A 52,163-nucleotide genomic window follows, 5' to 3' on the forward strand; every position below is an offset into this window, starting at 1 on the left:
AAAAAAAAACTGCAAAGTTAGTTGTGATCTTTAGTCTCACCTCTTTTGATTTTTTCTTTTGATTTTTAGCTTTAGAAAATGAAAGATAAAAAGATCTATAGCAAAAGACTTAAAAATGATGACTGATAAATCAGTCGCTTCTACAAAAGATTAAAAGCAGCGCTGGAAGCTGCTTTTGTCTACGACCGTTAAACCTCAAACTCGCTGTTAAGATAGTTACTAAAGAAAAAAGCGTCTAGCAGAAGGAATTTTGCAAGCAAAGTGCCAAAGTGACAAGAAAGCTCAATGAACCCTGATTATCAAAGGCAAAAGCAATTGAATCATATAAAATGGTTCAACCATTTTATTGAGATAAATATTAGGTAAGGTTATTAGGCACAGATCTTAAAAGATGAAGGTATCGATAATTGAAAATGATGAGGAAAGCCTAAAACAGATAAAATGTTTACATCTGGTCTTTGCATTAAACAAGAGTCAAGGACTTAAGCTCAACCTTATTGTGGTTTTATGTCCAAACCCTCGAAAATAACCTTAACCTTTATAAATAACTGAAATACTTGAATTTTTGTCAAAATGTAACTTTTGTGTTGATATAGTCATTTTTAGCAAAGTAAATCCAGTTCTCTTTTCCCCTAAATTGACAAGATCATTTCCTTATCCCTATTTCGAGTGGTGGGCGCAGAAAACATTATTTAGATTTTGGCGCGTTGGGCAAATTTAGCGATCTTCTAAACAAAGTATTAATATAGCTATATATGATAAAGATAGCTAGCTATCTACCATTGAATCTAGCTAGCTATTATGTTTTAATATAGCTAGCTAGATTGTTTTCGTATAGCTAGCATACGGTCTGATAGCTAGCTATCTTTTACTATATGGAGAACTAATAATGACTGTTATTGCATTTGCACAAAGTAAGGGTGGGGCGGGAAAGACCACGGCTTGCGTTACATTAGCCGGCGAACTATGCCGACAAGCATCAGAAAGTGGTATAAAAATTACCCTGATTGATACCGACCCCAATCAGCATAGCGCGGGATGGGCTAAGAAAAACGGTTGTCCGTCAAATCTGGTTTTGATTGAAAAATCAACGGAAGATACTGTTCTTGATGACATTGAAACTGCAAGTTCTCAGACTCAATTTGTGTTGGTAGATCTTGAAGGAACAGCTAACTTTGCCGTGACACAGGCTATTAGTCGGGCTGATTTGGTTATCGTTCCCTGTCAGGGATCGGAGGACGATGCCAGCGAAGCTGCAAGAACCATCGGTTTGATTCGCAAGCAAGGCCGTTTACTGGGACGGAAGATCCCTTGTTGTATCTTACTGACTCGCACAAGTGCCGCGATACAAACCAGATTATTAAAACTGATTAAACAAGATTTTATTGAGAGTGGTGTTCATATCCTTAATTCAAGTTTGATTGACCGTGAAGCATTTAGAGCTGTTCGCAGCTATGGTGGGACGGTAAACAATTTAGATCCTGCGTTGGTATCTGGTACCGACAAAGCGGCTATCAATGCTAAAGCGTATGCTAATGATGTTAAACGTATGCTGTTGGAGGCTAATAATGGATAACCCACGCACTAAAATAGTAATTGATGAAAGTGATGATGATATTTCACTTTTAAAAGTGTTAGCGGCTACAAGCTCTAAGGCTCAGCCATTGACTGAGCGGCAGTTGAAAGAAGTTGAGGCCCAAAGTGAGACTCTAGGCTTTACGCGCCGTGAAAAACGTAAACGTTCGCCTTATGTCATTCAAAAAAATATCAAAATTCGTGTTGGTATGGATGAACTTTTAAGCGAATTAGGTGAGGCTGTTGGTTCTAAGAGTGACCAGGAAACTTTTGATATTGCCATTACTAAACTAGTTGAGAGTATTGGGTCTGTACGACTTTCAAGTATGTTGAATGAAATTTCAAAAAGATAGCTAGCTATCTTTTTTTTGTATAGCTACCTCTATATGTTTAAGCGCAACCTATAGATTGGCCAATGATGATGTATCAGATCATCACTGGCCTGTGCTAAAACCTAGGAAATAAGGAATCTAAATTTATGTCACAAATACAGTATAACGAAATTGGTAAAATCCGTCTAATTGACATACCTCAGTTGCCAGCTGGGCTACTCATTAAGTGGTTGGCAACCAGACCTATGTGGATGCAAGAGCGCGTGATTAAACAGCTCACATTGATGCATTAATTACGGTAAGGATTATTCATGGTGAATCACTCTATGTGAGAGTGATTCACCAGCTATTATGGATTTGAGTTACTTAAAGTCGTTCCAAATTTAGTGCGTCACTACACTGACAATCCAAAATTTTAAGGTATGTTTGAGCATAGTCTTACATGTTTTTACTATTCACGTTTCTTACCGACAACTACAGCTCCACGGGTAATTGAGAATCCTGTTTCGCCCAAGTAATTATTCTGTCCATTACTGAGTTTTGAGTAGCAAGACTCGGAGCTGCCCATCGAAATAGGGATAACATTTATAACATCGTATCCCTTGTCATCAAATCTGTTGTATATGTTCGCTAATTGTTCTGCAAAGTCGTCTAAATTTACAAGCTTCCCTTCAGGAACGTCGACATTTTTACTACTCAGTCCTAGAAATCCACTTGGCCTACGCTCGTTTCTTGTTTCTAGTGGTGCATAAAACCATGTTGTCTCAAATTTATCAGACATGAAAAATCCTATATTTGGTTAGGGGATGTTGATACCTTTCATTGTATATATATGGGGCTTTAACTACTTTTCAAGAATGTTTTTTAACCTTAAACATTACCGGTGAATCACTCTAGGACAGACTGATTCACGCGAGCCCCTAAAATCCGCCCTTTGACCCTGTTTTGGGCTGTTCGAGGGCGTTTTTTTGCCCTAGAATGAATCAAATCTCTAGAGAACTGATTCAAACCCATGCATAACACCGATATTGCCCCTGAAATGCGCCTGTTTAGTCCGGATGGTGAAAGACTGTATTTAACCAGTGAAGAACGGCGGCGCTTCCTCGATGCCAGTGCGTTAGAGTCGCCTAGCGATAGGATGTTTTGTCATGTGCTGCATTACAGCGGGTGCCGTCCGTCTGAGGTGTTGGCCATTTCGCCCAGGCGCGTGATGATCAACGACAGCGCCATCGTCATTCACAGCCTAAAGAAACACAAGACCGATCAGCAAGGTCGCCTTAAGCAAGCGCAGTATCGCAGCGTGCCGGTGCCGCCCTCCTTAATTGAACACTTGGATTTGGTATTTGGCCTACGCTCACAGCTACGCCGTGATCTCGGTATCGATAGTCCATTGTGGCCCATGAGTCGGCCAACGGCCTATCGTTTGGTCAAACGGGTGATGGATAGGGCGGGAATTGTCGGACCGCAAGCGACAGGTAAGGGCTTACGCCATGGTTTTGGGGTGGCGCTGGTGACGGCAAACCCACCGGTGCCCCTGCATGTGATAAGCCAACTGATGGGCCACAGTGACAGTAAAACCACTGAGATCTATCTGCAGGTGCTCAGTGAAGAACGCCATAGCTTAGTAATGAATGCTTGGGAGTAAAGGGATATATAAACGAGAAAAGCCACCCGAAGGTGGCTTATCCAAACAACTTTATCGCAGAACTCTCTTCCGAGGTGGTACTGCCTGTATGTGGTCATTGTAGTTGCAAGTTGACGATACTGTCAACAACGCAAGTAAAACTGTTGTCAATTACAGAAATAAATTAGCAATAAACAGGGAATATTAATGCAAGAATTTATATCTAAAGAACGTTTAGGAATATATGAAACGATTCTAAAAATTAAGCCAAACCAAGTACAAGCTGCCTACCAATGGAATAAAGTTCTGTCTGGGGCCTTAGTGCCTGCAATGCAATGCCTAGAAATTACACTCCGTAATGCAATTGATAATGGTATTCGTAGCCATCCACCAAAAGGGGCGAAGTTAAAATGGCTAACTGATGCTAATTGGATTACCTCTTTACCTGATTATTTAGGACAAAAAGCCTATGGCGTTAAGCGTTTTCAGAAAGTAACTGCACCAAAACCAAATCAGAAAGTTGATCAGTATAGTTATTTACTCGACAACTCTGGCAATCGTAAGGTGGTTAAAAAAATATATGAAGAGCAAAAAGTCGATAAAACGATAAGTTTAATCAGAAAAAGTGGAAAGCTAGCGACTCCAGATCGCATCATATCGATGATGGATTTTGGATTTTGGACTAACTTCCTCGACGTTAAATTTGAAGATAATAATGCAGAAATTTTTCTATGGCCAAATTTACTGCCTGTCATTTTTCCTCATGCTCCCCAAGGAACATTAAGGGAGGATATTTTTAAAAAATTTAACCGTGTCAGGGAGTTAAGGAATAGGCTAAGTCATCATGAAGCTATATGGAAATTTCACCACGTCAAGCCTGGAACGGATTACTTTGACTATAGCAATCCCATCTATGGCATTAGAGCCAGTTGCTCATTACTGCTCAAGAGTTATGAGGAAGTATTGGAACTCATAGGGTGGATGAGTCAAGATCGATTAGCTACTTTTGAACAGTTTAATAGCGGCTCTCGATTTAAAGCGCTTTGTAGTTTGGATGGTCTGAATAGCTTTATTGCGCCTGAAAAAGTAGCCAATCAACTTACTTTCAGCATGGGGGGAAAGGGGTTGAAAAAAATTATTAACACTCTGAATAAAAATGAGTTTGTCAGTGTTACACGTAAAGGAAAAACTATAGCAATTTTTGGAAATGACGCTATCAACCAATTTTATACAAATTGATAAAGGAGCAACTTCTAGCCACCGAACCCTGATTTTTTGTGGATAACACCGCAAAAAACGCGGTGATTACCCACCGAAAAAAGTCAGGAACCGGCAGCAGGATCGAAATTTTAGATTTTATTTTTTTTACTGCTATTATTACTGATTATTTATACAGTGGTTTTGACTTGTGAAATTGATTACATGCAATGCAAGTGCAGGGATTAGCGGCTTCCCTTCACCTGCTGCAGATTACCTCGAATTGCCGCTTAGCCTCGATCAACTCCTTGTTGAACACCCTAGTTCTACGTGGTTCGGCCGCACAGCTGGGCGAAGCATGGAAGGTGTCGGTATATACGACGGCGACATTTTAATTATCGATAGAGCGGCACCACGCCGGAACATGTCTCTAGTGGTGGCGAGTTACAACGGGGAATTTACTGTTAAATTACTCGATATGAAACGTCGTTTGCTAGTGTCTATCGATCAACAGCAAAACATGACATACGTTGCAATCGATGAAGCCGACACTTTCAGTGTCGATGGTGTGGTCATTAAAAGTATTCGCATTCATGAGCATTCAACATTACTTGATCAGTATTTGAGTCAGCAATGTTCGGATTAATCGATGCCGACTCGTTTTATGTCAATTGCCAGTTGGTGTTTAGACCTGATCTGCGCGGAAAGCCGGCTATTGTACTCAGTAACAATGACGGCTGCTGTGTCGCTGCAAATAGAGCGGCCAAGGCGGTTGGTGTGAAAAAATTTGGTCCTTACTTTGAGCAGCAACATTTATGTCGGCGCCACCATGTGCAGGTATTTTCATCTAACTACGAGTTGTTTGCTGATTTGTCTTCAAAAATGATGCAAGTGATCGGGCGCTTTGCGCCCGAACAGTATGTTTATAGTATTGATGAGTCATTTGTATCTTTTCAAAAGTGCCAAGCTGCTATCCCTAATCTTTGGTTGCATTGTCGCGCCATTCGTCGTGCCGTTTGGCGTGAATGCCGCTTGCCTGTGTGCGTGGGTGTAGGGGAGACATTAACTTTGGCGAAGTTGGCCAACCATGCCGCGAAACAATTGGTCCAATATCAGGGCGTTTGCGTGATCGATAACGATGCACTGAGGATTGAAATTTTAAAGTTGATGCCAGTTGATGAAGTTTGGGGAATAGGCCGCAAACTGACTGCCAAACTAGGATTACTTGGTATTAACACCGCGTTTGATTTGGCCCAGCTGGCGCCGAAAATGGCGCGACAACTTTTTTCGATTGAAGTCGAACGAACAGTGCGCGAACTCAACGGCCAGATCTGTAAAACATGGGACGAAACAAAAGCGGACAAGCAGCAAATTTTTTCAACTCGAAGTCTTGGCGAACGCATAACTACCCGTGACCATTTACAACAAGCGTTAGCAAAACATGCCGCCATTGCGGCGGCTAAGGCGCGTGAACAAGGTTCGTTATGTAAAACGATGGTCGTGTTTGCCGCAAACTCGCCGCATGATCCACAGCCTGTTTATTTTAAAAAAGTTGTTCAGTTTGTCTGTGCTACTGATGACAGCCGCGAACTGTGTGCTGCTGTTAGCAGGGAGCTTTCAAACCTTTATCGCCCAGGTGTGCGCTATTATCGCGTTGGTGTTGGCTTGCTTGAGCTTTGCAGGAAAACTTTACAGCAATATGACTTATTTAATACCCCAAAGAGTGATCCTAAGCTTATGCAGGTGTTCGATGAAATCAACCAGCGCTATGGTCGTGATGCGTTGTTTATTGCGGCACAAGGTAGCGATCAGCATTGGGTTATGCGCCGTGAATTTCTATCGCCGCAGTACACTACTCGCTGGTCCGATATACCGACGGTTAAAGCGTAACAGGATTCCGTGACGTTCTGGCCATCGGCTAACCGCCACGGAAACGATAAAAATAGTTAAAGTTTGAAAAATAATTCTTGCGGGTGCGATATGGGTGCGATATATTGAAATCGTTCTCAAGAACAACCCATTAACTAAGATGCCCGCCACATCGGCAGGGCGAAAGTAAAAGGAATCAGATCATGACTACATTAAACATCAAATTTGACGCTTCAACAGCTAAACGCTTCCCTGTTTTTGCTCAATATCCTGCCCAACACTTCCCGCAAAGCGCTTACCTTGAATTAGATATACGTGACGGATCACTTGATGCTGACTATAGCGGTGAGACTGGCAATGCTGTTCCTTGTGATGTATGGCATAACTTGGTTTTGCGTTTTAAGCTGATGCCAGAAACAACATCTGATCAAATAGCTGCGCTAATCGATGAACACAAACAAACTTTTCAAGAAATCCTTAATGGTGCAGAAAAGCATTGGAACGGCAATAACTGGATAGGAAAATTCACAGATGAAGCCAATGTTTTGATTGAATGGATTAATCATCAAGATTTGCTTGTGTGTGAATCAGAAGGTGGGATGCTTGAGCTTTCTAGTAGCTTTCTTGAGCACAAGCCTTTCCCTGAAAGTCAGTCTTTAGAAGATTTTGCACAGGAGATAATTGATTGTGACGGCGAAAACGGCTTTTACTTCCGCGAGCCTTACAACATCGATTCATTATTAAGCGATCTGCGAGATCATTGGGCCGATATGCTTTACAGCGGCGATGATATTCCTGTCATCGTTGCTAAACATCTTATCGAGCACGGCACTTGTGACGATAGCCAATGGATGCAAGAGCTAACCGAATTTGCTAACGCAGAATAAACCAAATATGGCCGCCTTGAGCGGCCTTGAAGGATAAATCATGGCTATAAAAAAATCAGTACGCCTAGTCGATGAAACTATCATTGTATGCAATAACCTCACCGATCACACTGGGGAGATTAATTGGTCTGGCTCAATAAATGCACTCGCGGAGCGCTTTACGCTGCTAATTGAAGATAACACGCCGGAGTTAACAGATAACGAGTGGAATGCGTTTTATTGCGGCCAGAATGGCTATATGCCGCATCCAAACGCAAAAACAGAGGCTGATATGCTGCAATGGCACATTAGTGAAGGCTATCAGTACGATGAGCAAGTTCGGGAGTTTTTAGGCTCAGAAGCAGCAGCCCTTAATTTGATCGAGCGTGTAAAAAGTTGGAGCACATCCCAACGATTGGCGGTGATTTACAAGGCTCGCGCTTACTGGCGGCAACAGCCAGTTGATCTCGATGTGAGTGATGAATAATACGGTATTAGCGTCCTTCGGGGCGCTTTTTGCTTTCCGTGAATGCCAGCTTTAATGCTGTGTTAAGCTAATTAGGCAGTGTAAAAATCGTATTGTCTGCATATCCCCATTTAAAAGGAAAATACAGACAATGAGCCGCGCAGACGCACTTACTCCCGCCCAAATTCATAGAGTCCTGAAAACTTGCCAACTCATGCAGCACAGCAAGACGTTGTGCTGTAGCACTTTCTCACGCTGCCCTGCGCGTGACTGAGGTTGCATTACTCAAAACTGAACACATCCATACTCAAAACTGAACACATCCATTTTGCCAACGGCAAAATCAAAGAGGAAATCCACCTTCCAGCCAGTATTTGCAAGCTGTTGAAGCCAAGAACGGTTTGGCTTACAAACAAAACATCGAGGGCGACCATTCAGGAATGGGTTGATCACCGCCTAGTTAAAAAATGGGGCGTATCAGGTCGTGCCGAGTTTCAAGGATTAATCCCTGATTCGCGGTTTCTGTATACGGTTCGTGGCGCTCCTTATTCGCTCCAACCTAAGCCGCGAAAGCTTGACTCTGGCGTGGTGCGGGAATATTGGGCTTGCGACTCCTTAGAGCAGACAATGTGAAATTTATAAGAAATGTGGCATACCATCGGCCTCGTCACACTCTGGCCGAAAGTCGCTTTGCACTAACGCCGTAGTCAATGGCGTACCGATTGAGACTGTAGAGCGAATCCTCGGCCATGCCAGCCCTGAAACCACAATAGACTACGTTGTTATTCAACCGAAGCGGATTGAACAGATGTGTGGGATTGATTGGTTTTGAAAAAGAAATATACTAGACATATTTGACAGGTCTAACTTAAAAGGTATACTAGACATATATGACAGGTAAACCTATTACGGAATTTCAATTAATCGCCAACTCAAAGGGGTGGACGTTTGAAGAAATTGCAAAACGCTGGGGCAAGTCAGAGCGACAACTATCCAGAATCGCGGCGGCTGGTGAAGCTAGGGATATGGACGCAGTTAGAGGCTTGCCAAAGAAAAACAGTAAATAACCGGAAAATCAAATATGTCAGAAATCACCTTTTTGGATGACTATGTAAAGAAAATGGGCGTAACTCTTATTGTTGATCAAGAACGATATGGTGGTAGTTATACAGCTATTGTTATGCACATGGATTGGGCGACGTGGATTTTTGATAAATTAGGGGGGGATGATTTTGATGGTACACAAGCACAATATTTACTATCAAACCAATTATTACCTGCTGCCAGTGGCAATTCATTATCTCAGGCATTGAGGCGATTAAATGCAAAGCTTGAAGCTTTGTACTCAATCACAGATGAAGATGGTCGAAATGGTGTTAAACGTAAATTTTCCTTAGTTGCAGAGCATGATATTAAAGATGGTGAAGCGCAGACATTTTATGATGTTGATTTTAACAATGTTGTAAATGACTGTCGAGAAAGTGAAAGTAAAACTTACTGGTATGACGAAGCAAAAGAACAATGTAGCAATAAAATAAAACGAGATCTTCATGCGTTAATTAATTTTAATTGGCCGGATGATTTATGCAAGGCTGTAAAAGCCGCAAATGAACTCGATTAATATTCACGGAAAATAGGAACTATTAAGAATGAGCATTGAACAATACAGAAAAGAAATGGCCGAGGCCGAAAAGCATAAGCCTAGGGCTGCGTCTGCACTAGCTCTTATCGACATAGCGCTAGAACATGGCAGCAGTTCAGCAAAGACAGCAGCGCTAATCATTCTGAGCCTTGAGGCCGACAACTGGTATAAGTTCAGCCCTATTGTGCTTGTTAACCTCGATACAAAAACCCGCTCCCACGCTAATAATGTGTTGTTGGGTGTTGAGGGAGGCGATTTTCTCCCGTCTGAATGGCTGGAACGAATCGGTATTGATGTGAAAGATAAGATCAAAAAGCTGCATGATAAGTGGTCAATGCTTCGAGTGAACTAACTAAATAACCACGGAAACTCATTTATGTCACGCCCATTACTTGATGACGCTGTATTAAAGTTGATTGACGCAAAACTCGTGCTTAATGGACACGTTACCAGCCAAGATATTTACCGTCATTTGGGGCTAGGTCGTCAAAAAGTGAGTAAAGTCTTTCAAGACTATTTGGCCGCGAATCCAGACTCAATGATCTACGTGCCAGCTAGGAAAAAATACATCGCCACCGCTTCTTTTAAACCCTGTTTCCTTGGTGATGTCAAAGCTGGTGAATTTGTAGATGCTTTGAACACTGTTTTTGGAACATTTAATAAATAACGGAAATTCTATATGAATCAAAGTTTGGCTGTCGTGCTAATTATCGTCATTGTCTTGGTTAGTGCTTGCATAGGCGGTTGGATTCTATTTATTAGTGATAGTGAGTATAAATATTGGCATTTTTGTTTGTTCGCGGGATTGTCATTGCTTGCTATCAAATGTCTACCGATTAACAAGCACACTAAAAGTTAACGGAAAATCGTCATGAAAATTGTGATACGAAGCAGAGTAGGAAAAAATGCCGTGGCTTATGTGATAGCTTTGTTTGTCTGCCTCAGTATCCCTATCATTTTGCTTTTTACTATGGTCGGTATCGCACTAGCGCCGATAATGAATACATTTAATCCCGATAAATTACAACGGAAAGTCTTATTGAATATAGATAATGAAAAGTTAAGTTTTATCGCACTTCTTTTCTGGCGTAATACCCTACAAACTTTCGTTATTGGGTATGTAACGATGATTGGATTCGCGTTGTACTTAACGGACAGCAATATCAGCATGGCTGATTTTATACACCCACTTCTTTGGATGCCAGCCATGTTGATTGCGCCAATCATTGGCACTATACGAGCACTAAAGTAGGTCATAAATTACCAAGGAAACTAAAGCATGAAATTAAACGTAGATTTGTCTGATCTTCATAAAGTTGCGGCCAAAATGCACGATGCTGTATATTGCTCTCATTGTGAAAAATGCGGTGATAACAAGCATTATTTTGAAGGGGACAAAGTGCCTGATTCATGTCTTAAATGTGGGGAGCATAAAGGCTTCTCAATCATTAGTGCTAACTAAGCGGAATATAACTAATGAACGCATACACATCATATCTTGGTTGTTCGGTTGATAAAGAAATAAATTTGTTGCATGAAATTAAAAAAAACATTGTTTCAATAGACCAGCTCACCACTGCTCAACAAATCATGGCTTCATTAGCCTTTGATGAACCTGAGATTTTACCAAAAAATTGGCTTAATAAGTCTCGCGCACAGTTGTTTAAAAGGCTCAGTATTGAACAGCGTTATGCGATTAAGCTCTACCTAAAGCCTTATATGAAATATGTTTATATTTGGTGGAGGGAATTGTTAATAATAGCTCCTATGGTGATTGTTCCATTTTTATTTTATTATTCTTCTTTGTATTTTCTTGGTGTTTTTGAAACTAAAAATCCTCTCGATCCATTTGAAAATGCTTTAGATTCATCTACTAAGTTGTATGGCTGGTTATTTTCGCTTTTTATGCTGACTGGGGTTTGGGTTACAAGGTTTGTTGTCTTTGACGCTGAATTAAGATTGATTGATGTTGTTTATCATCTACTCATTTCAATGGCTTTAGTATATTGCGCCTTTAATTCTTTAGATAACCTTCCTTTGATTATTGTGTTTATTGTTGAGTTTGGGGCCATAAAATGTCTTGTAGAAAGTAAAAAAGACTCATCCAATTAAATTAACGGAGAATCAGCATGAAAACTAAAGTTAGCATGATATTTGAACCTATATTATTTGCGAATTTCATTTTATCGTTCGCTTTACTATGGATTACGAATAAAAATTTTTCTAGGAAAATTTTTGATATAAAAACTGGAAGATCTAAGATTACAATAGTGAGACTATTATCTAAAAGAGCATGCTTAGATATGCCTTACTTCATGGCATTTGTTTTGTCATTTGTGCTAACGGTAGGGGCTTTGTTTGGCTGTAGTTTCGGAGGTAGTATATATTCTGCTATAGCAGGCTCTTTCGTAGGATTTTTCATGCTCTCGATTCTGCCTCTTTGTTTTCCAATGCCATCTACACAATACTGTAAGTAGTTCAGGATATCGGTATAATTGTAATGCTTAGGTTATTTTTAATTAGCTCAATGAATATAGTAATTATGCAATCAGGAGTAGATATAAAGTGATTAAAATTTTAGTTGGTGGAGTAGGCTTAGTTTTAATGTTTCAGGCTGTTATGCATTTTAGCGGTTTTGGGGCTGAAATAGACGCTTCAAGAAAAGCATCTAAAGTCATTGTTGAAACCATCGAGGCCGGAAAAACTGTGTCTGTATCATTTGATAAATCATTTTGGGGAGACACTACCACTTTAACTACCGATAAAGGCGTGTTTATTGTGAACGGGCTCGTTTCCATGATGACTGGTGAACCCTTAGTAATAAAAAAACAGCAGAGTGGTAAATCATTTTTGTGTGATGAAAAAACAGTGGTTTGTCATTTGCTTAACTAAACAGCCTCATTAGCTGTCGTCGATAATGATGGCTTAAACAAGTTATATCTGTGACGGCTTAAGGTTCTGGGTAAAGTAGAGGTCTTGGCTGTATCACATTTCTAACATGGCATTTTGTTTCATCTAATATTGTCAATCCATTGAAAAGAGGTTTGTTTTTGAATCGGTTCTTAATTTCTATCATTGCGGTATTTCCTCTTTTTGCTGTTGCTTCCAATACGACGAATCAGTCGTTTAATCAGGCTAAAAAACAGCTGTTATCGGTCTATCAAGATCATCGTGAAACCCTCTATTGCGGTGCTGCATTTGACGCAAAAGGGCAGGTAATATCTCCGCCAGGATTTACTACTAAAACGCATTTAGCGCGCGCTAAAAAAATCGAATGGGAACACGTTGTACCCGCCGAAAATTTTGGCAAAGCATTTACTGAGTGGCGTGATGGCCATGGGCAATGTGTCGATAGCAAAGGCCAATCGTTCAAGGGCCGCAAGTGTGCCGAGAAGATGAATATTGAGTATCGATACATGCAAGCGGATATGCACAATCTGTTTCCGGCTATCGGCGCTGTGAACGCGCTGCGCAGTAATTACAATTTTGCCCTGTTACCGTCGGCAAAATCTGATTTTGGTGCCTGTGATATGCGCATTGATGGCAGCAAAGCTCAGCCTCCCGAAGCCGCTAGAGGGCGCATTGCTCGGTCCTATCTGTATATGGACCAAAGTTATCCTAAATATTCGATGAGTAAGTCGCAGCGCCAGCTTATGAGTGCGTGGGATAAGCAATATCCGGTGAATGTCCAAGAGTGTCAGCGGGCTAAAAAAATTGCCGCCATTCAGCTCAATGATAATGAGATCGTTAAAAGTCGCTGTCAGCAAGCCAATATTTGGTAAATATACGAGAAGCTATGAATTATATTAATAGAAACACCCTGACAGAGTTAGATTTACATTGGTTTCGTAAATTTAAAGCCAGTAAGAATCTCGATACGCTATTAATCCAAGTGACTGGTGCTGAACGTAAAATAGATCAAGATCCTGCGCTCACTCAACGTGAGAAGTTTGATAATCTAACGTCGATTAATACGGCGTTTTGTCTTCGCGAAACCGAAGTAAAACAGCTCACCGGAGATTGGTCTTAAACTGGCGTTCCCTTCGGTCGGGCTTTTCGCTTCGCTCCCCGCGATAACGTGATCCACTGATGGCAAGCAAGCTTGCCGTGGCTCTACGTTCCTGCTTGCCAATCCCTAACGCAACCACCAAGCCCAAACCAAAGCAAACATCAAAGTCACAAGCACTGTCCGGTTCATTGCCGGCTAAAGTGTGAGTAAGCGTGCGCTTCTCTATCGCTTGTCATCGTTTCCCTGTCAATACCGTTCACGTCTGCGCTGTCACTTCTTATCTGTCTCATTTCACAACCTGCCCGCCAAGGGAGGCTTCGCCGCTGCGCGCCCTTGTCTGTCAGAACGTGAAATGAGTCAGGAAGTTAGGCGAAGACGAGAACGATATTTAAACGACAGGAAAACAAGCAATGACAAACTCAATTCAAGCGCAAGCAACTCACACTAAAGCCACCACTTTACCTGCCAGCCCAAAGACTCAAGCAGGCTCTCACAAGCCCGATATTGCTCAAAAATCGGCAACAGCGGCTAACGCTGTGGTGGCATTGGCTTCAACAGCAAAGCCAGTGTTACTGCAATTGCAGATTAACCAGTTGGTGTTGTCTGAGAAGAACGTGCGTAAAGAAAATGCGTCCAAGGCTGACGATGAACAGTTGTATGCCTCCATTTTGGCGCATGGCATTTTACAAAATTTGATTGTCGAGCCCATGAACGCGCAAGGCTTATACCCAGTTTTGGGCGGTGGCCGTAGACTGAGACAGCTCATTAAAGCGGTCAAAAATAATAAGCTGAAACCGAAAACGCTTGTGCCTGTTAAGTTGCTGACAGCCGAAGAAGTGGCCAACTATGCCACCGAGCTATCAATGACTGAAAACTTCACACGTGCAAAGATGCACCCAGTCGATGAATTTCACGCTTTTGCTGACATGGTGAATAAGGGCGCGAGCATTGCTGATGTTGCGGCGCGGTTTGGCGTGACAGCGAAATTCGTGCAGCAGCGCATGAAGTTAAGCATGGTCGCCCCTGTTGTGCTCGATGCGTACAAAGCGGGGAACGTGTCGCTTGATGTCGTGATGATATTCACGATTGCCAGTATCGAAAAACAAGTCGAAGTGTGGGAGCTGGCAGGCGATAGACGTTACAACGAAAACCAATTCCGCAATATGCTTAAAGACGCCGCTGTGAATGCTGATCACTATTTGGCTCAGTTTGTTGGCCAAGAAGAATACGAAAAAGCGGGCGGGGTTGTGACCTCAGACTTGTTCAGTGATGAAGTCTATCTTGATGATAAAGCGTTGCTCGAATCATTAGCGATTGCAAAATTGGAGTTAGAAGGGGCAAAACTGGTTATGCAAGGCTGGAAATGGGCAGATTATAAGCTCGTATCTGAATACGATGATCTTGCAGGGTTTGGACGTCTTACCTTAAAAGAGGGTGAGTATGATCCCGCTGAAATGGCGCTAGCGGGGTGTTTGCTCGTGTTAAAAAGTTATGGTGAGCCTGTCAGTATCTATATGGGTTTGGTGCATAAGGACGATAAAAAGGCACTGGCACAATTACAAGCCAGTGTGCAATTAGATCCACTCAACGTGGGTGACGTGAAAAAAATTGAAGATAAGGATGCAAGCGGTTATTCCGCTGCGCTCAATGACGATTTACGCGCACAGCGTTTGATTATCACGAAACATGCGTTAATGAGTGCGCCAAGCGTTGCGCTTGATACGCTGCATTTCTCTGTCTGTGTAAGCGCGTTCACTGATTCACATTATGGCAGCCGTCCACTGCATATCAGCGTTAACGACACCACTTGCCATCCTAAAACGGGAGCGCTCACGGATAACAAAGCGGTGCAGTTAATCGAGGGGGTAAAAGCCAGCCTAAATTTAGCGTGGGTTGGTCTGCCAACGGTCGCTGAACGCTTTAACGCTTTTTGCGCCCTCGATGTAAAAGAGAAAGAAAAGCAGGTGGCTTACGCCACGGCTTCCATGTTCGAGGCGTCAATTGATAATAGTCATTGTGCCGCTGAGGCCGTTATTTCGACCCTCGATGTGAAATGGTCTAACTACTGGCGACCTACGGCAGAAACCTTCTTTAAGCGCGTGAGCTTGTCTTGTTTAATTGATATGGCTCAGCCTGTCATGGGGGAGCAGTGGGCATTACAAGCCGCCGCACTCAAGAAAAAGGATTTAGCAAATCAGGTTGATAGCTTAGTGAACGGGGAGCGAAAAGGGCTAGATGATGCACAAAAAGCCTACTTTGATGCGTTGATGCCAGCTGGATTTTAAGCCGCATACTGATGCAGATTTACCCTGTTAATTCAGGGTAAATCTGAGCAAGAATTAACTAAATAAATTGAGTTGTGTGTATGCGTGTGTATAATGGTTCAACGGTTAACGCAGAGGTTTTACAATGCTATTTATGGTCGGGATCGAAAGCCCTGCTGATGAAACGCAGGCGTTTGGTATCGTTATTCCCGTGTTTGAAAAATTAGGCTATGGCTGTTTTTCGGCGGCGGATAGCCAAGAAGAAATCTTGTTTAAGGCTAAAGAAGCCATTTTATTTATGGCTGAGGAAGTGATCAACGATGGTCATTTAGTCGATAGCTTGAATGAAGGTTATCGCGACTATCAGGCATTGCATCCCAAGTTCGACCAATGGCTGGCCTTAGAGGTGCCGCTAGAGGCGCTCAAAGCCAAACAAAAACGCCTCAATATCACATTGTCAGAATCGCAGATTGTACGTATCGATAGCTTTGTGGCGTTTCATCGCGAGTTCAAAGACCGTTCGGACTTCTTGGCCAAGGCGGCCGATAAGTTAATGAACAGCGCAGACTCAGTAAGATCGTGTTCAAAAGTGGGAGATTGATATGGGCAAAGTAACCGGTATTCCATTTTCAGAGGTGAAAGCGCAGCTTATGGACAATCCCGAGGTTGTCGCAGCCTATGAGCAAGCCGTACAAGCCGATGAACCGATCCACATTATTCCAGTGCAACACAGTGAGGGCGTTATCATGCCAATCAACAATATCGTGAGTTGTACGCGCCAACCCAATCGGGCCAGTTTTTCCTTTGTGAATCTGTTTGGTGGCCATCACTATCCAGTGACGATGATTTTTATGCCCTCTGGCGCGGTGAATGTCGTTGTCGCGGGTGCGCGGTATCGATGCCAAGCAAACCAAGTGCAGCGCGTGATTGATGAGTCAGGGCTTGAGCATGAGGGCTTAGCGTGTTTGAAATATTCGATTGAAGCGGGGGAGTTGAATTTTCATATTCCTGCAGATGTTCATGAGCAACTTAAAGAGCATCCAGAGTTTCAAAAATGCCGCCTCATCGAATGGGAAGATGAAGAAATGGATAACGACAAGGAAATTTAGCCATGTCTCAACGTGCGATAGAGATTGTGAAGATAAGTGATCTTAAGTCCGTCAAACAGGGCGAAGTGTTTGAGTGGTGTATTGATTACGAAGAGTTTCAATATCGATCTGGAGATGACTTTTTAAGGAGTCGAACAGGCGTCGATTCACCATGGGAAATATGGCCGTTGACCAGCAACACTAAAACCGCGGCTAACCGCAAAGTGTTTGAATTGATTAAATAAGCGAGCGACATGTTGATGGCGATATTGAATAATTTACTCTTGGTGATTTGTTGGCTGTTCATTGCCATTTCTGCCCTTTATTTCGTTGCAGCCGCATTCAGGCTCGTTTTTATTGGCCGCCGATAGTCGCTATTCCCTGTGAGTTCCCCGCAAAACGCGAAACAAGCGGCGGCTGCGCCGCCCTTTTCCGTTTATCTGACAATACCCCTTGGTGTGCTTTGAAACGTGTCTCGGCGGTCAATCTATTTACTCTGAGTGTCTATTGGCTGCTGTTGCGCTATGTCATCTAAAAACCACTGATGAACTTGGGCGTTCCCTTCGGTCGGGCTTTTCGCTTCGCTCCCCGCGATAACGTGATCCACTGATGGCAAGCAAGCTTGCCGTGGCTCTACGTTCCTGCTTGCCAATCCCTAACGCAACCGCCAAACCGCCAAGCACAGTCCTACTCACTGCGCGGCAAGTGTGGCTAAGCTGGTCGTTTCATTCGGCATCATGGCCGCTCCTGGTTCTATCCCTTTCGTTTACGCTTCCGTCTTAATCTGTCGCTCACCACAACCCGCTTGCCAAGGGTTCGCTTCGCCGCTGCGCGCCCTTGTCAATCAGAACGATGGCGAGCGAGCAGGACGTCAGGCGAAAACGAAGATGATAGACCCCAAACGGAGCAAGCAGCCCATGACACACTCAATCACTACCCCAGCAAGCCACACTAAGCCTTTCAGCGAGCAAGCCAGCTTACAAGCGACAAGCAGGCTCTCCAAAGACGATATTCAACAGCAAAAAAGGGGCGAGTTGACGATCATTGTTTTAACTGAAATGAACTTCTTCCACTTCTGCGGCCTCGGACTTGAAGGGGTGGCAAATGAAGCATGGTATCCCTATTCACAAGGGTTATTGTTTGAAGCGGTCGAGCGGTACTTAGTCGCGGCAAAAGTGGCTCAAAATGTCGTATCAATCGATCAACCTCGACGCAATGGCGCAAGTATTGATTATCGCGTGCGTTTTAATGTGTTTAGCACTGACAAAAAACGGGTTTCGGTTCGTTTTCCTGTCGTGATTAAGCATTTTGGCAACGATACGCAATGCCTCTCACTTGATGAACTAACGAGGGCGTTAAGTCAGAACTATCGAAATAAGCACGTTTCAATCATGTGGTCTTTACCCTCGGGGATCACATCAACGGTTTATGTGTCGGTGGAGGCTGACGGGGAGATAAGCGATTGCTATACACATCATGCTCTGTGGTTTGTGATGGAAGGGGGCAGCATTGAGTTGGCCACTAACACGGGGGCGATATGATATGTGCAAACCCTCAGTGACGTTTGAAGAAATGAACACCTATTTACAAGGGCAATATTAAACATGAACGTTTATATGGTCGCACCCCTGCAACGGGTTGGCCTGCGGACTATGCAACATCAGTTGTCAGTAGCCACATGGCTGATTTGAATGCTAACGGGATCGGGTACATTGGCCATCACGAATCCGCGACAGGTCAGGCGATCCGTTATACCGTGGACGAGGTTAAATATTCCCCCCGCTTTTTTATTGTTGGCTATGACTCCGAAAACGATATTGCCCAAAAACAATGCTATTTTATTGATTCAGCGATCAATATCGAAAGGGCTCGCGCTAAATGCTTAGAGAGTGCTAATCGCTATCCGATAGTGAGAATTAAGGATCTACAAGGGCAGTTTGTGTAAACAGCCTGAACGTCTTACAGGGGAACATGCGTTCCCCTTTTTCGCTAATTCACATCATGACCCACTTCGGTTTCATTGTCTTAAGTTCAAACCATTCGATAGGTTAAGTCTCGAAAATACCTCATTTGCAACTATATATAGTTGCACTTTTTGCGGTTGATTTGGTATAATGATCCCCTATATCGCAGGGGGCATTATGACGAAAACGGATAAATTATTAGCAAAGCTCAAATCGTCCAAAACACTGACTTGGAATGAATTAGCGGGTGCGTTAAAAGTGCTCGGTTATCAACAAGTCGAGGGTGATGGTTCGAGGGTTAAGTTTGATAATGGCATTCCGAAGGAGTTAATCAACCTGCATAAACCGCATCCTAAAAATGAATTAAAGGCTTACGCATTGCGCCAAGTGAGAGACAAATTAACCGAATGGGGGAAACTATGATGCAAAATACAATGACATATAAGGGTTATCACGGCTCTGTAGAAATCAGCCCAGAGGATAATATTCTGTTTGGGCAGGTGCTATTCATTTCACCGTTGATCAACTATGAGGCCGAAACAGCCAAAGGGTTAGAGCAAGCCTTTCAAGAGGCGATTAACGCTTATCTTGCTGACTGTGCTCAACAGGACATTCAACCAGAGAAGCCTTGCAAGGGATCGCTTAATGTCAGATTAGGCCATGACTTGCATTTGGCTGCGTCTATCGCGGCATTTCAGGCATCGACTAGCACGAATGAGTTTATCAAAAGGGCAGTTCAAAAAAGCGTGGGTTTGTAGGCTGCAAATCGTTGTCGAGCAATGATATCAGCCTGAGCCATGTGATCTACTTAAACTGAACATTACCCCTGTTAGCTCCCCGTAAAACGCGAAACAAGCGGCGGCTTCGCCGCCCTTTTCCGTTTATCTGACAATACCCCTTGGTGTGCTTTGAAACGTACCTCGGTGGTCAATCTATTTACTCTGAGTGTCTATTGGCTGCTGTCGCGCTATGTCATCTAAATACCACTGATGGCCTTGGGCGTTCCCTTCGGTCGGGCTTTTCGCTTCGCTCCCCGCGATAACGTGATCCACTGATGGCAAGCAAGCTTGCCGTGGCTCTACGTTCCTGCTTGCCAATCCCTAACGCAACAGCAAAACCGCCAAGCACAGTCCTACTCACTGCGCGGCAAGTGTGGCTAAGCTGGTCGTTTCATTCGGCATCATGGCCGCTCCTGGTTCTATCCCTTTCGTTTACGCTTCCGTCTTAATCTGTCGCTCACCACAACCCGCTTGCCAAGGGTTCGCTTCGCCGCTGCGCGCCCTTGTCAATCAGAACGATGGCGAGCGAGCAGGACGTCAGGCGAAAACGAAGATGATAGACCCCAAACGGAGCACGCAGCCATGACACACTCAATCACTACCCCAGCAAGCCTCACTAAGCCTTTCAGCGAGCAAGCCAGCTTACAAGCGACAAGCAGGCTCTCCAAAGACGATATCTCAAAAAACAAAACAAAAAGTAAAAGTGCAAAAGCATTTAAAAAAGTAGATATGTATCAGGTCGTCACTGATCAAATCATTGCGGCATTAGATAAAGGTGTAAAGCCTTGGGTGTGTCCGTGGCAGAGAAATTCAATCGGTGCAGGTTTTCCGATTAATTTCGATACTAAAAAAGCCTATAGCGGTATTAATGTTTTGTTGTTATGGGCGGCGGCATTTGATGCGGGATTTTCATCAAATCAATTTTTAACCTATAACCAAGCGAATAATTTAGGCGGTCAAGTTCGCAAAGGCGAGAAGGGCACCTCAATTATTTTTTATAAGAGTTGGGAAAAAGAAAATGAACAAGGTGAAAAAGAAGTTATTCCCATGCTTAAAAGTTTCACTGTCTTTAACGTTGAGCAAATCGACGGGTTAAATGTTGAGGAAGTGAAAGGTTTCAACGTTAACAATTCATTTGATGCAATTGATCATGTTGAAAGCTTCATTAATAAAACAGGTGCGAATATTGTAGAGCAAGGAGATAAAGCATTTTTTAGACCCTCTACCGATAACATCGTTTTACCCACTCGCGAACGTTTCTCAAATAGCCTTGATTTTTATTGTACGGCATTGCATGAGTTAACGCATTGGACAGGCGCAAAAAGCCGATTAGACAGAATAAAAGGATCTCGATTTGGTTCGGATGATTACGCCTTTGAAGAATTGATCGCTGAATTAGGCGCAAGTTTTTTAATGGCCGAGTTAAATATTAGCGGTGACGTTCAGCATGAGTCTTATATCGCAAGTTGGTTAACGCAGTTAAAGAATGATAAGCGCTATATTTTTAAAGCCGCCAGTGCCGCGTCTAAGGCTCATCAGTATTTAATCGAAATAACAACGCAAGAAATCAAAAAAGCCGCCTAGTTTGATGTGTTCAGTTTAAATAAATAGTAATGGGCTTTTTATGTTAGAAACAATAGAAGAAAAAGCCGCAAGAGAAAAGAGGGTGTTAGCGTGGCTTGGGGCTGGGTATGTCTCGCAAGGCGTACTTGCGCTAATCGAAAATTCAAGCAATGAAGAACTGGCAGTATTATTTTACCGTCACGCGTTGGGAGATTGGGGGCTCGTGCCTGATGAGGATAGGCAATCTAATGATCACGCACTTCGAAATAATGAACGGGTAATATCATCCTATTTATTCGCAGGGATTAAGATTTTGATTATTACCGAGGCGGACAGAGCACGAACCACCGCATTATTGCCAAGCGAATATTAAGCCGCCACGCTTGCAGAAAACGCACTCATTGAGTGCGTTTTTTTTGGCCTGAAAATCCCCCGATACCTTTGCCGCTTCATACGGCAGCCGCCTAGCAAAAATCGAAAATCCCCAAAAAATCCCCAAAAAATGAAAAGTGCAAAATCCTGGCGAAATAGTGAAGTTGGAACCTTGAGAATAAGACCACACCCCACGCAAGAATTGATAAATCAATTCTTATGGTTGTTTGTGATGTAAGTAATTGAAATTAATCATTTAAATATCAATATTATTTAAATATTTTTTTTTGAAAATTCGTTTCAAATATACCTAAAAGTGCAATGACCGCGTAATGACTGGTCATTGCATTGTCAATAGATGCAGTACAGAAGCGGGGTGTAGCGCTGTGCAATGACATGTCATTGAATTAATGGTTGATAGGCAATGTATTGTTTTTTAAAGGTTAATCTTTATTGTTCATTGCTTTGTCATTGACTGGCATTTATCGGTCAATGAAAGTGCATTGACGCAATCATGGTGTTATCATTGACAACGCAATGCGCTTATTGGCATGCCAATAAGCGTAAAATTAGATTAGGAGCGTTAGATGGCACGAAACAAAGCGGTGCAGGTAGCTTGTAACCCCGAACTTTACGAGAAGCTCACTGCGTACCGGAACGAGAAGAACCTATCAAGTGATGCTGATGCAATGAGGGAGTTAACCTTGTTTGCTCTGCGCATTCTTGAGCATAAAGATGATGCCGAGGGGTTATCTACTCGCGAACTGTTAGAGGTGATTCTTACCTATACAGTTAAGGCGCAGCACACCAGTAGTCTTGTCTATTACCAGACGTTTAATGACTCACCTGTGGACATAGATAGTGCTGGTATTAAGCATAAAGAGATAATGAAAAAAGCGGAAGATAAGGTTGAACTGATATTGGCTGGTGATAGTAATTAACATTATTTTAGAATTTAAAGGTTATTCTCTAATAATGATAGAGGGATTTAATATGGCTAAAAGTAAAGTTGTTCAAGTTCCCTGTGAAGCGATTTTATACGAGAAAATTAGTGCATATCGTAACACTAATAAAATATCGAGTGATGCTAGTGCGATGAGGCAGTTAGCATTAGTTGGGCTCCGTTCTTTAGAGGGAGAATCGGTAAAGGGGAAACCGAGTGATCGTGAATTATTGGAATCCATCTTATTCCATGTGACTAAAAATGACGGCGATATTGTTGTTAGTTTGGATTAGGTTTTGTTTTATTGTCAATGCGTAAAAAGGCGGTTGTAATTAACCGCCTTGTTTTCTGGTGTTTACATGGTCTTTTCCCCAATATCCAATTTAGGATTGTCGATGTTGGGGGAGTATTCTTTCGTCGTTGAACGGTGGCTATCCATTGCTAAATGTTGATAGTGTTCATCGTGCTTTATTTTATTCGTTGCTACGTTAGTGCTGTCATCCTTCATCGTGATATTTTTTGTACCTGCAATGTCATTACTCAGTGATTGAATGGCTTTAGATAGTATATTGTCTTTTGTCGTTATGCTATGAATCGCTTCATTGACTAATTGCTTTGTCGTTTCGACTTTGTTTAAGCCGTCAGGTATCAGGCTGGGTTCAATAATTACCGCATGTATATTTTCCTTGCTGAATTTATCCGTAAGGTCATTAGCCAGTTTTGCAGTGTCTTGTGAATTATTAGTATCAAGTACCACTATCACGTTTTCGCGCAATTCATTTGTATTGAATGTTTTAGTGTCATTATTATTGTTTAGCGCAATAACGTCAGCCCCGTTTTTATTGTCAGCATTTATCTTAAGCGCATTCTCTACGCCGACAGCGACAATGCTATAGTCTGAATTATTGCCTTTGTTGATCGTCGTGCTGTTCCCCGATTTAGAGCCGAGTATGCGCTTGTTTATTTTAAGCGCTGCAATGTCACCGCTGGATTTATCAAGGTAAGTAATTTCTACTGCCTTAGTCTCATCTTTATCATTGGTGATGTTCGCAATTAATGCGGGGAAGGTCCCACGTTTTTCTGACGAATAAACGGCATCGTGAAAGCGTAAGTTTTCATGCTGCTTAACCTCGATACCTTGCTTGTTTAAATACGTCTGTGCGAGCGAGTTTTCGATAGGTTTAGCTTCGTTAAAGTATTGCTTCGCGCGCGCTTCTAATTGGCTTTGCTTAACCGGAATGGCATGTGTTAATTCATCATGCTGTGGGTTTTTTACCAGATTATATTTATCGGGTTCGTTCATCATTTTATCGGCTTTATAAAGTGCATCCTTATAACTGCATTTTTCAGCGACCATAATCAGGTTAATTAAGGTGCCTTTATCGCCGGTTTTCCAGTCTTTAAAATAGCCACGATATTGGCCCGTAGTGGTCAATGTTAGGCTCCCCTCTTTGCCAAATGTCAGGTTATCTTTGTCTGATTTATCGCGGTTCGGCTCACCTAAAAGCTGCGTTGCAAGTGATTCACTGTAGGCTGGAAGCTTGGCATTTAGCTCGGTGGCCATCCGTTTTAGATCCACATATCCATTCACATCGAGGTACTTTGGGTTTTCCTGCGGCAAGGGTTTGTCATTAAATAGCGGGGTATGTTCAGGGTAATACTTATCTCTTGTCTCAAGTGCAGAGACTTTATTGGGATCGTTATTGACCCATGAGAGCATCATTTTTTGTGGGTTATCGGTGATGATTTTTACGTGCTTACTGGCACGGGTGATATCGATATACGCGCGCCTTACGTTAGTTAATGCACCTTGGCCCTTAATCGCAGTAATGACATTCTCATAGGTTGCCCCTTGCGCCATATCGGCGGTGCGGGTGTATGCGTAATCCCAATGAGCATCTTTCAACTCTTTGGTTGAGAGCGTTAATGTGTGGTTATCCGTGGATTTGAGCTGCATTTGTTTATCGTCAATGCGGCTAACGGTATAGGTTTTGTTGCCCTGCATTTCACGGTCAATATCGCTTTTGCGGAGCATGATACTGTCGCCTTCTGCGAGAGGTTGCTCACTCTTAGCCCAAAGGTTCGTGAATTTGTGGCCATGATTTTTGGGGAAGAAATGCTTTTCCTCGCCGGTTTTCATATCCGCGAGGGTGAGCATATTATTGAGTTTATCGACCTTCATAATTTCAAAATAACTGTCTTTACTGGTCGTCAGGATTAACCCCTGCTGATAAGGCAACATGGTCGCCAATTCCGCTTTACTGGCATGAACTCCGCGTAATCTCGGCACGGTGAATTGCTCGGTACTGAGGCTTTTTTGTTGCTGTAACCCTTGGCGGATTTCGTGGGTAATGTCGTCGCGTTCCTTGTTGGTGTACGCAATGATAAGGGTATTTTCACGCGCTTTAGGTGTTCTGGCCAAGTATTCCAGTGCCACTGTGGCGGGCAGGGCTTCGGTCGCCAGTTGCTGGTTTTTCTTCGGGTTATCGGTTATCGACTGCAAAGTTGAAATGATATTTAAGCTTTGATTGATGTTAGCGGTCGCCTGCTTTTCGGGCGTTACCGCGTCGTTCGCGGTGTATTGATCAAAGGGTAATTGTTGCTGAATTTTATCAATAGCGCTTTCGCCTTGGCGATCGACAATATTGTGTACTGCACTCAGTAGCGTGCTGTTCTGTTGGCGCACAATGTCTTTCATGGTGACGCTATTGATTGCGCCTTTGTTTAACGCGAGTTCAAAAGGTTTACCCGCTTCTTGGGACGTTAACTGTTTAGTGTCACCCAAGAACACGGCGCGCGCGCCTGTTGTCTCAATCAAATGGGTAAATTTATCCATTTGGGCGTTACTGGTCATCGAGGATTCATCGAGCAAGAACACGGTGTTGGCGTATTGGTCCGGTTTCGCATCTTGGCTTAAAAAGTTGCTTAGGAGTGATTGCACCGTTTGGCTTTCGACGTTCTTGTCTTTGAGTTCGTTAACGGCGGCGTGTGTCGGCGCTAGACCTATGAATTGTGTCGGTGTCTTATTGGGTTGTGTGTTGAGAATGGATTCGCTTTGTTTAACAAGATCGATACCCGTTTCAAGCATGGTCGATTTACCCGTACCCGCTAACCCTTGAACACCCACAAATCGGTCTTTGGTGGTGGTGATCAGCAAGGTCGCGTCTTTTTGGCCATCGGTCAGGTTTTGATTTTGACTGAGTACCTGCGCGGCGTGTTCAACGCTGGTAAGGGGCGCAAGTTGATCTTTGCCCGCTTGCAGCCTGTCTAAAATACGCACTTCGGTATCGATAGCGGCTTGGGTTGTCCAGCGGGTGCCGTCGTGGTATTCGGCGCTTAGGAGTGAGGGCGCGCCTTTATCCGTGCTGTTCGTGGCCATGTGTTGCAGGGTGTTGATGATTTCATGTTGGGTAATGCTGGTGCCTTTTTCCTCAAATGCGTACTTGATCGCATTAACAATCAGCTCTTTTTGTGAGTAACCGGCTTCTTTCTCGCTAATGTGCTGGATGGCAAAATCTACGGCATTGTGAATAAGCCCTTTGTCTTGATGCTGGGCACCAATGGCATTCAGTGCTGCGGTCACATCTTGGGTGAGCAGGGCCGTGGTTTGGCTATTCACGAACTTTTCTGGCATGTCAGCGGCTTGCATGATGCGCGAAATACTGGATGGTTTCACCTCACTTTTTTCTAATCGGTCATCAAATTGTTGTGCCTTGTCAGTGAATATATCGATGTGTTTGATGCCTTGTGTCAGCGTGTCATGTAACCACTCTTTTGAGGCGCTATAGGCTTTAATGTTGACGATGTGGTGACTTGCATTAGGGCTGGCATTGCTTGGCGTGGTGGCGTAACCATGATTGAGCGGCGCATGGTGCAATGCACTGGCTTTAACGCTGTGCTGTTTGCCGCTTTCGTCTTTGAGCGTGACCCATTCTTTGGACAGGGCGTTGATTGTATAAATTTGTTTGCTCAAACCACTGTCTTGATGGTTTGTGGCCATGATGAGTTTGTCGCCGTTGGCGATATGTAAATTGTCCGGTTTAGCGATCGCGTACTCTGCGGCTTTAAAGGCTTTGCTGCTGGGGTTAATCTCAGATGCTTTACCGTTTTTGTCTATCAGCGTGAGGGTGTTGTTATCGCGGTTTACACTGTCCACCGTCAATTGCTGCTGTTGATTGCGGCCGCCGACTTTTTGCCATTGGGTGAGTACCATGCCCTTGGTGTACTGGCCGACGACTTCCCGTTGCTGCGCGGATAAGAACACGGGATTAAGGGTAGGGATGTTGAGCCCAAGGCGCGATACATCGCCTTGATTTTGCAGTTCTGCGCGGATCGCGCTGTTAAGCTGCTTCACGTCTTTATGGGTGCCCGCAATGACTTGGGTGTGTTGCTTCTCGGGCAGTTGCGCGTAAGTTTTTGCAATCAGGTTAACCCTGTCACTGTCTTTGCTTTCATGCAGTCGCATGGCGGTGTTGCTTTGTTTGGTGGCGACCCAGTTGCTTTCGTTTACGTTGCCTTTTTTAAGTACCTCAATAGCGTTACCGGCTTTCATGCCTTGCTTGGCATTGGCGTGATTGAGCAAAATCACTTTACTGTTGCCCGCTTTAGCTTGCGCGAGCAGGGCATTGAAGTCGTTGAGTCCGAGTTTATTGGCGTTCTCAACCACTAAAATATCGCGGTTAGTGTTGTTGGCTGTTTTAGTAAAGCTGCTGAGTGTATGGGTGTGGTCGGGTTTGAAGTGGTTCATTATCCACTTCACCACAGTCGATGAATCGCGTTGCACTCGTTCACTGGTTTGCAGTTTGCTTTTCATGTCAGGGGTAATGATGTGAATACGTTTACCGTTGGCTTCACCGACATTGAGCAGGGCGGTCGCGAGCTGTTCACTGCTACCAAAGACGTTCACTAGGTTAACTTGTTTTGTGCTGGCGAACAGTTCAGAGACTTTCTTTTGGTTGTCCGCATTTAAGCCTTTGCCTTGAAGCGTGTTGGTATCGACCACTTGGCGCATGTTGGCCGTTTTGGGCTTGATACTCTCTAGCAGGTTGGTTTCTGCTTTGAGGTGGGCGGCGCTGGTAAAGGTTGCAGACTCTTTATCAAGCGGAATGAGTGCGCCATCTTCAATGTGCTTATCGAGTGCCAATTTAATATCGAGCGCATCGAGCTTCTGGCCTTGCGTAAATTCAAGCGTGGCTGATTCCACTAATTTCGCGTAATTAAAACGGTTTTGGGTGTTACTGGCATGCTCAATCGCGCGACTCACCGCATCGATAGCAGCGGGTTTGAGCGCTAACGCATTGAGTGAAGTCTCTCGTGACATACTGTTTGTTACAAAGCCTGTCAGGTTAAAGCCGCTGTTATTGGCTTTGTTTTTCCATTGCTCAAACAAGGTGGCTTCGCTGGTATAGGCTTTACTCTTGCGGGTGTCCTTTGCGGCCACATCCCGCGCTGCTTGTGAGTCTAAACCTAAGCTTTGGGTTTGTTCGTTGATTTGCTGGCTACGGGTTGAAAATGTATCGAGTAAGGACTGAGGGACACCTTCCACTTCAAACAAATTATTACCCAGTGAACGAGTTTGATAGCCCGCTTGTTCAACACTGCGGGCTAAGGCGCTTTGATAGAGCGAGGTATAGTATTTTTGATGGTTATAAACCCGCTCACCTGTGCCATTGATGATGCCGCCTTTTTGTTTAAAGCTGCTTGCCAGCGCGCGCAATGTGCCCTCGCTGTCCTTGGTCATGTTGGCGGTGAGTGAGTGGGTGTGCAGCTGCGGATCTTCTTCACGGCTGGTTTTGTGGCGCACCATCGCAAACAGCAAATTGCCCGTGTTTTCAAAAGAGGTCGCTTTGGTATCAGGGTTGGTTTGTCTGGCCTGCGCCGCATCTTTCTCGATATGCGATAACGCGAATTTTACCGCGTCATCGTGCGCTGTCATTAAGCGTTTATCGCCGCCCACGAGTGCAAGTAAACTGACGGATTTAGGCGCCGAAAAGGTAAAGTCAAAACCGTTGCGGGCGTTGCTGTTTTGGGTTTTAAGCGTTTGGTCGTTCAGGCTACCGGCTAACACCTCTTTGAGTTGATGTTCTTCAACGGGCTTACCTAACATTCCCTCTTGCTCTGCCAGTTTGCCAAACCATTGGGTATTGGGCTCGGCGCTCTGCTCTTTCAAGTAATAGTTGGTTTCCCCTTCTTTGGCGTCCGCTGCTTTTTCTAACGACACGTCAGGTAAATTGAGGTTCTTTTCTTCACTGAGGTAGTAGCTGGCCGCGCCGCCAGCGCTCGACGCAATGGGACTGATGGAAAGCATAATGATATTCCTTTAGAGGGACCTCGCGCGGGGCACGAGGTGAACTAATCCGGTAGGTTTATTCTGAGTCGAGTTGGGCTTTGATTTCGTCAGACGTGAAGCCCAGCGCTTTGAGTTCCTTGATGGCTTCAATTCGACGCATGACGTTCATCCGTTCATGGTCATTTTTAGAGGCTTTACGTGAGGGCTTTTTCGCCGACAATTCAGGCACTCGTGTCGTGGTGTTGAATGAGGTCATCGTTTTAGCTCCTTTAGTCGAGCGATATTTCTTCGTGTACTGAGGCTATTTGTTGCTCTTCAAGTCGCTGTGCATCCTCAATGTGCTGGTCATTGGCCTTTTGTTTTTCAGCGGCTTTTTTCTTCTCGGCATCCTTGAGCGCTAACTCAGTCGGTTTGGCCTTTTTCGCATCGATGAGGCTTTGGGCGACCGCATCGGTTTTTTCAGCAAGTTTGGTCATGCGCTGTGCTTCCGCGCTGCGTTCATCATTGTTTTCATCCCCTTCATACATGGTGTCATGAATGCTTTGGAGCTTGGTTTTATCGGCCTTATCGAGATGTTGTGCCGCGCTGAATTGGTGATAGTTAAGGCTTATCTCTAATTTCTTCACTTTCTCAGATGGTGTGTAATCCCGCTTAATAAACGGGGCGCACAGTGAGCGCATTTGGTTAAAGACTAAATCCACTCTTACCACGGGATAATTGCCAGGCGTGCGTAGCCAGAATTGTAAATCTTCAAGCTGCATGATTTCAGAGGGCGTGACCACAGGGCGGGTAATGGTTTGATGGCCCAGTGATACGCCATCCCTGATTTCATTAGCGCCGTAGCTGTATTGCTCTTTAGAAACATCGACTTCTTGCTCACCTAAATCGTGAGACGAGATTTTGGCCATTTCGTTAGAGGGTGAGCGGAAAAATAAGCGAGTGTTGAGCAAGTCGAACATTTCAAGTGCCGCATTTTCGCCATAGACTTTTTTAAGCTGCGCAAAAGACTGAATACCTATGACATAACAGCCGCCGAACTTGCGCACTTCTGCGATTGTTTCGGCAAGTTCAGGTAACTTGTGCAAGCTTGGTGCTTCATCCATCAACACCCAAATTCTGCGGTCCGGATCTTCGTCTTGTTCTAAAATGGCGGTCGAGGCAATGGATAGCCACATTGAGATCAGTGGCCGCAATGAAGCATGTTGCTGTGCGTTACTGGATAGAAATAGAAAGCCATTTTCTGCATCGTTTTTCACCCACTCACGAATTGAAAATTTGCGGCGCAGGAGTTTTCCCTGTTCATCCTTTTCATCCAGTCCGGCAAGGAATCGTAATGATTTGATGTAGGCCGCGAGGACCGATTTAATGGATATCGCCGTTTTTTGGATTTTATCTGATACCAGTGAGGCCGATTCGGTCCCTTTTAAGTATTCACTTAAGGACTCAAGCTCGCTGGTCAGCATGAGTTCAAGCAGTCGTTCAGTGGTTTGATTCTTTTTAGGTTCATCTTGCATCTTAAATGCAGTAGATGAAAAAATGGTGCGAGCAGATTGCACCCAAAATGGATCGCCCTCGCCGTGTTGGGGAATGAGCGCACTTGCCATGTTCTCAAAATCTGAGGGTTCATGCGCATCACACCACACATCCCAGTAAGCACAGCGTTCATCAAACGGGTTTAGTAGTACGTCCGTTGCCGGATTATAAAATTTACTGACAAAGGTACAGCCTTTGTCATAGATAATGGCTTTGTCGCCCCGTTCACGTATCCACGTTAAAAACTTACGCAGCGCCACGGACTTTCCCGCGCCCGTGGTGCCATCGAGTAACAAGTGTTGTACTTCAAAGCGTTCTTTGAAAATACCGATGCCATCGAGCTTGAAATCGGACTGGCGCTTGTCCTTTTTAAGCTGTTTTGCTAATTCCTTCGGCGTGGCTTTTTGCATCCCCCGAATAAAGTGTTCCTCGGTTTGCTCGTCCCCTTTTTTCTTGAAATACCACATGGCCACGGACAGAAAAACGATGCCAATCACACAGCTTATAAGGAGATAAATTTGTGTCCATAACCAAAAGCGGCTGTTGGCCGCAATCAGTATTGGGTTTTCTAATTGAGACCCTAACGTACTGGTATAGACAGTGCCTTGCCATTCAGTTTGCATGACATGGCTTTCTGGTCTAAACACGCTAACTGTCTGGTTTATCCAATAATAATAAGCGCCCGTTAAGGTGTCTTTATCAAGGAAGAGATAGCATAGCAGCGCTGTTAAGATGAGCACGCCATAACACGTCCAGCGTATAAGCACGGCGTTAATCTGCAGAAACATCCGCAAATTGTGAAATAAAATCTGGCCACCACGGGTGTAGTTACTGCCTTTAGTACGTTTGGGGTTTAAGGTCATGATTAAGGTTCCTTACCTACTACCAGCGACTGTCGTTTTCACAAGGAATGCCGTTATTGTCGCCATCCATTTTGGTGTTGGGACAATGGTTAATGAAATACACTGCTTCTGCTCTTGAGTTCATTTGGCTGCAATGTGTGCGGCCATCACAATGAAAGGCGGTTTGCTTTGGCGTCGAGGTAAGGGGTGTTTGTGTGACGAGGTGCTTGGTGGCAAAAGTGGTGAGCACGGGTGGGTAGCTCGGTTGCCACACCGTCGTCAACGTGGAGTAAAAGGCAAGCAATAAACCAACTGATACAAGGGTGCGATTCAGTATCGATAATGGTTTTCCTTTAACTCGAAAGCGTGGATCGGTCGCCATGAAAATCAACCCTAGGGTGGTGCAAGCCCCGAAGATGATGGCAAACCATGTGGTGAATAAGGTAAACATATCCGCCAAGACGGGGTTATGTACTTGCTCGCCTAGCGTGCTGGTGTATATCACGCCTTGCCAGTGTGTTTGCACCATCGTTGCGGCTGGCTGCAATAACGCGCGTCCACTATATAGTGCGTAATAATACGCCCCCAGTAAGGTGTCTTTACCAAGGAGTAGCCAACACAACAGTGCTGTTATCACCATAATGCCAAGTATCGTCCAATGAATAATGGATCGATTGGCGCGGTAAATGTTTTTTACCCCCCCTTGAGTGGGGGGAGTGTCATGTTTTAAGGTCACGTCTAGGGTTCCTTTTTCGGTTTATTGGCTTCGAGGGCTTTCTTTTCAGCGAGGCGTTTTTGGGCGGCTGCGCGATATTTGAGATCAGTAAAGGACAAGTAGGTACCGTAATCGCTGTAATCTAGTAGTACATGCGTGGTGTCATTTTGATACTCGGTTTTAGCAAGCCGTAATGGTTCCGATACGAAGGGGGTCATTTTTATGCGTGGGTATTGGCGGCTAAGTTGTTCTTCAAGCGCCTTATACTTTTCTAAGGAGCTCGGGAAGGTAAACAGGATGATTCCTAATGTTTGAGCGTCATCAAAATAGAGGGTGGCATACTTAAGCTGAGGCTCATTAAACTGCTTGCCATCAACGCGATAATAATTCCAACTATCAGGTAAACTTGATTGGGTATTTTTGTATTGGGGGGGGTAGGTTTGCTCTGCCTCTTGCCTCGTGGATTTGCCCAAGGTGAGGCCAAACAGGGTGGTATCAGCCTGAGCAAGTGAGCTTAATAAACACAGCAACAGTGCACCTGTTTTAATGATGTTCATGAGGTTATCTCTTTGTGATTGAAAGTCATGGCTATTATCACATTTTTGGTCCTGTATTAAAGGGACTTGATTGACGCACTGTTTCTGCCATTTTTTCATCATCACTTCGACTGTCTGGTGGTATTAGGGCGTGCGCCGCTTTTACGTCTGCACGGGCTTGTTCCATATCAATGCTCGGGACGCTAGACGCGTTATGAGTCTGTTCTTCGTGCAACACATCTTGTCTAATTTCCGCGTTGCCTTGCGCCGCATGGCCTTGGATGCGCTCAAATTCGCCCGTTTGATAAAGACTTTCATTGAGCGGCGCAGGGGCATAATGTGGTGATTGCTGTTTATTGACATCAATGTCAGCAGCGTAACGCTCCTGAGCTTGCACAATGTCATCTCTGTTTTGCGGTAAGGCTTCGTTTCTATACTGCTCAGCAATCGCTTTGACTTCAGGGCTGTTCGTAAATTCAGCCGCAAGTTTGGTTCGCTCTTGCTGCATTTCTGGCGTTTGCCCCCTGATCACCTCCATGAAATCACCATTTTTTCTTGAGTTTTGAACGAACTCCACAAAGTCTTGATTTAAATCGTGACTAATACTGGTTGATCCACTTTTCACGCGATTAGCCGCATCGGTGTAGCTTTGGGCTTCAGTGAGCTGGGATTGGGAGTTTTTGGCGTGGGTAGTCGCTTCGTTAAGTCCTTGTAGGAAGGTTTGTGTTTCACCTTCGTTTTTACTGTTGGTTGTACTGGCTTGTTCGCCGCTGTTATAGGATTTGACGGTGTTAACGTTAGCGCTGAACTGGTCAAGGTAGCTTTGCTGTAGACTGTCACGTTCGCTTTCACTGGTACGGGCTGTGCTGACATCATCGGTTGAGCCTTTAGTGCCAGTATTGGCGGATACGTGCGCACTAGAACCAAGAAATCCACTCCCAGGTGTGCCGAGTTTCACCCCTGCTTCTGCTCCGACATACATTGATAATAAGGTACTTGTGGCTTGGTCTTCTGTCAGGTTGAAGTCCTTAGCAAAAGACTTAACCGTACTACGCATATCTGCGAAGCCTTTGTTATGGGTGCCGCTATCGCCGGTGGCGCTATTGCTGCCATAACTGTTCGAGGTATTGACCCCGCTCATTTGACTTAGTGCGGCATTCTTGACGGTGGCGAGGCTTTCGCTTGCTAGCTCACTCTCAATTTTGCTCGCACTGATCGCGTTTGATCCAGATTGCGATAAGGAGTTTGAGACCACATCGTTACTGCTGATATTCACTGGCAAGCTACGGCTTAAAGCATTTTGGCCATTAATGACTTGTCTGCCATCATCAAAGGTGGTGGTTTCATAGCCAGTTGCATCTTGCTTGGTGTTGCCATGAATACGTTCAACGCCAGTGGTGTCGATTTTATTGCCGTTGGTGTTGTTGTAGCTGTAGTTATCCACCTGAGCGTTACCCAAATTGATATCACCACTTGCCGCACTCGCAGAGGTGCGCGCGTTAACGCTGCTCATCATGCCCGCGAACTGATGCGACATACTGCTCATTACCGACGCGCCGCCTTTCATGATTAACGGCACAATCACAGTTGGCACGCTCATCATTAAAAAGCCGGTCATGGCCGCATAGCGGGAATGCATTTCTTGTAAGGGATCAACGTTGCTTAAGGTGATCCCGCCGTAAATGTTAGTGATTTCGGTGGCGTTAAGGGATAAGCGTGTGGTCATGATGAAGTTAATGAGAGCAAACATCACCGGCCATGTGCCAAGGTAGATAAAGCCTTTGAAATAGTTGCCGAACACTTGAAACGTGAGCGAGGGGATCATGGCAATCGCCACCACTAAAAAGGCGACAGAGCTAAACAGCAAAAACAAAATTGATTGCAGCATGGGCAAAAATTCGCGCGCCTGCAGGGCCATTCCCGCCCACATCGATGTGGTTTGCATTTTGTTTTGTGTATAGGCGTAGTTGAATGCGGCGGCGGTGTTGTTGCTCACCGCTGCATCATCCGCGAGGCCATTTCGCAGGGCGTTAATCGTCATGTTTTGCAGCGTGATTTGCGACGCGCTTTGACTGATATTGGCGTACTTTTGATAACCACTGCTGATGCTGGTATTCAAAAAGCTTTGTTGGCTTGTAGCCTTTTCACCATAAATCCAACTGCCCAGTAACTTGATGCTTTTTGCGCTGTCTGCTTGGAATAGCTGCTTGAGGCGCGGAAGGGCTTCTTTGCAGGTAGGATAGTCATTAGGACCCATTTGAATCGCCCGTAGCGGCGAAGGGTTGTGAGTCGCTAGAAAGTCCCAAATATCCGGCGCACTGGCTAAATCTCTCCATGTGTATTTATTATTGAGTAGCATATCTCCGCGAATACAACTGCTGATGTAGTGCTGCCAATAGCCTTTAAGTTGGGTGTTTTCTATCTCGCTTTGTCTGGATAACTTGTACAGCTCAGAGCCAAACATCATGCCCGTTTTACTGTATTGTTGATCATCCGGTACGTGAAAAATATCTTCCACCGTTTGGGTGGTGGCATACATATAATGCGATGCCCATGAGGCCGGAAACGCCACAATCGCGGGCACATTGTCCACGCGATAGTTACCCGTCGGATTGGTTAAATCGGTAATTTGCACCGTGGCGGTGGTGTTCATGGCAAGCAATGGCACGGCAAAGTAAACCGCGCACCATTTCATAATCGCGTTATGGTCACGCTTGATGAAAAAGTGCAGCGCGGTGGCCACCACGGCAAACAGTGCGCAGATGCTTATCATGCTGGCAAATGAATCGGACTTGAACAGCACGGCAATGGCATTCATCACTTGCTTGGCCACGTCACCGTTGCTGTATGTGAAAATCTCAACAGCCATGGTTATCGCTCCCCAAAATTCAAGTTGGCCTTGGCTTTAGCGCTCATGGCGCCGGTTATTTGCTGTTTGATTTGCTGGTTTTGCATAATGAGCTGGTGCTGCGATACGGCCTCATTTTGAGCTTTAGCGGTGAGTCCTTCTAAAAAGCGGTTGGCGTTGATAATGTCTCGCTCGATACGATCAATGTCTTTGGGATCATTGTTCGTCGCAGTGATAGAGGACTTTACAATCGACAGCATGTTTTGCAGATAGAGGGTAATAAACTGTACGCTGATGATTTTGGCGTAAGTATTGGTTTGTGGCGTGAGTCCTGCTTCTAGTTCAGTGCGTAAAAAGGTCATGATGGGCAGTGTCGTGTATTCCAGCAACGACTTGTCGTTATCTGTTAGTGGCTGGTCGTTTTGCATCTTACTGGCGATGCCTCTGAGCAAGGTATCTACACGGTATTGCAGGCCGTGGTTACTTTGGATGGTGATCGTTTGTTGTGTCGGTGCTAAGCATTGGTCAATGGCTTGATTGGTGCATTGATAGCTTTCAGCTTTGCCGCCCTCTAACAGACTATTAATCAGGTTATTGTTGTCGGTCAGCAGTGAGCCATAACCGCGCGCATTGCCAGTCGCGTCATAGATATACGTACCCGAAATCGACATGAGAAATTCTGCCAAGGTCGGATCACTGGCAAGGAAGGTATTTTTTAAAATGGCGGCCCACACAATATTGGTGTTTTTGCGCACCATGTCTTTTAGTGCGGGATCTTTCTTGGCGTTATCGAGCTGATTGTTAGCTTGACCGCCCGCGCCGCATTCTTGCTGGCCTGATACCCAATCCGCAAAGGCGTTATTTTGCGTGCCCATAGTGGCACAAATGTATTTTTGACTGCCAACACCTGCAAACCCCGCCAGCGCCGACACGCCCGCTTGGGCACTCTCGCAAGAATTGATCGACTGATTGAGATACTTATCAGCAATGGCCGTTAGCGTGTCCTTAATCTGTTTGATTTGCGGTGCCCACGTCTGCAGGGCTAAATCGACGGCAAACGGTGCAGCGTTGGCGATAATAGCCTTGCCTTGTTGCACCAGCGCGTCAGAGTTAATGTGGCTGAATCCCCCCATAAACATATCAATACCGCCACAGCCTGCGGCAATGCTGGGCATTTGCACACTCACCAGTTGTGCGTCGCGAATGGGGCTACGCACAAATAAATTGCCACCGCTGTAGTAGTTGGCGCTTTGGCCTTTGAATGAGCCCGGATTGGTCACGTTAGTGCCATAGCCTAGGCCATTGAAAAATTCGTTTAGTGAACCAGAAACCCCCGCACTATGCGCGTGGGTTGTCAGCAAACATGAAATAGTGATGCCCAGTAGTGTGCGTGTCAGTGCTAAGCGTTTCATGATTTACCTCCGGTATTACCGCTTATGCTGCCGCTTATGTTGCCGTTATGGCGCGGGTGTAGTGTGCGTAGCGCACGCAAGCAAACAGCACTCAACAATGCATGCACTGGGACGAGTACGAATTTATAAATGGCTAAGGCCAGTAAAATATTGATGATCAACATCGTGTCCATGAGTTGCTCCTAGCGCATGCTTGCAATGACTTGTGGGTCATTGAGGGATTGAAGGTAACTTTGTTGAAGCTGCGAGGACGTCACATCCCCGACCGTTAAACGGACAAACTTACGGGTATTGACGTTGATCAAGAATGTGGCAGGCACTGTCACGCTGCGCGGGTTCTCAAAGAAAGTAGCGGCAATGTCTGGCGTGGAAGGAATAGGCACTTCAAAACCTGCTATCCCTTGGTTGTCGAGCGAAAAGGCATAGGTATAGGTGCCTGTTTGCGCCGCAAGCTGTTTCAGTTTCGGGGCGAACTGGTGGCAAAACGGGCAGTCAGAGCGAAAGAAAAACACTAACGCGTAATCATTCGGATTGGCCGCAACTGCCGCCCCCCCCATAGAAGTCGCCTTAGCGCTGAAAGAGAATAGAAGAGTCATTAACATTACTGTGATGATGCGTTTCATGGGTATTTTCCGTTTAAAAGTCAGGGGCGAAATCGGTGGCCACGTTCAGGAAGCGGCCAAGTAAATCGTCTTGAGAGATAAAGCCATAGGCCAAGGGTTTCATTTCCCCTGTGCCAGGATTAACTAATACCAATGCAGGGCTAAACGGGACGTTTATGTGCTGGTCGTTTTGGCGGTTTTGCACGATAGCCGGCAATGCCACACCATCGAGCGTGACGCCCAGTAGCTCAATGCCATGCTCAGTAGCGAACTGCTGCACGCTGGGCGCCAGTGCAATATCAATTTCTTCACTGCCCTTGTAGACAAAGAACAGGCCCCATCCCGCATCGGCAAGGGTGCGTACTGCGCGCATTTTCTTGTTGCGCTCTAATGATAAATACGTACTTCTTGCCGCTTGTTCCGTCGGTCTATCTTTGGTGTAAGACAGCTCAGGGTTGTCGAGTAATACTTTTTTAAATGTCATGCCGAATTCGGACGATTTATTGCTGACGTACTGATTAAGCAGCATGGCCTTTTCCACTTTCGTGCTGTCTTGGCTGTTTATCGCGGCGTCATTGAGCGTGTCTTGGTAGTAGCTGTGAAACCAATCCATCTGCTCGGTGGGCGTTAGTGTTTGGGTGCGCGTGAGGGTGACGCTTGGCGTTTCGGCCTTTTTAGGTGCTTGCTTCTTGGGGGCAGTGGGTTCGTTATACCAGCGCCATCCTTGTGCATCCGTGGCGTTTGCGCCGTGGCAAAATGTTGTCAGCATAAGGAGCACTAACGCACTGCGCTTGTTGACCACCGAATCCCCTTTTTTTGTGGACAACCACGCCAACGGCGCGTGGCTTGACCACCGAAAAAAAGGAGATGCTGCGGCATGTTGTAAGCGGTCATTTAACAACGTCCTCATGGTTTGGTTCCTCCAACCGACTGTTGTAAGCGTTTTTGAATTTCATCCGTGTTGGGCAGTTCGATGGCGTCGTACATGTCTTCATAAAAATCAGAAAAGTCCATTGAAGACATATCAATGCGTTGCAGTTCGTTAGGTGAAAAGGCGCTGCAATCAGGATGCTTAGCGCTGCCGAAGTTTTTGCCCAATTGCGCGCGGCCCTCAACCTGCACGATGCGCGCGAGTTTGCTATCAAACGCGCAATAGGCTTTTTTCTTGCGGATACACACGCCAAGCACTTTCTCAGCACAATATTGGCCAAGTGATACGGTGAGTTTGTCTTCTTTGGCGGTACCCAGCGCTTTTTCTTCTTCACTGCAGGACGTTAAGCCGATGCCGTTACCCCAACCGCTGTCCTGACAACAATTGCTGATCCCCAGCGCTTTATCGCTGCATTCCATGATGTTGCCTTTGAAAATGATGGCGCTGTTTTCGTTGATGTTGGCTTTGTCTTTCACATCACCGGCTGCGTCACTGACGGCGGCCAGTCCTGCCGCAGCATGGTTAAAGTCAGTGCTGCGAGTGGCCGCAGGATCGTAATAGTCACCACTGAGCGCAAAGCTGTCTGCACCGCAGATAAGGCCCGTATCACGGCATTGCTGTTTATCACATAGGCGTTGTTGTTTATCTTTAATGCAAACGCCGCCAAGTTGGGTGTCACAACTGGTCGATTGAATGCTGCAATCAGCGATGGCGTCGCAGGTATTGGGAAAGGCACATTGATAGGTGGTTTGTTCTTTCCAGCAATCCAATGTCACGGCTATCCCATTAATCATGCGCGTTTCTTTACCTTCTACGCATTGAGATTGGACTTGTTGGCACTCAGGAAGAACAGCACCACAGCTGTTGTTGTAACCGACTTCAACATGCGTTTCAGTGGTGATGATAGTGATGGGTAAATTCTGTAACTCAATTTTAAAGTAAAAATCCCAATTTGCACTTACATGAACCGCTAATGGGGATGCTTTAATATCATAATTTTCTGTGGTTAATGAACTATTTACACTCATTGCACAAGGTTGATTAGCAACACATGTACCAGGGGCTCTCTTTGTTAGAACATGTCCTATAAACGTACCATTTAATGCAATTGATAATTCGGCATCAATGGCTATAGAACGATACTCACCTTTAAATTGAACACGGACGATCTTAACATTAGGGTTTGGTAATTTAATGTCAATAGTAAACGGTGGTGTGCCAGTTAAGCTGTATGAATGCGCCACTTCCTTAACTGATGTGCTTTTGACGAAAGGCGTCAGGTAGCATTGCACCGGATTATTGGTGGGCAACGTGCAAGAACGTGGCTGAGAATCGACTTCACAAACGAGCCCTTTTTCACAGTCATGATATTTAGATGAAATGCCGTGACTGATATTGTAAGCATCATTTTGATAGCCGACGGCGGTATGGTATGCCGGATCGTTTTCATCGATCGTCGGGCGTCCCTTGTTAAAACCGCTCGTCACGGCTTGGGCTTGACCATCCGTGCTCATGCCTTGCATTTTGGCACTGTCCATGGCGCTTGGGTTGTTGTAGTAACGGCTTTCGCTCGGGTTGGCGACTTCTTGCTGACATGTCGCATCTTTGCATAGGCTGTTAACGTCAAAACCGGTGTAACCCGCTTTGTTCTGATTCTGCTTGATACTGTCTTTGGCCCACTGCACATTGTCGCGATAGTCTTTTTCGCTGTTTGCCGCCACAACAGGCAAGGCGGCGCTCAATGTGAGGATGGCACTGAGGATTAAGGCATTATTCAACTGAGTCATTTCGCCCCCTTTGCTAATGTCTTCGCTGCTACATCGGGAATGCTGCCGTGTTGTGCAAGTAAGTTCAGCGCGTCATACAACGAAACGTTGCCGTAAATCACGTCAAAGTCATCGGTACTGCAGGGCTGTTTTGCCTGACATTTGTTGGGTCTTACAGCAACAAAGGCGGGTACTTGGGTAATGCCGAATTGCGTAAACCACTGGGGATTGATGGCAAACCCGCTCTGAATGGTTTTACCTTTGTTATCGATAAGGTGGTTCATCTGTTTAACGGTGGCGGTAAACCCTTGAGGCAGTACACCGCGCACAATGAGTGGCACCTGTAAGTCTGCGCTTTGCATGAGTAACTGCTGCAAACTGGTGGCAGGCATACCCAACGACACAAATACCATCACACCATTGGCATCGGCACTGGGGTTGGGCTTGGCATCGAGCAATGGTGATAGTGCGTTGTTTAATTGGCCTTTGCTTTGCGCTTCGAACTGACGGGCTTTATCAAATAGCGCGGCTTGGTCTACGTTCAATGGGGGTAATGTGTGGCGTTCTCGCATCGACAGCGCTTTTAATTCGTCAATACTGTAATCCGTTTGGGCGAACACCTGTGAAATTGATCCAAGGTATAAGCTCAGCAGTAAGGCTAATCCCTTGAATGATTTTGAAAATAGAGAGTTATGCACATTTTCTGTGCATAACTCGGTATAGGTTGTTGGTAATTTGGTCTCAAACTTTTTCATCGAAAATCCCTCTCCTTATTGGTCACAAAAACACGCAATTGCGTTTTTTGAAGTTGATAAAACCAAAGTTGTCACCCGACACAGGGTTGTCGTGGCCACTTTCCCAGATCACCGTTGTCGTGGTGTAAGGGTGCGCCCATAGCGCATCGGGTATGGTGTTGGTCATTTGATAGCGATAGCGGGATTTGGGCATGAGGGGCATCGGCGTTTGATAGCAAATCGCGCCATCTTCACCGTGGGATTCCCATACGATGCCTTGGCGATGCAATTTGTAGTTCAGGCGCTCTAAAATCAACGTACCCGCCTGAATTGGCGTGTCGCGGTAATTGGTGGTGCCAGTCAGGGGGTAAGCACTGCCTTGTGAGCCCATACACCAAAACAGAAAATCAAAGGGCAACACACTGTTGGTCGAAGTGGCCACGGCTTCGGTGGCACAAGCGAGTTGTGACACGATATTGCCAAATAAAATGGCTTCGGGATTGAGAATAAAAGACAACTCATCGTCATCCCACAGTGGATCTATCTCTGTTAGGTAAGCGATATCAAAATTGTCCGTGGCCATACAGGCTGCGCTTTGCATAATTTGCAGCCAATAGATCACAGGGTATTTGTACCAGTGCCCATGATAAAACGCGCCATCACTGGCATCGTTATCGCGACTTGTGACGCGACCGCCAATTTGGGGGGAATTACTCATGTCGAGTTTCATGCCCATGTTGACCATGCAGTAAGGGACGCGCGTCACGTCCACTAAGGTATCAGGCTCCCAGTAGCCGATATTCAAGCCAATTTGCATAAAAATAGGCGGCGGTTTGGGACAAAATGAAATGGGTGATACGGGGTTGCGCGTATCGGGTAGGCTCCCAGGAATAATAGGCACACTGCCAATGGTCATCGGGAAGATACACGACCAACAAATGTCGGTCATTGGGTTAACGAACGTGCCCGTACAGGCCGCTTGCGCGTTGACTTGTGCGGGAATGACTCCCATTAAGAATGCGAATAGCAGCGCAGGTTTAATGTGTCGCATGGTCTGTTTCCTCCATGAATACGGGGAAATTTGACACATCTATTTCGCGCACTTGCCACATCACCCCCGCTTGCTTAACGACACTCGGAACGCGCTTAAGTGTTAATGCGCGGCTGAGGTTTCCTTGCTGGTCAAAGTAAACGCGCGCATCTAATTGGCCATGCAGTGTTTCGGGTTCGCCGCCCGTTAAAATCCATTTGATGGTGTGTGGCTTGTCATGGGTTGTTGCAAACTCTTTGGCCCATAACACTTGCTGCACATCATCCCCATCAAAAAACACCAGCGTTTTACTGAACTCAAACTTGCCGACGTTGGCCTTTTGCAATGCTGGCCATGTCTTGGTGTCAAATGGGTTTACGCGCGTCCCTTTGGGATAAATCAGGTTGCCATTCGCATCATTGATATCTTTGGCCAGCGTTAAAGTGGGATCGACTAAAAACACTTCTGGTGTTTTAGTTGTGATAAGTCCCACTGGACGAGGGCGCTTAACACCGGCTTTGACATTCTCTTGGAATTGCTCGCGCATACTGTCTAGCTCACCCGTTTTTTCTAAGGTTTGCAGACGGTTTTCAATCCACTGCAGCATGTCAATTTCAGCTATGGGGAACACTTGGCCCACGGTGCCGATAGACGCAGCCTTGAGCGGTAATAGTGGGCATAACGCCAACATCAGAAGCGCGAATTTATTCATTGAGCCGTGACCTCGCTCGCTTGGGCGCGGTTCGCCTTGTTTTGCGCTTGAAGGGTGTGCAGTAGTGACTGCTGAATTTCTTGGGTAACATTCACGGCGCCACTGACGACGGCGGGGCTGACTAACACCACGACATGATTATCCAGAGCGTATTCACGAACCACATCATCGAGTGTTTGGGTAAATCGAGTGATTTCTTTTTCGCGTTGTTCGTCGGATAGCTCGCTTTGACCGATAGATTGGTGAAAGCTCGCCACGGTTTCGTTAATGTCATACTCGACAACACGGGGTTCGCGCGTCACCCAGAGGGTTATCATGACGCCCAGCGTCACCAGCCATAAAATTGATTGTATGATGGTTTTTTCCATTTTATGCGGCCTCTTTGTGGGTTGCTGCGGCGGACAAAATGGCATCAAAGCGGGCCATATCATCGGGATAGAAATGTTGGGCTGTCAGTTCAATGGCATCGAGTAACGGCATGCCGCCTTTAATCAAGTTTTCGCAATATTCAAACTCTTTGGGTTCAGTTGAGAGCATGGCGCGCGACCATGGATCGGCAAAAATCCGGTGAAAGGACACTAGCCCGCCCGCTTTGAGCATGACGCAGGAATGACCCGCATCATTGGCGCGGGGGAATGACTTGATCATGTGTTGCTCGAAGGGCGAGAAGTGGTCAGGATGCTTGTTCAAGAAATCCCCAAAGCCATCACCTTGGCGCAAGGTGATATGAATATCTGAACTGTTCAGTGCCGCTTCGGCCTCGGCGTTGGCAAAGAAGTCGTTCATGCCTTGCGTTACTGTGGCAAAGCTGCCGCCGAACTTACGCACTGTGCGATAACCTTCGTTGATGAAATCCTTACTTTGCGCATTCGCGCCGCTCATGAGTGACCACGCTTCTTCAATCACACAGATTTTCGGAATAGAACGTTGGCCAGAGAGGTACATTTGTTGGCTAATCGTCACCATCAACGCGAAAATCACTGGACGTTGTAGCTCGCCTTTAAATCCATCGAGTTCAAGCGTGGTGATATCGATATTGGGATCGAGCATCGAGGGCTTATTGAAAATTGCGCCATGAATGCCGTTAGAGCAGAACTTGTTTAATTGCGCGGCGATATCACTGATACGGGTATCGTCATTTTTTTGTGCGGCAATGTCATAGAGTGCCTTTTGCACATCGTCAATCAGCGTGTCGTTACCGCATTTTTGCCATGCCAGCAAAATAGCATCGCCGAGTAATGCCGTCTGAAATCCGGTGAGCTTTTCATCAGGTGATGCCATGGTGGCGATAAGCGCTGTGATGTTTCCCAACACTTCGGTGATGGGATCAATGGCTTGACCTTCATCATCGAGGATTGGGCCAAAAGTACCCGCATCCCGCACGCTTAATACTTTGCCTAAGTGGGTAAACGGGTTTAGGAAAATCTGCGAACTGTCGAGATAGACGCCGCCTAATGTTTGAGTGAGTTTTTTATAGCTTTGGCCTTTGTCTAAAATCCATGCCTTGCCCCCTTTGGCAAAAATAGATTTCACCAAGGCTTGCATGAAGAATGACTTCCCTGCCCCTGAGCCGCCCGTAATCGCCATGTTGTAGTTATCACTGCCGCAGTTAAACGGATCGAAATAGCTAATTTGATGGCGCATTGTTGGCAAGAGTAGCCCTGCTGATAAGCGTTTGTAGTCTGCAACAATCGGTAAGAAATTCACCAAGTTTGAGGTTTTCATCATGAAACACAGGCCCGCTTTTTGGCTGTCTTTCATAAAGCCTTCGCTCATTGAAAACGGGAGGGTGGACAGGGTGCACATGCCTTGCAGTTTATTGTTTCGGATTAAATCAATGCCTGCCGTGCGGAAGGTCGCAATCGCTTTTGAGGTGTCATGGCGGTGTTTCTCTTCTGTCGTATACAGGGTGACATTCAATGTCATGGTGGTGATTTTAAAGGCGTGTGAGCTGAGTCCTTTTTGTATCTCCTTGCGTTCAGCCAGTTCATCCGCGGCGCTGGGGATCAACAACCGCATAGGGGAGTTGACCGTTTTGGTCAGAGAGCCAATTTTGCTGTCGTTACGGGTGGTTTGCTCGCCGGTTTTATTAATATAAAAGGACACGCTGACACGATAAGGACATTGAACACTGTTCATGGTGTAACTGAGTGATGCAATGCAGTTGGGAAACGCATACAGCCTAAAATCGTTCGGCAGCCCCTTTAGCCCAAGATTGATTAAGGTGGTATCGACACTGTTGTCTGATTGCATCGGTGTGTGACGGATATTGACCGAATCACGATTAATGATGAACTCACTGTCAGGGCTGAGAATTTGGGTGTTGAGAGGTTGATACTCGTTATATTTAGCGGGCGAAACGCGATCTTGTTGATGCGAAAAATTTAAATGCTCGCGGCAATGCTCAATCAAATCGTCAGCGCCTAAGCGGCGAATGTGCATGCCTGTTTGCGCCAGCTCTGACTCAATGCCAAGTCGCATATCCAGCAGTGCGGGCATATCTTCGGTGGTTGAAACAAAGAAAAACCCTTTGGTGTTCTTTAGATCGTAGTGATATGCGCTGCTGAGCTTGGTGCCAAAGCCTTTGGTCGAACTGTGTTTGGCATAGATAGCTTCATTTGAGGCAAATTTATCGCAAATGGCATTGCGGCCACTAAGCAGCGCTTGATTTTGCTCGATGAGCTCACCGACTTGATTATTACCCACCATGACGAATTGATAATGCCATTTGTCGCCCTCTGGCAGTGTGCACACCAAGGCGTTCATGGTTTTGATTAAGTCGTCATTAGCCCCGCCAAACAGCGAAATGGCAAAGCCAAAACCAAGCGAATTAGCATTTTCAAAGACTTGTTCAGCATCATCATAAATGCGATAGGGCAATTCATGATGCAGATGGTTGTGCTGCTGTTTGCTGCTGGCATAGAGTGCGCCGAGATCGTTTTTAATACGTTGTTTCATGGCTTAATCCTGCTTGATGTATTTGGCAGGTCTACCCGTCCAACGGCTCTTATCGACCACGATGTACACATCGCTGGTATCAACGTAATCACCTTGCTCGTTGAGGTAGGGGAAGATGGTTACTTTTTGGACTGACTCCGCCGTGCGCAGCGGTACACCGTGGCGGTCGCGGCGTGGCAAAGGGATAAAATCTTGTTGTTGGCTCGCAAGCTTGGGGAGTGTTGTTGTGCTTTGACCGCTTAAGGCCATTACCGCAGGGCTTTGTGCTTGTGGCTGATTAAACACACCACTGTCAGTGAGTTGCCTCACTTCCATCATGTTAGTACAGCCATTGATGCCGCCGACTTTATCGCAGGAATAGTCACTATCCAGCCCCGCCGCACAGCCACTTAATAGCCATGAAGCCAGTGCGATAATACCGGTGTTACGTAATGCATTTTTGCTCATGATTGTGTTCAAAATGTCACTCCTTAAATGAATTAATTCGCACGGCCAAAGGCTGAGTTAACAGGGGGGCGCTGGCCTTGTTGGTTATATTGCTGCTGTGGTGTAGGCGTGTTTGCGCCTTGGGCCTGCGGCTTAATATTCCCTGGCATCTGTTCTAGCAGTGGGTTGCTGATAGTGTTGAGGATTTGCGCTGTGGCACTGACAGGATTTTGGGCTTGCTGCGCTAGCGCTTCTTCGTATTCTTGAATGCCAACTGGATCGAGCGGGAAGCCTTTGAGGAAAACGATGTTGACGGTATTGCCCGGATTGAGCTCAATAATCGGGTGGTATTGCTCAGCTAATTTGATGTAGTAATCCGCGAGCTTGCTACCCACGCTTGAACTGGCACTGCCGGCTAAGTTGAGCAGTGCATCACTGCCATTGACGCTAGAGGTTGACCCTAGCGCTGAGTTCGATGTGGTTTGGCTCAGTGCCTTACCTGTCTCACCAATGCCCGTCAAAATGCCGCTAATCCCTGCCATCTGAACGATTTTGCCGTTCTTCATAATGGCAGTACCGCGAATACCGTTGCGGCCATAGTTAAATACGGTCGCCTCGACGGGAATGTCGATGATTTCATCTTCAAAAATACAGCTGAGGCGAGTGGTGCGCACAATGCCGCGACTCGATGAAATTTCGCCGTAAGCTGCGCCTAAAACTGTGCAGTTGTTTAGTTTTGAGGGCTTACCGTTAGGGAGTACACCTTGGTTAATGGTTTGGAATACCATTGGTACGGTATCGCCTTGGCCATTCACACCCGCATTGGCATCTGCGCCGCCAGTAACGACAGCTGTCACAAATGAACCTGCAGGAACGTAGTTCTCAGGGGTGCGTTTTTTGGGGAGGTTTTCTTCTGGTGATTCCCAATTTAGTGCAAAGGAATCGATGCCATTTTGGGTTGCAGGTGGCGGGATAGCACCGCCTTGATAGGGTGCAGCATACCCACTTTGTCCGTCACCCACGCTCGGGCGTGGTGGTAGCGTTTGTTCACCCAAGTATCGTGTTGATTGCCTAACGGGATAGGCTGATGCATCGATGCCCTCTGTCGAAAATTCATCGGTGACATTGCTATGCTGCATTGCATTTGCGGTAGCGGCATTAATCTTATCATCAATTTTTTCAGAGACGGTCAGTTGGAACGTCTCTAAATTACGCTTTAAATCAAGGCGATTTGCTTCATTGCTGCGCTCAATGGCTTCCATGCTTTTCAGCATTTTATCAATCGCTTTCTGCTGCTTATCTAAGGCAATTTGTTGTGCGGTGAGAGCAGACTGATTGTCTTTCTCGGTGAAATCTTTATCAATCACGGCACCAAAATCGATAGGATTGCCCGCTGCGGTTTCAGGGGCACGTTTTGGGGCAGACATATAGGCGTCGCCCGCTAAATAGAGGGCGCCGAGTACCGTGGCCCCAACCCCTGCAATCACCCAATTGCGTTTTTTATTGGCTTCATTTAACGCACTGCCTTGCTCAAAGTCGGCTTCGGGATCTTTTTTGAAGTAGTCTAGGAGTTGCTTCATTGCATGCTCTCCCCGCCCGATACAACAAACAGGTGGCCTGTTTGCTGTGGTGCTAATTCATAGGTTGATAAGGCAGCGGCTCGCGTCGTTGGGGAATAGAACTGCGCCGTGGTGAGGGTGACTGGGAGTGCTGCGTGATTGGTTACGCGATAAATGATGCCGTTGAAATGCTTACCAGTGAACACGAAAGCAGGTTCTGTCGTCAGTCCTGCAGGTTTGGGCATTTGCTCATTTAAGCGAGTAAACATCGCGTCATCGATAGATGTTTCCGTGCCTCTAGGCTCACTGTCTACCGTGGTGCGTTCAAGGTCATCATTGACGACATGCACACGATAACCGTCAATCGGTTTACCCGTGGCGAGGTAGCGGATCATTTGCGCGGTGAACTCGGTCATCATGGTTGGATAAGGGGTTTTCTTATCGAAAACGGAGGGTTGTTCTTCGCGATAATGTTCTGCAGTGAAGATAGAGGTCACGGCAGGAATGGCTTTAGGGCTGATGAATAAGCCGAAATGTCTGCCCTTTTCCGTTGATACATAGGCTGTAAATGGCATGGCCAGATTGAGGTTAACGCGCGCTGCACCGGATTTATCCGATTTCGTGCCAGTGACAACGCAAAATCCTTCTGGACAATCAATCGAGGTGATTTTGTCACCTTCCACGACTAAGCGGTTGATATCAACACTCGACAGCTCGATAGGAACCGTTTCGCTGTCATTGAATCCATAGTGTTTTGGGGGCGTATTTGCCGCTAACACGCTCATAGGAAAAAGCGCGCAGGCTGCGAAAACAAGTGGGTTAGCAATCTTCATTATTTAACTTCCTTTTGCACTTTCTTAATGGCTTTGAGCGACAGTTGGCCATGGTCATAATTCATGGCAATGATGTAGCTGATGGTTTCGGGTTCCAGCGCGCGTTTGCCCACATATTTGTTTAACGTGCCCGTGAGTTTGACGAGACGATCATCAAGGGCAATTTGGGTTTCATTGATGGTGAAGTGACTGCTGATGTTTTGTTTTTTAATCATGGCTGCATCTTCAACGAGTAAAGGTTGCATTTGATGCCAATCAGCTTCATCGATATACGTTGCGAGCTGCTTGTACTGATGGTCTACCGAAGCGGGCGTGACATTGAGCTTTAGAAAGGCAAAGTATTCGGCCATTTGCTGTAAATACGGTTCATCTATAGACGTGTCTGATACGGTAAAGGCTGCGCTGATGGTCGGTGGAACAACGGTGCGGCTTTTATTGAAGTAAGCCATCCATACAATACTTGCTAGGACCGTGTTACTGATCATGGCTACGGTAAAGCCGATTAACAGAAGCGTGTTGAGGGATTTTGCAATGCGGATAAAGTCGATCTTGTTCTTTTGTAACATGGGGCATCCTTAGGGGGATAGGCCCCCTAATTCACATCATTTAACGTAACCAGTAGCGGCGACAGGCCGCAGGTGTTCGTTTTAAAAATGATGCGCTAAATTCTGCAGGGGCATACCAATAGGCAGTGAGGCGTAACACGCACATGCCGTATTGTGATTTCATTCTGCGCATCCCTAAAAACCATGAAGAGGCTAGCGCCATGCCAATGAGCGCGTGATCCATCATGAATAACACGGCAAAAAACACTAAGGCAGGAACAAGTTCATCCATAGCAAAACCTAATAACGTAGGGGTGTTATTGAGGTGTTTAGGGATGCTAAAAAACTGAGTGGGGTTATCCACGGCCTATAGACCTACAACCTTTAAGGCCACGTTGACGAAGATCATTCCAGCGACAAAAGCCCCAATAGCTGCGCCCCAGTTTTTGGTTAAAAAGCCGGTAAGTGCAGCGGCACATAAACCCACGACGAGAATGGCGAACTGTGCAGTTGAGCCTGTGCCAACGGTATCAACAATTTCAGATTTAGCCGGTGCAAATGGATCAGCAGCATGTACATCCCAAGACAACAGCAAAGTAGCGACGACACAAATGATGAAGAGGAAGGTGCAGCGCATTATGAATATGGTGCTATCACTGGGGATATGTTTTGCGAGTCTTAGAATTTCTTCGTTTACTTCATTTTGTTGGGCGTTAGGTTGTTGGGTTTTGGTGGTCATATAACACTTCCTTAGTATTGCGATCCCATTTTGGGATCGTGATGGTAAAAATTTTTTAAGATTTATCTTTATCCTTGGCTCCCATTCCCAACTCATCAAAGCGGTTGAGATGGTCGATTAATCGAGCTTGAGCCTCTTTGCGTTTCGACCGGCGATTACGTTTTGCTGAAGAGGCCAATATTTCGTTTGCTTTGGCATCGAGTTCAACATTGACATGAGTAGGCTTGGTCATTGAGTTATTAATAAATCACTGTATGGATGATCATGGATTGGATGATAAATCGACGAAAACACAAAGTAAAGCAAAATTAATCATCAGTAAATCATTGTTAATTGAATGTGAATCAAAATGTCTGCGAAAGGGTTGGGAATATACTTAGAATTGATTAATGAAAAACATCGGTCATAGAATAAAAGTTAAACGTAAGCTTATTGGTCTAACCCAAGAAGAGCTTGGAAGATCTGTGGGTGTTAGTAAAGTTGCTGTGTCACGCTGGGAGAGTGATAAAAATGCAATAAATCATGAACTTCTTAAAAAAGTCGCTTCTGCACTGCAAGTTGATGCTGAGTGGTTGCTTACCGGAGAATTGTTCGCGACAAAGAACGATGAAAATGCCAGCGTTTATTGGGCTCCAAACTACAACAAATATAGAGGGTATAATGTTAATGATTTTACTCATCATGGAGATACGCCGGAGTTAACACCTATACCGTCTATCTACATAAAAAATATAAAGAATCTAGAGAAAATTTTTACATTCAATGTTTGTGGTGATTCAATGGAGCCTGTTATTTATGATGGTTCAATAGTTGGTGTAGATGCAGGTGATACATCAATAAAAGATGGAAAAATGTATTTATTGAAACAGAATGATTTACATAGAGTAAAAATAATTCAATTGTTACCTGATGAGATAGTTCTTAAAAATTATAATGTTAACTATAAAGACGAAATCTATAAAGTTAAGAATAGTAATATCCAGATATTAGGGAAAGTTTTCTGGTACTCCGTAGGGGTTAAGAGCTGATTCAGTATTGTTAAGGTAAATTACCTTGATTTTTATTTGTCTGTAATCAATAATGACATCAGGATTTTGAAGCAAAAAGTGCATTACATAGCACGCTACTACATAGTCTTCTATGTAGTGTATTTTTCAAAATCTAGAATGTGATCATTGGTGATTCTTTGGTCTTAAGCATTCGACAACGAAGCCGGCTACTCGATGGGTCGGCTTTTTTGTGCCTAAAATTCAGTGAATTAAGATCGTTGATCTTTGCGATCGTTTCGTTTAGAGTTATCCGCAATGTTTGGACTAATCACCCAAACAGCCCTTAAACATCGAGAATCATAAAAATGCTTAATTTATTCAATGGCTGCCTTTTGCAGCACCAGCACCTCAGATACATATACCCTCTATGCCGCCAGATCTTACGATCTATGCCGAGCGATAGCTGTGGGATTGTGTCTGATGCAAAACTCTAGTCAATCAGATCTTCTCTATTCATCATTCAGCAGTGATGATTATCAAGAGCATCCTCCTGTATCTAGCTATGCAGATATACCTTATGCGATAGAACTGCCCGTGCCAGATGGCAATGCTTACTCTGTCGATGAAGAAGCTATCCGGTTAAAAGTTGCTAGAAAAGCTGAGCGTGACAAGATCAATGCCGAAATTAAGAGCCTTGCTAACATCGTCAAGAAAAAAGGTGTAGCTGTTGGCTTTAAAGCAAAAGTAGCATCTTATGCTGGATTTAAAGCTAAGCGACTACCAGAATTTGTGCAAACGTTATTAACCCAATCTAAACTATTGCCTCACCGCGACGATTTTTTAGATCGCGGGGACGGATTGTGCAGAGGAAAAACTCAGGCACGTTCTAAAGTGATTTTAGGCTATATGCTCTCTGCATTTGTTGTTAACTGTAATGTCAACAACGGTCATATTGTCGTTGCAACAAGACAAGGTGGCAAGAATGTAACTCATGATGAACTACGTAAAGAAGTGGCCATGCGTCACGGTGTCTACATACCAGAATCAACATGGTACTTTTACGTTAATCGATTAGTTCAATGCGGCCACATTGAAAGCCATACGGTGAGCATTTATGAAGATGGCCACGTAGCCTCTTTTCATGCTGAAGCAAGCCATAAGTATTTATCTACAAAGCTTATGTCAATGTTGGGTGCTGACCGATTATCTGTAAGAACAGCAGCTGCGAAGCATAATGTTGATCTGAAACTGGTGGGGAAATCATATAAGCAAAAACCCCGCTACGCGAGTTCGCGCTATCGTCGTGATGGTTCTCTTCGTCAAAATATGCCAATCATAAAACCGTCTCAAGAATTGTTGGCACTTATTCGCTCTCACTATGAACGCGAAGCTTACTACGTACCTCCTAACTAATATCTATGCCCTTTCTTATTACTTCCTTATTATCAGTGCTTAACTGATGTTTCTCATGCCTAAATGGCTCTTATGCCCGTCTTTGACCCAATGTTTGGTGTGTACGTTCATCATTCTTTAATTTAACGGAGTCAAATTACATCGGTGAGATCTAGCTTTATATATAGACGCGTTCATCTTCTGTATAACTTAGAGCAC

General features: G+C 45.2%; 59 protein-coding genes. 35 read left to right on the plus strand and 24 right to left on the minus strand.

Annotated elements, in window-relative coordinates:
* The first annotated feature begins 889 nt into the window (after nucleotides 1-889).
* From ACHA99_RS00005 to ACHA99_RS00015, 3 genes are all read left to right on the plus strand, one after another.
* Nucleotides 890-1,576 carry an AAA family ATPase gene (locus ACHA99_RS00005; RefSeq protein WP_131525913.1) on the plus strand — a complete coding sequence of 229 codons (687 nt, stop codon included), beginning with the start codon at nucleotides 890-892 and terminating at the stop codon, nucleotides 1,574-1,576.
* Entirely contained in the window at nucleotides 1,569-1,928 is a 360-nt protein-coding gene (locus tag ACHA99_RS00010; protein ID WP_131525912.1) for a hypothetical protein, read from the plus strand. The genes ACHA99_RS00005 and ACHA99_RS00010 overlap by 8 nt, the downstream gene beginning before the upstream one ends.
* 125 nt (nucleotides 1,929-2,053) lie before the next feature.
* Nucleotides 2,054-2,200 (plus strand): hypothetical protein, encoded by a 147-nt coding sequence (locus ACHA99_RS00015; RefSeq protein WP_393940130.1) that lies wholly within the window; start codon nucleotides 2,054-2,056, stop codon nucleotides 2,198-2,200.
* A gap of 158 nt (nucleotides 2,201-2,358) precedes the next feature.
* On the opposite strand, the gene ACHA99_RS00020 is transcribed toward ACHA99_RS00015, so the two are convergent.
* Complete coding sequence (locus ACHA99_RS00020) at nucleotides 2,359-2,688, minus strand: hypothetical protein (protein WP_393940133.1); 330 nt, start codon at nucleotides 2,686-2,688, stop codon at nucleotides 2,359-2,361.
* 231 nt (nucleotides 2,689-2,919) lie between these two features.
* Between ACHA99_RS00020 and ACHA99_RS00025 the strand changes: the two genes are divergently transcribed.
* The 30 genes from ACHA99_RS00025 to ACHA99_RS00170 all read left to right on the plus strand — a co-directional run bounded on the left by ACHA99_RS00025 (nucleotide 2,920) and on the right by ACHA99_RS00170 (nucleotide 22,846).
* Nucleotides 2,920-3,552, plus strand: coding sequence for a tyrosine-type recombinase/integrase (locus ACHA99_RS00025; RefSeq protein WP_393940136.1), 633 nt, complete (start codon nucleotides 2,920-2,922; stop codon nucleotides 3,550-3,552).
* Nucleotides 3,553-3,738: 186 nt separating this feature from the next.
* Nucleotides 3,739-4,770: an Abi family protein gene (locus ACHA99_RS00030; protein WP_393940139.1), complete on the plus strand. Its 1,032-nt coding sequence runs from the start codon at nucleotides 3,739-3,741 to the stop codon at nucleotides 4,768-4,770.
* A 169-nt stretch (nucleotides 4,771-4,939) separates the two neighbouring features.
* Complete coding sequence (locus tag ACHA99_RS00035) at nucleotides 4,940-5,374, plus strand: S24 family peptidase (RefSeq protein ID WP_006087353.1); 435 nt, start codon at nucleotides 4,940-4,942, stop codon at nucleotides 5,372-5,374.
* A complete protein-coding gene (locus ACHA99_RS00040; RefSeq protein WP_006087354.1) occupies nucleotides 5,362-6,618 on the plus strand; it encodes a Y-family DNA polymerase in 1,257 nt (418 codons plus the stop codon). Before ACHA99_RS00035 ends, ACHA99_RS00040 begins: the two co-directional genes overlap by 13 nt.
* 182 nt (nucleotides 6,619-6,800) lie before the next feature.
* Complete coding sequence (locus ACHA99_RS00045) at nucleotides 6,801-7,484, plus strand: hypothetical protein (protein WP_393940144.1); 684 nt, start codon at nucleotides 6,801-6,803, stop codon at nucleotides 7,482-7,484.
* Between the two features lie 40 nt (nucleotides 7,485-7,524).
* Entirely contained in the window at nucleotides 7,525-7,950 is a 426-nt protein-coding gene (locus ACHA99_RS00050) for a hypothetical protein (RefSeq protein WP_393940147.1), read from the plus strand.
* Between the two features lie 631 nt (nucleotides 7,951-8,581).
* Nucleotides 8,582-8,761 (plus strand): tyrosine-type recombinase/integrase, encoded by a 180-nt coding sequence (locus ACHA99_RS00055; RefSeq protein WP_393940254.1) that lies wholly within the window; start codon nucleotides 8,582-8,584, stop codon nucleotides 8,759-8,761.
* Nucleotides 8,762-8,819: 58 nt separating this feature from the next.
* Nucleotides 8,820-8,996 (plus strand): hypothetical protein, encoded by a 177-nt coding sequence (locus ACHA99_RS00060; RefSeq protein WP_193377977.1) that lies wholly within the window; start codon nucleotides 8,820-8,822, stop codon nucleotides 8,994-8,996.
* A gap of 14 nt (nucleotides 8,997-9,010) precedes the next feature.
* A complete protein-coding gene (locus tag ACHA99_RS00065) occupies nucleotides 9,011-9,550 on the plus strand; it encodes a hypothetical protein (RefSeq protein ID WP_393940150.1) in 540 nt (179 codons plus the stop codon).
* A 28-nt stretch (nucleotides 9,551-9,578) separates the two neighbouring features.
* Entirely contained in the window at nucleotides 9,579-9,923 is a 345-nt protein-coding gene (locus ACHA99_RS00070) for a hypothetical protein (RefSeq protein ID WP_393940153.1), read from the plus strand.
* 24 nt (nucleotides 9,924-9,947) lie between these two features.
* Nucleotides 9,948-10,238, plus strand: a complete 291-nt coding sequence (locus ACHA99_RS00075; RefSeq protein WP_006087357.1) for a hypothetical protein — start codon at nucleotides 9,948-9,950, stop codon at nucleotides 10,236-10,238.
* 204 nt (nucleotides 10,239-10,442) lie between these two features.
* A complete protein-coding gene (locus tag ACHA99_RS00080) occupies nucleotides 10,443-10,823 on the plus strand; it encodes a hypothetical protein (protein WP_393940156.1) in 381 nt (126 codons plus the stop codon).
* A gap of 27 nt (nucleotides 10,824-10,850) precedes the next feature.
* Entirely contained in the window at nucleotides 10,851-11,033 is a 183-nt protein-coding gene (locus ACHA99_RS00085; protein WP_393940159.1) for a hypothetical protein, read from the plus strand.
* Between the two features lie 14 nt (nucleotides 11,034-11,047).
* Nucleotides 11,048-11,683: a hypothetical protein gene (locus ACHA99_RS00090; protein ID WP_393940162.1), complete on the plus strand. Its 636-nt coding sequence runs from the start codon at nucleotides 11,048-11,050 to the stop codon at nucleotides 11,681-11,683.
* A 453-nt stretch (nucleotides 11,684-12,136) separates the two neighbouring features.
* Entirely contained in the window at nucleotides 12,137-12,463 is a 327-nt protein-coding gene (locus ACHA99_RS00095; RefSeq protein WP_393940165.1) for a hypothetical protein, read from the plus strand.
* Between the two features lie 158 nt (nucleotides 12,464-12,621).
* Nucleotides 12,622-13,353: an endonuclease gene (locus ACHA99_RS00100; protein WP_393940167.1), complete on the plus strand. Its 732-nt coding sequence runs from the start codon at nucleotides 12,622-12,624 to the stop codon at nucleotides 13,351-13,353.
* Nucleotides 13,354-13,367: 14 nt separating this feature from the next.
* Nucleotides 13,368-13,601 carry a hypothetical protein gene (locus tag ACHA99_RS00105; RefSeq protein WP_259524520.1) on the plus strand — a complete coding sequence of 78 codons (234 nt, stop codon included), beginning with the start codon at nucleotides 13,368-13,370 and terminating at the stop codon, nucleotides 13,599-13,601.
* A 389-nt stretch (nucleotides 13,602-13,990) separates the two neighbouring features.
* Complete coding sequence (locus tag ACHA99_RS00110; RefSeq protein ID WP_393940170.1) at nucleotides 13,991-15,865, plus strand: ParB/RepB/Spo0J family partition protein; 1,875 nt, start codon at nucleotides 13,991-13,993, stop codon at nucleotides 15,863-15,865.
* A gap of 124 nt (nucleotides 15,866-15,989) precedes the next feature.
* The gene (locus ACHA99_RS00115; protein ID WP_393940173.1) at nucleotides 15,990-16,445 is read left to right on the plus strand and encodes a type II toxin-antitoxin system HicB family antitoxin; all 456 of its coding nucleotides are present in this window, start codon (nucleotides 15,990-15,992) and stop codon (nucleotides 16,443-16,445) included.
* A 1-nt stretch (nucleotide 16,446) separates the two neighbouring features.
* Nucleotides 16,447-16,953 (plus strand): hypothetical protein, encoded by a 507-nt coding sequence (locus ACHA99_RS00120; protein WP_254306282.1) that lies wholly within the window; start codon nucleotides 16,447-16,449, stop codon nucleotides 16,951-16,953.
* Nucleotides 16,954-16,955: 2 nt separating this feature from the next.
* Entirely contained in the window at nucleotides 16,956-17,177 is a 222-nt protein-coding gene (locus ACHA99_RS00125) for a hypothetical protein (RefSeq protein ID WP_259580008.1), read from the plus strand.
* Between the two features lie 50 nt (nucleotides 17,178-17,227).
* The gene (locus ACHA99_RS00130; RefSeq protein WP_393940178.1) at nucleotides 17,228-17,467 is read left to right on the plus strand and encodes a hypothetical protein; all 240 of its coding nucleotides are present in this window, start codon (nucleotides 17,228-17,230) and stop codon (nucleotides 17,465-17,467) included.
* 172 nt (nucleotides 17,468-17,639) lie between these two features.
* A complete protein-coding gene (locus tag ACHA99_RS00135) occupies nucleotides 17,640-18,473 on the plus strand; it encodes a hypothetical protein (RefSeq protein ID WP_393940180.1) in 834 nt (277 codons plus the stop codon).
* 137 nt (nucleotides 18,474-18,610) lie between these two features.
* On the plus strand, nucleotides 18,611-18,877 hold the full coding sequence (locus ACHA99_RS00140) for a hypothetical protein (RefSeq protein ID WP_393940183.1): 267 nt from the start codon (nucleotides 18,611-18,613) through the stop codon (nucleotides 18,875-18,877).
* Between the two features lie 196 nt (nucleotides 18,878-19,073).
* Nucleotides 19,074-19,319: a type II toxin-antitoxin system HicA family toxin gene (locus ACHA99_RS00145; protein ID WP_006087375.1), complete on the plus strand. Its 246-nt coding sequence runs from the start codon at nucleotides 19,074-19,076 to the stop codon at nucleotides 19,317-19,319.
* Nucleotides 19,316-19,654 carry a type II toxin-antitoxin system HicB family antitoxin gene (locus ACHA99_RS00150; protein ID WP_012197942.1) on the plus strand — a complete coding sequence of 113 codons (339 nt, stop codon included), beginning with the start codon at nucleotides 19,316-19,318 and terminating at the stop codon, nucleotides 19,652-19,654. Before ACHA99_RS00145 ends, ACHA99_RS00150 begins: the two co-directional genes overlap by 4 nt.
* A 603-nt stretch (nucleotides 19,655-20,257) precedes the next feature.
* The gene (locus ACHA99_RS00155) at nucleotides 20,258-21,259 is read left to right on the plus strand and encodes an ArdC family protein (protein ID WP_393940188.1); all 1,002 of its coding nucleotides are present in this window, start codon (nucleotides 20,258-20,260) and stop codon (nucleotides 21,257-21,259) included.
* 40 nt (nucleotides 21,260-21,299) lie between these two features.
* Nucleotides 21,300-21,611: a hypothetical protein gene (locus ACHA99_RS00160; protein ID WP_212601053.1), complete on the plus strand. Its 312-nt coding sequence runs from the start codon at nucleotides 21,300-21,302 to the stop codon at nucleotides 21,609-21,611.
* A 586-nt stretch (nucleotides 21,612-22,197) separates the two neighbouring features.
* Nucleotides 22,198-22,551 carry a hypothetical protein gene (locus tag ACHA99_RS00165; protein ID WP_342899532.1) on the plus strand — a complete coding sequence of 118 codons (354 nt, stop codon included), beginning with the start codon at nucleotides 22,198-22,200 and terminating at the stop codon, nucleotides 22,549-22,551.
* A gap of 52 nt (nucleotides 22,552-22,603) precedes the next feature.
* Nucleotides 22,604-22,846, plus strand: a complete 243-nt coding sequence (locus ACHA99_RS00170; protein ID WP_393940193.1) for a hypothetical protein — start codon at nucleotides 22,604-22,606, stop codon at nucleotides 22,844-22,846.
* Between the two features lie 62 nt (nucleotides 22,847-22,908).
* On the opposite strand, the gene traI is transcribed toward ACHA99_RS00170, so the two are convergent.
* From traI to ACHA99_RS00285, 23 genes are read right to left on the minus strand one after another with little or no spacing between them, the layout of a single operon-like run.
* Nucleotides 22,909-28,860, minus strand: coding sequence for a conjugative transfer relaxase/helicase TraI (gene traI, locus ACHA99_RS00175; protein WP_393940196.1), 5,952 nt, complete (start codon nucleotides 28,858-28,860; stop codon nucleotides 22,909-22,911).
* Between the two features lie 58 nt (nucleotides 28,861-28,918).
* A complete protein-coding gene (locus ACHA99_RS00180) occupies nucleotides 28,919-29,098 on the minus strand; it encodes a thyroid hormone receptor interactor 11-like protein (RefSeq protein ID WP_393940199.1) in 180 nt (59 codons plus the stop codon).
* A gap of 13 nt (nucleotides 29,099-29,111) precedes the next feature.
* Nucleotides 29,112-31,238: a type IV conjugative transfer system coupling protein TraD gene (traD, locus tag ACHA99_RS00185; protein WP_393940202.1), complete on the minus strand. Its 2,127-nt coding sequence runs from the start codon at nucleotides 31,236-31,238 to the stop codon at nucleotides 29,112-29,114.
* Nucleotides 31,239-31,257: 19 nt separating this feature from the next.
* The gene (locus ACHA99_RS00190) at nucleotides 31,258-31,953 is read right to left on the minus strand and encodes an excalibur calcium-binding domain-containing protein (RefSeq protein ID WP_393940204.1); all 696 of its coding nucleotides are present in this window, start codon (nucleotides 31,951-31,953) and stop codon (nucleotides 31,258-31,260) included.
* Between the two features lie 2 nt (nucleotides 31,954-31,955).
* On the minus strand, nucleotides 31,956-32,489 hold the full coding sequence (locus tag ACHA99_RS00195; RefSeq protein ID WP_393940206.1) for a hypothetical protein: 534 nt from the start codon (nucleotides 32,487-32,489) through the stop codon (nucleotides 31,956-31,958).
* A gap of 37 nt (nucleotides 32,490-32,526) precedes the next feature.
* On the minus strand, nucleotides 32,527-35,337 hold the full coding sequence (gene traG, locus ACHA99_RS00200; protein WP_393940209.1) for a conjugal transfer mating-pair stabilization protein TraG: 2,811 nt from the start codon (nucleotides 35,335-35,337) through the stop codon (nucleotides 32,527-32,529).
* A gap of 2 nt (nucleotides 35,338-35,339) precedes the next feature.
* Nucleotides 35,340-36,728 carry a conjugal transfer protein TraH gene (locus ACHA99_RS00205; RefSeq protein ID WP_393940212.1) on the minus strand — a complete coding sequence of 463 codons (1,389 nt, stop codon included), beginning with the start codon at nucleotides 36,726-36,728 and terminating at the stop codon, nucleotides 35,340-35,342.
* Nucleotides 36,725-36,901: a hypothetical protein gene (locus tag ACHA99_RS00210; protein WP_173242410.1), complete on the minus strand. Its 177-nt coding sequence runs from the start codon at nucleotides 36,899-36,901 to the stop codon at nucleotides 36,725-36,727. Before ACHA99_RS00210 ends, ACHA99_RS00205 begins: the two co-directional genes overlap by 4 nt.
* 9 nt (nucleotides 36,902-36,910) lie before the next feature.
* Nucleotides 36,911-37,324 (minus strand): type-F conjugative transfer system pilin assembly thiol-disulfide isomerase TrbB, encoded by a 414-nt coding sequence (gene trbB, locus ACHA99_RS00215; RefSeq protein WP_393940215.1) that lies wholly within the window; start codon nucleotides 37,322-37,324, stop codon nucleotides 36,911-36,913.
* Between the two features lie 40 nt (nucleotides 37,325-37,364).
* The gene (gene traF, locus ACHA99_RS00220; RefSeq protein WP_393940217.1) at nucleotides 37,365-38,240 is read right to left on the minus strand and encodes a type-F conjugative transfer system pilin assembly protein TraF; all 876 of its coding nucleotides are present in this window, start codon (nucleotides 38,238-38,240) and stop codon (nucleotides 37,365-37,367) included.
* The gene (gene traN, locus ACHA99_RS00225) at nucleotides 38,237-40,048 is read right to left on the minus strand and encodes a type-F conjugative transfer system mating-pair stabilization protein TraN (protein ID WP_393940220.1); all 1,812 of its coding nucleotides are present in this window, start codon (nucleotides 40,046-40,048) and stop codon (nucleotides 38,237-38,239) included. The genes traF and traN overlap by 4 nt, the downstream gene beginning before the upstream one ends.
* Nucleotides 40,045-40,782: a type-F conjugative transfer system pilin assembly protein TrbC gene (trbC, locus tag ACHA99_RS00230; RefSeq protein WP_393940223.1), complete on the minus strand. Its 738-nt coding sequence runs from the start codon at nucleotides 40,780-40,782 to the stop codon at nucleotides 40,045-40,047. The genes traN and trbC overlap by 4 nt, the downstream gene beginning before the upstream one ends.
* A gap of 22 nt (nucleotides 40,783-40,804) precedes the next feature.
* Nucleotides 40,805-41,812: a conjugal transfer pilus assembly protein TraU gene (gene traU, locus ACHA99_RS00235; RefSeq protein WP_393940226.1), complete on the minus strand. Its 1,008-nt coding sequence runs from the start codon at nucleotides 41,810-41,812 to the stop codon at nucleotides 40,805-40,807.
* On the minus strand, nucleotides 41,799-42,503 hold the full coding sequence (gene traW / locus ACHA99_RS00240) for a type-F conjugative transfer system protein TraW (protein ID WP_393940229.1): 705 nt from the start codon (nucleotides 42,501-42,503) through the stop codon (nucleotides 41,799-41,801). Before traW ends, traU begins: the two co-directional genes overlap by 14 nt.
* Nucleotides 42,500-42,871 carry a TrbI F-type domain-containing protein gene (locus ACHA99_RS00245; protein WP_259508037.1) on the minus strand — a complete coding sequence of 124 codons (372 nt, stop codon included), beginning with the start codon at nucleotides 42,869-42,871 and terminating at the stop codon, nucleotides 42,500-42,502. The genes traW and ACHA99_RS00245 overlap by 4 nt, the downstream gene beginning before the upstream one ends.
* 1 nt (nucleotide 42,872) lies before the next feature.
* Entirely contained in the window at nucleotides 42,873-45,461 is a 2,589-nt protein-coding gene (traC, locus tag ACHA99_RS00250) for a type IV secretion system protein TraC (RefSeq protein ID WP_393940232.1), read from the minus strand.
* Nucleotides 45,462-45,464: 3 nt separating this feature from the next.
* Nucleotides 45,465-45,920 (minus strand): type IV conjugative transfer system lipoprotein TraV, encoded by a 456-nt coding sequence (gene traV, locus ACHA99_RS00255; RefSeq protein WP_393940235.1) that lies wholly within the window; start codon nucleotides 45,918-45,920, stop codon nucleotides 45,465-45,467.
* 20 nt (nucleotides 45,921-45,940) lie between these two features.
* Nucleotides 45,941-47,467 carry a TrbI/VirB10 family protein gene (locus ACHA99_RS00260; RefSeq protein WP_393940238.1) on the minus strand — a complete coding sequence of 509 codons (1,527 nt, stop codon included), beginning with the start codon at nucleotides 47,465-47,467 and terminating at the stop codon, nucleotides 45,941-45,943.
* Entirely contained in the window at nucleotides 47,464-48,279 is an 816-nt protein-coding gene (gene traK / locus ACHA99_RS00265; RefSeq protein WP_012592947.1) for a type-F conjugative transfer system secretin TraK, read from the minus strand. The genes ACHA99_RS00260 and traK overlap by 4 nt, the downstream gene beginning before the upstream one ends.
* The gene (gene traE, locus ACHA99_RS00270; protein ID WP_173242390.1) at nucleotides 48,279-48,845 is read right to left on the minus strand and encodes a type IV conjugative transfer system protein TraE; all 567 of its coding nucleotides are present in this window, start codon (nucleotides 48,843-48,845) and stop codon (nucleotides 48,279-48,281) included. The genes traK and traE overlap by 1 nt, the downstream gene beginning before the upstream one ends.
* A gap of 40 nt (nucleotides 48,846-48,885) precedes the next feature.
* A complete protein-coding gene (gene traL, locus ACHA99_RS00275) occupies nucleotides 48,886-49,188 on the minus strand; it encodes a type IV conjugative transfer system protein TraL (RefSeq protein WP_012197972.1) in 303 nt (100 codons plus the stop codon).
* Nucleotides 49,189-49,191: 3 nt separating this feature from the next.
* Entirely contained in the window at nucleotides 49,192-49,563 is a 372-nt protein-coding gene (locus ACHA99_RS00280) for a hypothetical protein (RefSeq protein ID WP_393940243.1), read from the minus strand.
* Between the two features lie 55 nt (nucleotides 49,564-49,618).
* A complete protein-coding gene (locus tag ACHA99_RS00285; RefSeq protein WP_393940246.1) occupies nucleotides 49,619-49,795 on the minus strand; it encodes a TraY domain-containing protein in 177 nt (58 codons plus the stop codon).
* A 157-nt stretch (nucleotides 49,796-49,952) separates the two neighbouring features.
* On the opposite strand from ACHA99_RS00285, the gene ACHA99_RS00290 reads away from it, so the two are divergent.
* Together ACHA99_RS00290 and ACHA99_RS00295 are read left to right on the plus strand one after the other, a co-directional pair.
* A complete protein-coding gene (locus ACHA99_RS00290; protein WP_393940249.1) occupies nucleotides 49,953-50,591 on the plus strand; it encodes an XRE family transcriptional regulator in 639 nt (212 codons plus the stop codon).
* A gap of 441 nt (nucleotides 50,592-51,032) precedes the next feature.
* Nucleotides 51,033-51,965, plus strand: a complete 933-nt coding sequence (locus tag ACHA99_RS00295; RefSeq protein ID WP_393940251.1) for a hypothetical protein — start codon at nucleotides 51,033-51,035, stop codon at nucleotides 51,963-51,965.
* Nucleotides 51,966-52,163 lie beyond the last annotated feature (198 nt).

It is taken from the genome of Shewanella sp. S23-S33 (assembly GCF_043359565.1).
GTDB classification, from domain to species: domain Bacteria; phylum Pseudomonadota; class Gammaproteobacteria; order Enterobacterales; family Shewanellaceae; genus Shewanella; species Shewanella oncorhynchi.

What these genes read in the sequence shown, in the direction of transcription:
- ACHA99_RS00105 (WP_259524520.1), top strand. Translation starts at nt 13,368, where the DNA reads ATGAATTATATTAATAGAAACACCCTGACAGAGTTAGATTTACATTGG.
- ACHA99_RS00210 (WP_173242410.1), bottom strand. Translation starts at nt 36,901, where the DNA reads ATGGACACGATGTTGATCATCAATATTTTACTGGCCTTAGCCATTTAT.
- ACHA99_RS00280 (WP_393940243.1), bottom strand. Translation starts at nt 49,563, where the DNA reads ATGACCACCAAAACCCAACAACCTAACGCCCAACAAAATGAAGTAAAC.
- ACHA99_RS00010 (WP_131525912.1), top strand. Translation starts at nt 1,569, where the DNA reads ATGGATAACCCACGCACTAAAATAGTAATTGATGAAAGTGATGATGAT.
- traI (WP_393940196.1), bottom strand. Translation starts at nt 28,860, where the DNA reads ATGCTTTCCATCAGTCCCATTGCGTCGAGCGCTGGCGGCGCGGCCAGC.
- ACHA99_RS00045 (WP_393940144.1), top strand. Translation starts at nt 6,801, where the DNA reads ATGACTACATTAAACATCAAATTTGACGCTTCAACAGCTAAACGCTTC.
- ACHA99_RS00205 (WP_393940212.1), bottom strand. Translation starts at nt 36,728, where the DNA reads ATGAAACGCTTAGCACTGACACGCACACTACTGGGCATCACTATTTCA.
- ACHA99_RS00080 (WP_393940156.1), top strand. Translation starts at nt 10,443, where the DNA reads ATGAAAATTGTGATACGAAGCAGAGTAGGAAAAAATGCCGTGGCTTAT.
- ACHA99_RS00125 (WP_259580008.1), top strand. Translation starts at nt 16,956, where the DNA reads ATGTCTCAACGTGCGATAGAGATTGTGAAGATAAGTGATCTTAAGTCC.
- ACHA99_RS00160 (WP_212601053.1), top strand. Translation starts at nt 21,300, where the DNA reads ATGTTAGAAACAATAGAAGAAAAAGCCGCAAGAGAAAAGAGGGTGTTA.
- traW (WP_393940229.1), bottom strand. Translation starts at nt 42,503, where the DNA reads ATGAATAAATTCGCGCTTCTGATGTTGGCGTTATGCCCACTATTACCG.
- ACHA99_RS00090 (WP_393940162.1), top strand. Translation starts at nt 11,048, where the DNA reads ATGAACGCATACACATCATATCTTGGTTGTTCGGTTGATAAAGAAATA.
- ACHA99_RS00015 (WP_393940130.1), top strand. Translation starts at nt 2,054, where the DNA reads ATGTCACAAATACAGTATAACGAAATTGGTAAAATCCGTCTAATTGAC.
- traE (WP_173242390.1), bottom strand. Translation starts at nt 48,845, where the DNA reads ATGTTACAAAAGAACAAGATCGACTTTATCCGCATTGCAAAATCCCTC.
- ACHA99_RS00155 (WP_393940188.1), top strand. Translation starts at nt 20,258, where the DNA reads ATGACACACTCAATCACTACCCCAGCAAGCCTCACTAAGCCTTTCAGC.
- traN (WP_393940220.1), bottom strand. Translation starts at nt 40,048, where the DNA reads ATGACTCAGTTGAATAATGCCTTAATCCTCAGTGCCATCCTCACATTG.
- ACHA99_RS00165 (WP_342899532.1), top strand. Translation starts at nt 22,198, where the DNA reads ATGGCACGAAACAAAGCGGTGCAGGTAGCTTGTAACCCCGAACTTTAC.
- ACHA99_RS00195 (WP_393940206.1), bottom strand. Translation starts at nt 32,489, where the DNA reads ATGAACATCATTAAAACAGGTGCACTGTTGCTGTGTTTATTAAGCTCA.
- ACHA99_RS00180 (WP_393940199.1), bottom strand. Translation starts at nt 29,098, where the DNA reads ATGACCTCATTCAACACCACGACACGAGTGCCTGAATTGTCGGCGAAA.
- ACHA99_RS00290 (WP_393940249.1), top strand. Translation starts at nt 49,953, where the DNA reads ATGAAAAACATCGGTCATAGAATAAAAGTTAAACGTAAGCTTATTGGT.
- ACHA99_RS00245 (WP_259508037.1), bottom strand. Translation starts at nt 42,871, where the DNA reads ATGGAAAAAACCATCATACAATCAATTTTATGGCTGGTGACGCTGGGC.
- ACHA99_RS00110 (WP_393940170.1), top strand. Translation starts at nt 13,991, where the DNA reads ATGACAAACTCAATTCAAGCGCAAGCAACTCACACTAAAGCCACCACT.
- ACHA99_RS00170 (WP_393940193.1), top strand. Translation starts at nt 22,604, where the DNA reads ATGGCTAAAAGTAAAGTTGTTCAAGTTCCCTGTGAAGCGATTTTATAC.
- traD (WP_393940202.1), bottom strand. Translation starts at nt 31,238, where the DNA reads ATGACCTTAAACCCCAAACGTACTAAAGGCAGTAACTACACCCGTGGT.
- trbC (WP_393940223.1), bottom strand. Translation starts at nt 40,782, where the DNA reads ATGAAAAAGTTTGAGACCAAATTACCAACAACCTATACCGAGTTATGC.
- ACHA99_RS00005 (WP_131525913.1), top strand. Translation starts at nt 890, where the DNA reads ATGACTGTTATTGCATTTGCACAAAGTAAGGGTGGGGCGGGAAAGACC.
- ACHA99_RS00050 (WP_393940147.1), top strand. Translation starts at nt 7,525, where the DNA reads ATGGCTATAAAAAAATCAGTACGCCTAGTCGATGAAACTATCATTGTA.
- ACHA99_RS00120 (WP_254306282.1), top strand. Translation starts at nt 16,447, where the DNA reads ATGGGCAAAGTAACCGGTATTCCATTTTCAGAGGTGAAAGCGCAGCTT.
- traF (WP_393940217.1), bottom strand. Translation starts at nt 38,240, where the DNA reads ATGAGGACGTTGTTAAATGACCGCTTACAACATGCCGCAGCATCTCCT.
- ACHA99_RS00065 (WP_393940150.1), top strand. Translation starts at nt 9,011, where the DNA reads ATGTCAGAAATCACCTTTTTGGATGACTATGTAAAGAAAATGGGCGTA.
- ACHA99_RS00060 (WP_193377977.1), top strand. Translation starts at nt 8,820, where the DNA reads ATGACAGGTAAACCTATTACGGAATTTCAATTAATCGCCAACTCAAAG.
- traK (WP_012592947.1), bottom strand. Translation starts at nt 48,279, where the DNA reads ATGAAGATTGCTAACCCACTTGTTTTCGCAGCCTGCGCGCTTTTTCCT.
- traG (WP_393940209.1), bottom strand. Translation starts at nt 35,337, where the DNA reads ATGGCTGTTGAGATTTTCACATACAGCAACGGTGACGTGGCCAAGCAA.
- ACHA99_RS00070 (WP_393940153.1), top strand. Translation starts at nt 9,579, where the DNA reads ATGAGCATTGAACAATACAGAAAAGAAATGGCCGAGGCCGAAAAGCAT.
- ACHA99_RS00260 (WP_393940238.1), bottom strand. Translation starts at nt 47,467, where the DNA reads ATGAAGCAACTCCTAGACTACTTCAAAAAAGATCCCGAAGCCGACTTT.
- ACHA99_RS00025 (WP_393940136.1), top strand. Translation starts at nt 2,920, where the DNA reads ATGCATAACACCGATATTGCCCCTGAAATGCGCCTGTTTAGTCCGGAT.
- ACHA99_RS00085 (WP_393940159.1), top strand. Translation starts at nt 10,851, where the DNA reads ATGAAATTAAACGTAGATTTGTCTGATCTTCATAAAGTTGCGGCCAAA.
- ACHA99_RS00030 (WP_393940139.1), top strand. Translation starts at nt 3,739, where the DNA reads ATGCAAGAATTTATATCTAAAGAACGTTTAGGAATATATGAAACGATT.
- ACHA99_RS00285 (WP_393940246.1), bottom strand. Translation starts at nt 49,795, where the DNA reads ATGACCAAGCCTACTCATGTCAATGTTGAACTCGATGCCAAAGCAAAC.
- traC (WP_393940232.1), bottom strand. Translation starts at nt 45,461, where the DNA reads ATGAAACAACGTATTAAAAACGATCTCGGCGCACTCTATGCCAGCAGC.
- ACHA99_RS00140 (WP_393940183.1), top strand. Translation starts at nt 18,611, where the DNA reads ATGGCTGATTTGAATGCTAACGGGATCGGGTACATTGGCCATCACGAA.
- ACHA99_RS00145 (WP_006087375.1), top strand. Translation starts at nt 19,074, where the DNA reads ATGACGAAAACGGATAAATTATTAGCAAAGCTCAAATCGTCCAAAACA.
- ACHA99_RS00295 (WP_393940251.1), top strand. Translation starts at nt 51,033, where the DNA reads ATGCAAAACTCTAGTCAATCAGATCTTCTCTATTCATCATTCAGCAGT.
- ACHA99_RS00115 (WP_393940173.1), top strand. Translation starts at nt 15,990, where the DNA reads ATGCTATTTATGGTCGGGATCGAAAGCCCTGCTGATGAAACGCAGGCG.
- ACHA99_RS00020 (WP_393940133.1), bottom strand. Translation starts at nt 2,688, where the DNA reads ATGTCTGATAAATTTGAGACAACATGGTTTTATGCACCACTAGAAACA.
- ACHA99_RS00075 (WP_006087357.1), top strand. Translation starts at nt 9,948, where the DNA reads ATGTCACGCCCATTACTTGATGACGCTGTATTAAAGTTGATTGACGCA.
- trbB (WP_393940215.1), bottom strand. Translation starts at nt 37,324, where the DNA reads ATGACTCTTCTATTCTCTTTCAGCGCTAAGGCGACTTCTATGGGGGGG.
- traU (WP_393940226.1), bottom strand. Translation starts at nt 41,812, where the DNA reads ATGCGACACATTAAACCTGCGCTGCTATTCGCATTCTTAATGGGAGTC.
- ACHA99_RS00040 (WP_006087354.1), top strand. Translation starts at nt 5,362, where the DNA reads ATGTTCGGATTAATCGATGCCGACTCGTTTTATGTCAATTGCCAGTTG.
- ACHA99_RS00150 (WP_012197942.1), top strand. Translation starts at nt 19,316, where the DNA reads ATGATGCAAAATACAATGACATATAAGGGTTATCACGGCTCTGTAGAA.